The 57,671-nt window shown below is 61.5% G+C and carries 52 protein-coding genes and 1 pseudogene (1 of these 53 running past the window's edge); 17 read left to right on the top strand and 36 right to left on the bottom strand.

The features are described 5' to 3' along the window. The 8 genes and pseudogenes from IMW75_RS21010 to IMW75_RS27430 all read left to right on the top strand — a co-directional run. Positions 1 to 516 carry the 3' portion of a type 1 glutamine amidotransferase domain-containing protein gene (locus IMW75_RS21010; RefSeq protein WP_205893632.1) on the top strand. Its footprint begins 162 nt before the window's first position, so the window shows 516 of its 678 coding nt (coding positions 163-678); its start codon lies beyond the left edge, outside the window; the stop codon is at positions 514 to 516. A 104-nt stretch (positions 517 to 620) separates the two neighbouring features. Beyond that, positions 621 to 1,742, top strand: a complete 1,122-nt coding sequence (locus tag IMW75_RS21005) for an alkene reductase (protein WP_205893631.1) — start codon at positions 621 to 623, stop codon at positions 1,740 to 1,742. A gap of 398 nt (positions 1,743 to 2,140) precedes the next feature. After that, positions 2,141 to 2,683 (top strand): DUF3833 domain-containing protein, encoded by a 543-nt coding sequence (locus tag IMW75_RS21000; RefSeq protein ID WP_205893630.1) that lies wholly within the window; start codon positions 2,141 to 2,143, stop codon positions 2,681 to 2,683. Between the two features lie 11 nt (positions 2,684 to 2,694). Beyond that, entirely contained in the window at positions 2,695 to 3,387 is a 693-nt protein-coding gene (locus tag IMW75_RS20995; RefSeq protein WP_414704661.1) for an SDR family oxidoreductase, read from the top strand. Between the two features lie 43 nt (positions 3,388 to 3,430). Further along, positions 3,431 to 4,969: a cryptochrome/photolyase family protein gene (locus tag IMW75_RS20990; protein WP_045058501.1), complete on the top strand. Its 1,539-nt coding sequence runs from the start codon at positions 3,431 to 3,433 to the stop codon at positions 4,967 to 4,969. Continuing rightward, positions 4,966 to 5,148, top strand: coding sequence for a DUF2256 domain-containing protein (locus IMW75_RS20985; protein ID WP_082069139.1), 183 nt, complete (start codon positions 4,966 to 4,968; stop codon positions 5,146 to 5,148). Before IMW75_RS20990 ends, IMW75_RS20985 begins: the two co-directional genes overlap by 4 nt. Before the next feature lie 92 nt (positions 5,149 to 5,240). Beyond that, positions 5,241 to 6,014: pseudogene (locus IMW75_RS27435) on the top strand (PAS domain-containing protein); the annotation flags it as partial. Between the two features lie 33 nt (positions 6,015 to 6,047). Next, complete coding sequence (locus tag IMW75_RS27430) at positions 6,048 to 6,557, top strand: methyl-accepting chemotaxis protein (protein WP_237142310.1); 510 nt, start codon at positions 6,048 to 6,050, stop codon at positions 6,555 to 6,557. 454 nt (positions 6,558 to 7,011) lie between these two features. Here the strand turns inward: IMW75_RS27430 and IMW75_RS20975 are convergent, their stop codons facing one another. The 16 genes from IMW75_RS20975 to IMW75_RS20900 all read right to left on the bottom strand — a co-directional run bounded on the left by IMW75_RS20975 (position 7,012) and on the right by IMW75_RS20900 (position 23,292). Then, a complete protein-coding gene (locus IMW75_RS20975; RefSeq protein WP_045058503.1) occupies positions 7,012 to 8,052 on the bottom strand; it encodes a 3-ketosteroid-9-alpha-monooxygenase, oxygenase component in 1,041 nt (346 codons plus the stop codon). Positions 8,053 to 8,230: 178 nt separating this feature from the next. Continuing rightward, the gene (locus IMW75_RS20970; protein WP_205893627.1) at positions 8,231 to 9,607 is read right to left on the bottom strand and encodes a DUF1329 domain-containing protein; all 1,377 of its coding nucleotides are present in this window, start codon (positions 9,605 to 9,607) and stop codon (positions 8,231 to 8,233) included. Between the two features lie 101 nt (positions 9,608 to 9,708). Then, positions 9,709 to 10,911 carry a helix-turn-helix transcriptional regulator gene (locus tag IMW75_RS20965; protein ID WP_205893626.1) on the bottom strand — a complete coding sequence of 401 codons (1,203 nt, stop codon included), beginning with the start codon at positions 10,909 to 10,911 and terminating at the stop codon, positions 9,709 to 9,711. Positions 10,912 to 10,987: 76 nt separating this feature from the next. Continuing rightward, complete coding sequence (locus IMW75_RS20960; protein ID WP_205893625.1) at positions 10,988 to 12,196, bottom strand: acetyl-CoA C-acyltransferase; 1,209 nt, start codon at positions 12,194 to 12,196, stop codon at positions 10,988 to 10,990. Between the two features lie 6 nt (positions 12,197 to 12,202). Next, positions 12,203 to 12,673 (bottom strand): MaoC family dehydratase, encoded by a 471-nt coding sequence (locus IMW75_RS20955; RefSeq protein ID WP_205893624.1) that lies wholly within the window; start codon positions 12,671 to 12,673, stop codon positions 12,203 to 12,205. 10 nt (positions 12,674 to 12,683) lie between these two features. Next, a complete protein-coding gene (locus IMW75_RS20950; RefSeq protein WP_122839850.1) occupies positions 12,684 to 13,469 on the bottom strand; it encodes an SDR family oxidoreductase in 786 nt (261 codons plus the stop codon). A gap of 117 nt (positions 13,470 to 13,586) precedes the next feature. Next, positions 13,587 to 14,465 (bottom strand): SDR family oxidoreductase, encoded by an 879-nt coding sequence (locus tag IMW75_RS20945; RefSeq protein WP_205893623.1) that lies wholly within the window; start codon positions 14,463 to 14,465, stop codon positions 13,587 to 13,589. Positions 14,466 to 14,524: 59 nt separating this feature from the next. After that, on the bottom strand, positions 14,525 to 15,676 hold the full coding sequence (locus tag IMW75_RS20940) for an acetyl-CoA C-acetyltransferase (protein ID WP_045058508.1): 1,152 nt from the start codon (positions 15,674 to 15,676) through the stop codon (positions 14,525 to 14,527). A 3-nt stretch (positions 15,677 to 15,679) separates the two neighbouring features. Next, on the bottom strand, positions 15,680 to 16,738 hold the full coding sequence (locus IMW75_RS20935) for an acyl-CoA dehydrogenase family protein (protein ID WP_205893622.1): 1,059 nt from the start codon (positions 16,736 to 16,738) through the stop codon (positions 15,680 to 15,682). Between the two features lie 9 nt (positions 16,739 to 16,747). Beyond that, entirely contained in the window at positions 16,748 to 17,911 is a 1,164-nt protein-coding gene (locus IMW75_RS20930; protein ID WP_045058510.1) for an acyl-CoA dehydrogenase family protein, read from the bottom strand. 10 nt (positions 17,912 to 17,921) lie between these two features. Next, a complete protein-coding gene (locus IMW75_RS20925; protein ID WP_205893621.1) occupies positions 17,922 to 18,674 on the bottom strand; it encodes an enoyl-CoA hydratase family protein in 753 nt (250 codons plus the stop codon). Beyond that, positions 18,671 to 19,783, bottom strand: coding sequence for an NAD(P)H-dependent flavin oxidoreductase (locus IMW75_RS20920; RefSeq protein WP_045058512.1), 1,113 nt, complete (start codon positions 19,781 to 19,783; stop codon positions 18,671 to 18,673). The genes IMW75_RS20925 and IMW75_RS20920 overlap by 4 nt, the downstream gene beginning before the upstream one ends. Beyond that, positions 19,780 to 20,688 carry an enoyl-CoA hydratase gene (locus IMW75_RS20915; RefSeq protein ID WP_045058513.1) on the bottom strand — a complete coding sequence of 303 codons (909 nt, stop codon included), beginning with the start codon at positions 20,686 to 20,688 and terminating at the stop codon, positions 19,780 to 19,782. Before IMW75_RS20915 ends, IMW75_RS20920 begins: the two co-directional genes overlap by 4 nt. Before the next feature lie 15 nt (positions 20,689 to 20,703). Further along, entirely contained in the window at positions 20,704 to 21,501 is a 798-nt protein-coding gene (locus tag IMW75_RS20910; protein ID WP_045058514.1) for a CoA-transferase subunit beta, read from the bottom strand. 12 nt (positions 21,502 to 21,513) lie between these two features. Further along, on the bottom strand, positions 21,514 to 22,389 hold the full coding sequence (locus IMW75_RS20905; RefSeq protein ID WP_045058515.1) for a CoA transferase subunit A: 876 nt from the start codon (positions 22,387 to 22,389) through the stop codon (positions 21,514 to 21,516). 12 nt (positions 22,390 to 22,401) lie between these two features. Then, positions 22,402 to 23,292: a VOC family protein gene (locus IMW75_RS20900; RefSeq protein ID WP_045058516.1), complete on the bottom strand. Its 891-nt coding sequence runs from the start codon at positions 23,290 to 23,292 to the stop codon at positions 22,402 to 22,404. Positions 23,293 to 23,491: 199 nt separating this feature from the next. Here IMW75_RS20900 and IMW75_RS20895 point away from each other — a divergent pair, with 199 nt between their 5' ends. Continuing rightward, on the top strand, positions 23,492 to 24,664 hold the full coding sequence (locus IMW75_RS20895) for an acyl-CoA dehydrogenase family protein (RefSeq protein ID WP_045058517.1): 1,173 nt from the start codon (positions 23,492 to 23,494) through the stop codon (positions 24,662 to 24,664). Then, positions 24,661 to 25,854: an acyl-CoA dehydrogenase family protein gene (locus tag IMW75_RS20890; protein ID WP_045058518.1), complete on the top strand. Its 1,194-nt coding sequence runs from the start codon at positions 24,661 to 24,663 to the stop codon at positions 25,852 to 25,854. The genes IMW75_RS20895 and IMW75_RS20890 overlap by 4 nt, the downstream gene beginning before the upstream one ends. A 113-nt stretch (positions 25,855 to 25,967) precedes the next feature. Here IMW75_RS20890 and IMW75_RS20885 read toward each other — a convergent pair whose 3' ends face one another. Genes IMW75_RS20885 through IMW75_RS20875 form a run of 3 tightly spaced genes read right to left on the bottom strand, consistent with a single transcriptional unit; the run spans position 25,968 to position 28,125 of the window. Beyond that, positions 25,968 to 26,603, bottom strand: coding sequence for a nuclear transport factor 2 family protein (locus IMW75_RS20885; RefSeq protein ID WP_045058519.1), 636 nt, complete (start codon positions 26,601 to 26,603; stop codon positions 25,968 to 25,970). Continuing rightward, positions 26,603 to 27,376 carry an SDR family NAD(P)-dependent oxidoreductase gene (locus tag IMW75_RS20880; RefSeq protein WP_045058520.1) on the bottom strand — a complete coding sequence of 258 codons (774 nt, stop codon included), beginning with the start codon at positions 27,374 to 27,376 and terminating at the stop codon, positions 26,603 to 26,605. The genes IMW75_RS20885 and IMW75_RS20880 overlap by 1 nt, the downstream gene beginning before the upstream one ends. Before the next feature lie 14 nt (positions 27,377 to 27,390). Beyond that, positions 27,391 to 28,125, bottom strand: a complete 735-nt coding sequence (locus tag IMW75_RS20875) for an SDR family NAD(P)-dependent oxidoreductase (RefSeq protein WP_045058521.1) — start codon at positions 28,123 to 28,125, stop codon at positions 27,391 to 27,393. 275 nt (positions 28,126 to 28,400) lie between these two features. On the opposite strand from IMW75_RS20875, the gene IMW75_RS20870 reads away from it, so the two are divergent. Then, complete coding sequence (locus IMW75_RS20870) at positions 28,401 to 29,234, top strand: alpha/beta fold hydrolase (RefSeq protein WP_205893620.1); 834 nt, start codon at positions 28,401 to 28,403, stop codon at positions 29,232 to 29,234. A 90-nt stretch (positions 29,235 to 29,324) separates the two neighbouring features. On the opposite strand, the gene IMW75_RS20865 is transcribed toward IMW75_RS20870, so the two are convergent. The 5 genes from IMW75_RS20865 to IMW75_RS20845 form a co-directional block, all read right to left on the bottom strand. Beyond that, a complete protein-coding gene (locus IMW75_RS20865; RefSeq protein ID WP_205893619.1) occupies positions 29,325 to 30,554 on the bottom strand; it encodes an NADH:flavin oxidoreductase in 1,230 nt (409 codons plus the stop codon). A 72-nt stretch (positions 30,555 to 30,626) separates the two neighbouring features. Further along, positions 30,627 to 32,273, bottom strand: a complete 1,647-nt coding sequence (locus tag IMW75_RS20860; protein ID WP_205893618.1) for a DUF1302 domain-containing protein — start codon at positions 32,271 to 32,273, stop codon at positions 30,627 to 30,629. Positions 32,274 to 32,367: 94 nt separating this feature from the next. Next, a complete protein-coding gene (locus IMW75_RS20855) occupies positions 32,368 to 33,984 on the bottom strand; it encodes a FadD3 family acyl-CoA ligase (protein WP_205893617.1) in 1,617 nt (538 codons plus the stop codon). A 31-nt stretch (positions 33,985 to 34,015) separates the two neighbouring features. After that, the gene (locus IMW75_RS20850) at positions 34,016 to 35,038 is read right to left on the bottom strand and encodes a ferredoxin--NADP reductase (protein WP_205893616.1); all 1,023 of its coding nucleotides are present in this window, start codon (positions 35,036 to 35,038) and stop codon (positions 34,016 to 34,018) included. A gap of 78 nt (positions 35,039 to 35,116) precedes the next feature. Continuing rightward, entirely contained in the window at positions 35,117 to 36,304 is a 1,188-nt protein-coding gene (locus IMW75_RS20845) for an acyl-CoA dehydrogenase family protein (protein ID WP_205893615.1), read from the bottom strand. A 320-nt stretch (positions 36,305 to 36,624) separates the two neighbouring features. Here IMW75_RS20845 and IMW75_RS20840 point away from each other — a divergent pair, with 320 nt between their 5' ends. From IMW75_RS20840 to dmpG, 4 genes are all read left to right on the top strand, one after another. After that, positions 36,625 to 37,398, top strand: coding sequence for a glucose 1-dehydrogenase (locus IMW75_RS20840; RefSeq protein WP_205893614.1), 774 nt, complete (start codon positions 36,625 to 36,627; stop codon positions 37,396 to 37,398). A 69-nt stretch (positions 37,399 to 37,467) separates the two neighbouring features. Beyond that, positions 37,468 to 38,259: a fumarylacetoacetate hydrolase family protein gene (locus IMW75_RS20835; RefSeq protein WP_205893613.1), complete on the top strand. Its 792-nt coding sequence runs from the start codon at positions 37,468 to 37,470 to the stop codon at positions 38,257 to 38,259. 46 nt (positions 38,260 to 38,305) lie between these two features. Then, entirely contained in the window at positions 38,306 to 39,232 is a 927-nt protein-coding gene (locus IMW75_RS20830; RefSeq protein WP_122839829.1) for an acetaldehyde dehydrogenase (acetylating), read from the top strand. 10 nt (positions 39,233 to 39,242) lie between these two features. Then, positions 39,243 to 40,271 carry a 4-hydroxy-2-oxovalerate aldolase gene (gene dmpG, locus IMW75_RS20825; RefSeq protein ID WP_045058530.1) on the top strand — a complete coding sequence of 343 codons (1,029 nt, stop codon included), beginning with the start codon at positions 39,243 to 39,245 and terminating at the stop codon, positions 40,269 to 40,271. A gap of 173 nt (positions 40,272 to 40,444) precedes the next feature. On the opposite strand, the gene IMW75_RS20820 is transcribed toward dmpG, so the two are convergent. The 11 genes from IMW75_RS20820 to IMW75_RS20770 form a co-directional block, all read right to left on the bottom strand. Continuing rightward, positions 40,445 to 41,278, bottom strand: a complete 834-nt coding sequence (locus IMW75_RS20820; protein WP_205893612.1) for an SDR family NAD(P)-dependent oxidoreductase — start codon at positions 41,276 to 41,278, stop codon at positions 40,445 to 40,447. 12 nt (positions 41,279 to 41,290) lie between these two features. Next, positions 41,291 to 42,058, bottom strand: coding sequence for an SDR family oxidoreductase (locus IMW75_RS20815; RefSeq protein WP_045058532.1), 768 nt, complete (start codon positions 42,056 to 42,058; stop codon positions 41,291 to 41,293). Between the two features lie 135 nt (positions 42,059 to 42,193). Then, positions 42,194 to 43,429: a helix-turn-helix transcriptional regulator gene (locus tag IMW75_RS20810; protein WP_045058533.1), complete on the bottom strand. Its 1,236-nt coding sequence runs from the start codon at positions 43,427 to 43,429 to the stop codon at positions 42,194 to 42,196. A 147-nt stretch (positions 43,430 to 43,576) separates the two neighbouring features. Further along, complete coding sequence (locus IMW75_RS20805) at positions 43,577 to 46,009, bottom strand: efflux RND transporter permease subunit (protein WP_205893611.1); 2,433 nt, start codon at positions 46,007 to 46,009, stop codon at positions 43,577 to 43,579. Positions 46,010 to 46,023: 14 nt separating this feature from the next. Then, a complete protein-coding gene (locus IMW75_RS20800; protein ID WP_045058535.1) occupies positions 46,024 to 47,010 on the bottom strand; it encodes a WD40/YVTN/BNR-like repeat-containing protein in 987 nt (328 codons plus the stop codon). 288 nt (positions 47,011 to 47,298) lie between these two features. Continuing rightward, positions 47,299 to 48,249, bottom strand: coding sequence for a bifunctional OB-fold nucleic acid binding domain-containing protein/MaoC family dehydratase (locus IMW75_RS20795; RefSeq protein WP_205893610.1), 951 nt, complete (start codon positions 48,247 to 48,249; stop codon positions 47,299 to 47,301). 4 nt (positions 48,250 to 48,253) lie between these two features. Further along, positions 48,254 to 49,465: a thiolase family protein gene (locus tag IMW75_RS20790; protein WP_205893609.1), complete on the bottom strand. Its 1,212-nt coding sequence runs from the start codon at positions 49,463 to 49,465 to the stop codon at positions 48,254 to 48,256. Between the two features lie 91 nt (positions 49,466 to 49,556). Beyond that, on the bottom strand, positions 49,557 to 51,224 hold the full coding sequence (locus tag IMW75_RS20785; RefSeq protein ID WP_205893608.1) for a DUF1302 family protein: 1,668 nt from the start codon (positions 51,222 to 51,224) through the stop codon (positions 49,557 to 49,559). A 67-nt stretch (positions 51,225 to 51,291) separates the two neighbouring features. After that, complete coding sequence (locus IMW75_RS20780) at positions 51,292 to 52,377, bottom strand: MBL fold metallo-hydrolase (RefSeq protein ID WP_045058539.1); 1,086 nt, start codon at positions 52,375 to 52,377, stop codon at positions 51,292 to 51,294. Then, positions 52,370 to 54,223, bottom strand: coding sequence for a long-chain-acyl-CoA synthetase (locus IMW75_RS20775; protein WP_205893607.1), 1,854 nt, complete (start codon positions 54,221 to 54,223; stop codon positions 52,370 to 52,372). Before IMW75_RS20775 ends, IMW75_RS20780 begins: the two co-directional genes overlap by 8 nt. Further along, entirely contained in the window at positions 54,220 to 55,305 is a 1,086-nt protein-coding gene (locus IMW75_RS20770; protein WP_205893606.1) for an alkene reductase, read from the bottom strand. The genes IMW75_RS20775 and IMW75_RS20770 overlap by 4 nt, the downstream gene beginning before the upstream one ends. A 254-nt stretch (positions 55,306 to 55,559) precedes the next feature. Here IMW75_RS20770 and IMW75_RS20765 point away from each other — a divergent pair, with 254 nt between their 5' ends. Next, entirely contained in the window at positions 55,560 to 56,888 is a 1,329-nt protein-coding gene (locus IMW75_RS20765; RefSeq protein ID WP_205893605.1) for an MFS transporter, read from the top strand. Between the two features lie 69 nt (positions 56,889 to 56,957). Here IMW75_RS20765 and IMW75_RS27005 read toward each other — a convergent pair whose 3' ends face one another. Continuing rightward, positions 56,958 to 57,170: a hypothetical protein gene (locus IMW75_RS27005; RefSeq protein ID WP_237142307.1), complete on the bottom strand. Its 213-nt coding sequence runs from the start codon at positions 57,168 to 57,170 to the stop codon at positions 56,958 to 56,960. Between IMW75_RS27005 and IMW75_RS27000 the strand changes: the two genes are divergently transcribed. Further along, on the top strand, positions 57,084 to 57,422 hold the full coding sequence (locus IMW75_RS27000; RefSeq protein WP_336512437.1) for a hypothetical protein: 339 nt from the start codon (positions 57,084 to 57,086) through the stop codon (positions 57,420 to 57,422). The genes IMW75_RS27005 and IMW75_RS27000 overlap by 87 nt on opposite strands. Positions 57,423 to 57,671: the final 249 nt, after the last annotated feature.

Here is a 57,671-nt window from a genome sequence, read left to right as displayed (position 1 = left end):
CCAAAAAGCGATGAGCCCGGTGCGCAGACCGCCGAAACCGACCGGTTCCGTCAGGACCCTGCAGCGCAATTGGCACTGGCCCATACCGGGCGCCTGGCCGATGTCAGCGCTGACAATTTTGATGCCGTGTTTTACCCCGGTGGACATGGCCCGCTGTGGGATCTGGCTGAAGACAAACATTCCATCGCCTTGATCGAAGCCTTCGACCGCAGCCACAAGCCCCACGGCTTCGTCTGCCACGCGCCGGGCGTACTGCGTCACGTCCTCGCTGCTGATGGCAAGCCGTTGATTGAGGGTCGGGACGTGACCGGTTTCACCAATGCTGAAGAAGCGGCCGTGGGCCTGACGGACGTCGTGCCGTTCCTGATCGAAGACGAATTCCAGCGTCTGGGCGGGCGCTTTTCCAAGGTGGCCGACTGGCAGGTTCATGTCGTCGCTGACGGCCAGTTGGTAACGGGTCAGAACCCTGCCAGCTCGGCGGCCGTCGCCGAAAAACTGCTGAAAATGCTGGCCTGACGGATATCAACTCACTGCCCAGGCACCGTGCGCGTGTTTGCACACGGTGTTTTTTTCGCCCCATCGATAGTCGACTGGTCTAATACCCAGCGAACAGGTATCTCATGAAAAACAGCGCTTACTTCACACCCGTCACCCTCGGCCGGCATACCCTGAAGAACCGTATCGTTCTGCCCCCCCTCACCCGCCAGCGCAGCTCGCAACCGGGCAATATCGCCAACCCGTTGATGGCCGAGTATTACCAGCAACGCGCCAGCGCCGGCCTACTGGTCACTGAGGGCACGCAGATCGAGCCTAGGGGTCAGGGATATGCCTGGACGCCCGGCATCCACACGCCTGAACAAATCGCCGGATGGCGCACGGTCACCGAGGCTGTTCATGCCAAAAACGGCGTGATCTTCGCTCAGCTCTGGCACGTCGGGCGGGTGTCTCACACCGCGTTGCAACCTGAGGGTGCGGCACCGGTGTCAGCGTCCGCGATCGCCACCGAGCGTGTCAGCGTATTTATTGAAACAGCGCCGGGTGCCGGTGCGCTTGTTGCGCCATCCGCTCCGCGAGCGCTGAGCACGGATGAAGTCCAGGAACTGGTTCAGTTGTATATCCAGGCTGCGCGCAATGCGATGGACGCCGGCTTCGACGGCATCGAACTGCACTGTGCCAACGGTTATCTGGTAAACCAGTTCATCTCTGCTCACAGCAATGTGCGCACCGATCAGTACGGTGGCTCTCTGGGCAACCGCCTGCGTTTTCTGCGTGACGTGGTGGCGGGCGTCGCCGAGTGCATCGGCCGGGAAAAGGTCGGCGTGCGTTTCGCGCCGCTGTTCACCACCACCGATGAAGCGCGGACCTATCTGGGGATGGTGGAGGAAGACCCGCACACGACCTACATCGAAGCGATCAAGGTGCTTGAAGATGTGGGCATTGCCTACCTGTCCATCGCCGAAGCCGACTGGGACGACGCGCCGATGATGCCGCACGCCTTTCGTCGTGCGGTGCGCGATACGTTCAGTGGCGCGATCATTTATGCCGGACGTTACAACGCCGAATCCGGCGCGCAATTGCTTGAGTCAGGCTTGGCAGACCTGGTCGCTTTCGGCCGCCCGTTCATGGCCAATCCGGATCTGCCTGCGCGGATCGCCCACGACTGGCCGCTCAACCCACTGAACCCGGCTACGGTCTACGGCGGTAATGCCGAAGGCTATGTGGATTACCCGACCTACGAGTAATCCCCTGGTCTAGCACCGCGCTCCCATTTCCCCGGGGGCGCGCATTTCCCCCTATCTCCCTTCCGTTGCCCTCCCGCGCTCTTGATCTGACGTTCTCGTTTCTACACAAAAAAATGGCTGACGCATTGTCAGGGGTTTTTTTTCAGCCTATCTTGATTAAAACCTATACAGATCAGTTACTATCGTACAACTATTAAAGAATGGACTGGGCAAGCCCGCGTTGACGATCCCCACTCCATACGCCGCGTACGACGCTGCAGCCGGCAAGTTGCATTGCGCAAAAACCGCGGCTTCATCTTTCGGCAGGTGCCAGAAACCTGTACACCACGAGGCATCTGTACAAGCATGTAAGGCAACAAAATTCACCCTCAGCACCTGCTCACCCAGGGAGAACGGCAATGACCCGACGTTTGGTTTTACTGGCTTTGGTACTCAGCATTGCGAGCTGTGGCAGCGTGGATGTCACCCACTATGCGGATCAGCAACCGGCATTAAATCTGGAGCGCTTTTTCAGCAAACCGGTCAAAGCCTGGGGGATGTTTCAGAAGCGTTCCGGTGAGGTGGCCAAGCGTTTCGAGGTCGACATCGTCAGCCGTCGTGTGGGCAACAACCTGATTCTCGATGAGCGCTTCCTGTACAGCGACGGCACCCGCCAACGCCGCGTCTGGACCCTGACGCCCGAGGGCCAGGGACGTTGGAGCGGTCGCGCCGATGACGTAGTGGGTGTCGCCAAAGGCGAAATCGCCGGCAATGCCTTGCGCTGGCGTTATCGCCTGAACCTGCCGGTTGACGGCACAACCTATGAAATGAGCATGGACGACTGGATGTACCTGATGGACGAGGACACGTTGATCAACCGCACCAGCATGTCCAAGCTGGGCGTCGAGGTTGGCCAGGTGACGTTGTTCTTCCGGCGCCAGGGTGCAGGAGAAACCCATTGAACGCGTTCACCATGAACTCCCTCGGCGATGGATATCGCGCCCTGGTGATCGGCGCGAGTGGTGCCCTGGGTACGGCTTTTTGCGAGCTGCTCGGCAAGGACCCTCGATGTGCCGGGGTTCGCCAGCTGGGGCGCAATACAGTGCCCGCACTGGATCTGGAGCAACCCGAAACCATCGCCAGCGCCGCCACTGAATTGGCAGCGCAAGCGCCCTACCAGTTGATCGTGCACGCCGCCGGCCTGCTCCATCGTGACCAGATCAAGCCGGAAAAAAGCTACAGCGCGATTGAGCATGAGGCGCTGCAGGCCGTGTTTCAAGTGAACGCGCTGGGGCCGGCGCTGGTGTTGCGGCACTTTTTGCCGTTGCTTGATGCCCGGGGCGCGATGGCGGTGCTCTCGGCGAAAGTCGGCAGCATCGGCGACAACCGTTTGGGTGGCTGGTACGCCTATCGCGCCTCCAAGGCCGCGCTGAATATGCTGATCAAGACCGCCGCCATCGAATTGGCCCGTACTCGTCCGCAGAGCCGACTGCTGAGTCTGCACCCAGGCACGGTCGTGTCGGGGTTGTCGCAACCATTTCGAGGGGCCACCAGCGCACGTCCGGCGGACGTTGCCGCAGCTGAACTCTTGAGCCTGATTGATCAGTTGACGCCGGCCGATAGCGGACATTTTTTTGCCTCCAACGGCGAGCGCCTGCCCTGGTAGGCAGGGAACAAGCATGAATCTGCAGACGCTGGACTGAACAGATATGAACAAGCGCCATCGGTTGTGCCTGGTCCTGGGTGACCAGTTGTCATTTGACTTGGCTTCCTTGCAGAAACTTGATGCCCAGTGCGATACGGTGCTGCTGGTCGAGGTCATGGAAGAAGCCAGCCATGTCCCCCACCATCCGCAGAAAATCGCGCTGATTTTCAGTGCCATGCGCCATTTCGCCAAGGCCCTGCAAGAACAGGGTCTGCAAGTCGAGTACGTGACCCTGGATGACCCGCAAAACAGCGGTTCGGTGGCGAGTGAATTGCGACGCTGGCAACAGCTGTTGCAAGCAGAGGAAGTACACGTCACCGAGTGCGGGGACTGGCGGCTGGAACAGGCGCTCAAGGACTGTGGCCTGGCCATCCATTGGCACGCCGACACGCGCTTTGTGTGCAGTCGCGCTGAGTTCGGCACTTGGGCGCAAGGCAAAAAGCAGTTGCGCATGGAGTTCTTCTACCGCGAGATGCGGCGCAAGAGCGGGTTATTGCTCAATGGCGACGGCTCTCCAGTAGGCGGCGCGTGGAATTTCGATGCCGAGAACCGCAAGGCCCTGCCCAAAGGGGTGAAAGCGCCCTACCCGGTGCACTTCAGTAACGACGCCATCACCTGCGATGTGCTTGCGCTGGTCAGGGCGCGCTTCAACCATCACTACGGCGCACTCGACGACTTCGACTATCCGGTCACCCATGCCGACGCACAGGCGCTGTGGGCGTATTTTCTGGATTATGGCCTGGCAGGATTCGGCGACTATCAGGACGCCATGGCCAGTGATGAACCTTTTCTATTTCATGCGCGCATCAGTGCGGCGCTCAATATTGGACTGCTGGACCTGCGTCAGTTGTGCAGCGACGTGGAAGCTGCATATTGGGCGCACCGGATTCCACTCAATGCCGCCGAAGGCTTCATTCGCCAGCTCATCGGCTGGCGCGAATATGTACGGGGCGTCTATTGGCTGAAAATGCCCGATTACGCCGATGGCAATCTATTCGGCAACAGCCGGCTCCTTCCAGAGTTCTACTGGACGGGCGACACCCGAATGAACTGCATGGGACAGGCGATCGGCCAGAGCTTGAAACATGCCTATGCCCACCATATCCAGCGGCTGATGGTGACCGGCAACTTCGCACTGTTGGCCGGCATCGCGCCGAGCCAGATTTGCGAATGGTACCTGGCGATCTACATGGACGCCTTTGACTGGGTCGAACTGCCCAATACGCTGGGCATGGTCATGCACGCCGACGGCGGTTACCTGGGTTCCAAGCCTTATTGCGCCAGTGGTCAGTATATAAAGCGGATGTCTGACTACTGCCGTAACTGCGCCTACAAAGTCAGTGAGAGCACAACGGACGACGCCTGTCCTTTCAATTCACTCTACTGGCATTTCCTGATGCGTCATGGCGACCTGCTGCGCAGCAACCAGCGCATGAGCATGGTCTACAAAAACCTCGACCGCATGACCGAGCCCAAGCAGCAAGCGCTGTGGGAGCGGGGCCAGAAACTACTCGCCAAACTGGATGCCGGGGAGTCGCTGTGAAAAAGAGTGAGCTCCCGGTCAAAGTTTGCGCGGTCTGTGGATTGCCCTTCGCCTGGCGCAAGAAATGGGCGCGATGCTGGAACGAAGTGCGTTATTGCTCGGAGCGTTGCCGGCGATTTAGGAGCTCCTGCCTTACTAACGCCGTTACGGCTCGTTCGGCATCCGCGATTCGTATCTGATTTCACAGGTTTCCGTACATCTGACATCGACCTGCATAGCTTTCCGTTGGCTTGAAGGAAATGCCAAGCAGCCTATATCCACTGAGGTATGCATGTTCAACTCGACTATCAAAAAAGAACTGGCCGTCAGCCAGCGGCGCTTGGCTGACAGTGAAGCCACCCTTGCAGCCTTAGGTGGCTCCATGGCCCTGATTGAGTTCCAGCCTGATGGCACGATCCTCAGTGCCAATCGCAACTTCCTGAAGGTAATGGGCTATAGCGTTGAAGAAATCCAATCCCGGCATCACCGCTTATTCTGTACGCCGAAATACGCCAACAGCGCTGCTTATCAAAGCTTTTGGTCACGCCTGGGTAATGGCGAGTTCATCAACGACCGCTTCCTGCGCCTGGACAAACAGGGGCGTGAGCTCTGGCTGGAGGCCAGCTATAACCCTGTTCGCGATACCACCGGACGGGTGATCAAGGTCGTCAAGATTGCGACGGATGTAACTGCCCAGGTTCAGAAGGAACAAGAGCAGGAGAGCCAGATCAAGGCGATTAACCGGTCCATGGCAACCATCGAGTTCAACCGGCAGGGAGAAGTCGTCAACGCCAATGAAAACTTCCTTGCAGTGATGGGTTACCGCTTGGAAGAGATTGTTGGCAAGCACCACCGGCTGTTCTGTGAGCGTAGCGAAATCGAATCCCCCGATTACTGCCAGTTCTGGGAGCGCCTGAATCAAGGCGAATTTTTCTCAGGCAGCTTCAAGCGCCTCAACAACCAGGGACGCGTGGTCTGGTTACGTGCGACTTACAATCCGGTGTTCGACGCCAACGGCGATCTTTACAAAATAGTCAAGTATGCGAGCGATATTACGGATCAGGTTCTACAGCAGGAAACCGAGTCACGAGCGGCGCGCATGGCTTATGAGACTTCACTGAAAACTGACGATACAGCCCACGAAGGAGCCCGTGTAGTGCAGGACACCGTGAATGTCATGCAAAGCCTGGCCGACGAATTGAATCACGCAGCCGAAGGTGTCAACGCCGTCAGTCAGCAGTCGGAGATAATCAGCAGTATCGTGCAGACCATCCGTGGGATTGCCGAGCAGACGAATCTTCTGGCGCTCAATGCGGCCATCGAAGCGGCTCGTGCAGGAGATCAGGGGCGAGGTTTTGCCGTGGTTGCTGACGAAGTGCGCAACTTGGCTGCACGCACGAGTCAAGCCACTGTCAAGATTGTCGAGGTGGTGCAGCACAATCGTGAATTGGCCACGGGGGCAGTGGCCAGGATGGAGGCGAGTAAAGACAAGGCAGAACAAGGCGTCAAATTAGCCGGTGAGGCGGGTCAAGTGATTCTTGATATTCAGGACAGTGCTCGTCAGGTGGTACAGGCGATCAGCCATTTTGCCTCGACATTAGCACGCTGACTCAGCCATCAGCAGAGCACTTTAATAAAGCCTGAAACGCTGGGCAGCGTTGTGGCGCCCACCTCTACGACGGGGCCACCCCCATTGATAACAACTGTCGCGACAAACAGGGGCAGAGCGTTGCCCGCGGTTCCGAGGCAACACTCCCCTGAAACAGCCCTAACGGAAATCCAGCCAGTTTGAGATTCCCGAACTCAGCGAAAGGCAGCTCGCGTAGCGCTTGCACGCCTTGACGCTGGCCGACTCCGCCGGCACCGACATCTGTACAACCAACACCAGGAGAAACACTACTAACAAAGGAAACGTGTAGGCATTTTTTATTTTCATTTTGTATTCCCTCATTGCCTTCAAATCGGACCTGAGTCATCACCATGGACTCAAGGGTGGCTGTGTCCCTGGGAGCGGCGCCTTGGAGAGTATTCGCTTGCTTCTCGAAGGCGCCCTGCTCCCTCTATCAGCGCTCGTCGACCGTTATGAACTCGCGACGCAGCGCCATTGACGCGGGCACGTCGTCCTCATTGGTGAAGAATTGCTCATACCACTCGCGCAACTGATAGACCGGCCCGTCGGTTTCTGCGAGCACCGGCTTGTCGATACGGATTTTGTGCTTCCAGATCACCACGTCCTGGTAGAACGAGTCCCGGTTGCCCTGGACATACGCCCTGGCCACTTCCTGGTTTTGCTCTTCCGTCCAGCCCGGTACGCGCTTGACCATGCAACCAAAGCGCAAGTCAAAACTGTTTGGCGTCACTGGCACGTGGCTGTTGAGCAGAATGGCGTGGATCCGCGCATCGCCGAACATCGAACTGATATGGGTGAAGTGAGTGGCCGGACCGTAGTAGGCCGATGGTGCGATCAGGTCACCGCCCAGGCGCTCGGAGTCACCATGAAAAATCTGATGGCCGATATGCCCTTCGAAAATGTTGGCGAAATACTTGGTTGGCGTACCGTGCACCGGCCCGAAATGCTGGGCATCCACCAGGTTATCGACCAACTCCCGTGGGTTGGTTTCGATCAGCATGGTGTCGATGTTCCAGTTATGAATCCAGTCCGGGTCGTCCATCTCAGGGAGGTGCGGAATGATCACGCCCTCTTTGGGCGGACGGCCTTCGGGGTTGTTCCAGACGAACAACAGGTTGTTCTCCTCGCAGGTCAACCAACTGCGCGTCTTGGCCTTGGGAGGAATGCGCTTGCAGTAAGGGATCTCCACGCATTTGCCGCCGGTGTCGTACTTCCAGTGATGGAACGGGCATACCAGTCTGTCGTTCTCGATGGTGCCCTGTGACAGGTCGGCGCCCATGTGCGGACAGTAGGCATCGAGAATACTGATGACGCCCTGGCTATCGGCAAACGCCACCAGCCGAGTGCCGAAGATTTCCAGGGTATGAGGCTTGCCATCACGGTAATCGTTGGCATTGCCCAGGCAGTGCCAGCCGCGCGCGTAACGGTGGGTACGCTGGGCATTCTCGATGTTGATTTCAGCGAGTTTCGTCATTGTTATTATTCCTCAAATGCAGACTTCGGGGCAGGCGATGCCCCCAAGAAATACCGGGTAATCCCATGGCGGATATCATTGAGCAGTCGCGCAGCAAGATCATCGTGCAGTTGGACTAGATCAAATGAGAGCTACTCTCAAAGTGCGCCCCTGAAACAGCGGGCGCCCTGTTCCCTGCTTACTGGCCGAAGCGGCGAGCGGCTTCCGGGCCGAAGTCCCTGGGACTGAAACCGGGTTTGTTCAACAGGTAACCGTTGCGCTGCTCGTTGATCAGGTTGAACGCCAGGTAGCTGCCGGCATTGAGGTCGTAGTACAGGCCGACGCCCGCCTGCTGGGCCTGGCTCTCGTAGGCATAAAAGTAGTTGACCATCGAGGTGCGCCATAACTCGCCACGGTTGTCGTAGTTGTCGGCGAGCATCGGAAACCAGGTGTCTTCGTCGACATATAACTTGCGTTTGCCATACAGGTGGCGATAGCCAGGTTTGAGCGTGCCTTCCAGTTCCCAGACCCTGTGACGCTCATAACGCATGGCATCGGGATTGATGTGTCCGGGAGTCAACAGGCTGGCGTAGGTGAGCTTGGCGTCGTGCAGACGATAGGTGTTGTACGGAATGTACATTTCCCGTTTGCCAACGATCTTCCAGTCGTAGCGCTGGCCGGACCCGTTGAACAGGCGCACTTCATCCACAGTGATCGAGCCGCCACTGCCGGGGAATGACATGTCGAAACCATAGCCCGGCGATTGACGCACGCGCCGGGTGCCTGGATCGTAACGCCAGGCCTGGCGCGGTTCGGTTTTGTCGTTCCAGAATTCGGTGCCGGTGTTGATCTCACCCTTGTCCCGTTGCGGTAGCAGGGTTTCGTTGAGATAGAACGACGAGTTGCCGTTGGTATCGCCGATCTTGCCGGGTTCCAATGATGGAGCCAGGTTGCGCGAATGCACCCTGCCCCAGTTGATATTGCCGTCCTTGAGCACGTAGGCGTTATCGGAGGTGTACTCTTCGGTCCAGGCCCGCAAGGTGAAGGTCGAGGCATTCTTCAACAGCTCCAGCCCGCTGCGCGGCACCGGGAATGGTGTGCCGCCGGTCTTGCCGACGACCCCTTCGCCGTCATCCACCAGACGCGCCAGGCTGGCGTTTTCCCGAGTGGCCTGGCATACCGAGTCACTGACGCGAAAATCCCTGTGCGAGGGATACACCGGCATTTTGTAGGTGGCCGGGTACAATTTGAACAGGGCTTTTTGCCCGTCAGACAGGGAGTCACTGTATTGCGCGATGTTCTGCGCGGTGATCACAAACAACGGTTTTTCGTCCGGGTACGGATCCACGGGGTGGTGCCCCGTACCTTTGAAATCAACATGGGGCGGCGCGCCCAGCCACTTGCCACTGAACGCCGGGATACTGCCATCGGCATTGCCGGCCTGTTCCGCGCCCAGGCACGTCAAGTCTTTGCCAAGGCGCGGGATGTCCTCCGGTGCTGCGTTTGCGGTGCCGATGGCACAGCATCCAAATAACAACGTCAAGGCCCAGCCAGGGGACTTATTACTGCCGGTCATTTTTATTCTCCTTGGGTTCGACAACGGTTGCCCAGTATCGACAGGCAAGGAAACCGAGAGCATCGTCCGCACGGACTAACGCATTTTGGCCTGGCCCCAAGTCACAGCCGAGACCCGGCCGGCTGGGGCGCACCCAGCGCTACCACGCTATTGAGCATGATCCGCACCAGCTCGGTCTGGCGTCGGACACCCGTCTTGGAAAATATCGAACGCAGGTGCGCGCGTGCGGTATTGCGCCGGATATTCAGAATTTCCGAGGCGTCCTCAAGCGACAGGCCGTTGGCCAATTCCAGGGCGAGCGCGGTTTCTGCCGGGGTCAGGTTGTACAGCTGCGAAGTCAGTACCGTGCTCACCAGCGATTTGCTCACCGCGTCCCGCACATACACCACCACTGTGGGTTTACCGTGGCCTTCGAGCAGTTCCCGTGAAGGAATCAATTCCACCACTACGCCGAGGCTGACCTGTCCCGAAGGACGGGAAATCGACGTCGCCTCGGCCACCTGCACGCCCCTGGCGGCGCCTTGCCTGGCACGCTGGAAGGCATTGCGCACCAGGCGCGCCAAATCCCGATTGTCACTGGGATAGGTAGCCTCCAGTCGACCTCCCACCACTTTAAGGCCGTCCTGACTGTCAAGGATTTCCCTGGCCACGGGGTTGAGTTGCACTACGCAGCCGTTCTCGTCGAGCACGAAGGTCGCCACTGCGAGGCGGCTGATCGTTTGCGAATACAGGCTGCCCAGAGACTCACTGCGGTCCAGCAGCGAATACATGTGCAAGGCCCGACGCAAATGGGGCAGCAACATGGCGCACAAGGCCCGCTCGGTCTCACTGAATGGCGGGTGGCCCTGTGGTCGATTGATCCGAAAACGCACGATGCCGCCATCCGGCATGCGTATATCGGCACCCAGCATGTGGTAACAATCGTAAGGTTGGCAGTACAGCAGGTAAAACGCCGAACTGGCCCATTCGGCATCGCTCATCAGCTCATCGATGGTGAATACCGTGTCGGTGGGCAAACCCTCGAACAGGGTAGATTTGGCGTAGTAGGCGTAATGATTGATGCCGCCCTGGCCCAATTCGACATCACCGGCAACCACCATCGGTGACAGCAGCGGCTCATCCTGAACCCGCAGGATCAAGGTCACGAAATTAGCCTTGAACAGCGCGCGTATGTCGCGCAACGAGTCACTCAAGGAGACCGTGTTCATCGACGAATCGTAGATGTTGCCAATGATCCGTTCGTACTCGGCCAACTCCAGGCCCATTTGCGCGAGGACCTGTGCATTGGGCATACAACTTTGCATATCCATTCCCCAGCAGCGGGCCCGACCTGCGGGCCCCCATGGCTTTAATCGAATGTGCGGCCGCGTCCCGCTCGCTTCACGGCAGTTCGAACAGGCCGGCGGCGCCCATTCCGCCACCGATGCACATGGCAATCACCACATAACGCGCACCGCGCCGCCGCCCTTCGAGCAAGGCATGGCCCACCATCCGCGCGCCGGACATACCGAATGGGTGACCGATGGCAATCGCCCCGCCGTTGACGTTCAGGCGCTCTGCCGGGATCTGCAGCGCGTCGCGACAATGCAACACCTGGCAGGCAAAAGCCTCGTTGATCTCCCACAGGCCAATATCCCCCACCCCCAAGCCGAAACGCTTGAGCAGCTTGGGTATGGCGATCACCGGACCGATGCCCATTTCCTCGGGTGAGCATCCACCCACGGCAATGCCACGGTAGATGCCCAAAGGCGTCAATCCGCGACGCTTGGCCTCGGTACGACTCATCAACAGACTGGCCGCAGCACCGTCCGAGAACTGCGAGGCGTTGCCGGCGGTGACGAACGTCCCCTGCTCGATCCATTTACCGTCCTTCCACACCGGCTTCAGGTTTGCCAGGTCTTCAAGGCGCGTACTCGGTCGGTTGCATTCGTCACGCAGAACCTGCACGCGCTCATGACCATTGGGCTGGCCATCAGCGGCGAACAGCAGCTTGTCCACGCTCAGGCCGACGATTTCCTCATCAAAGAGCCCGTCCCGTTGAGCAGCAGCCGTGCGCAGCTGGCTTTGCAATGAATACTCATCCTGGGCGGCGCGACTGATGCCATAACGACGGGAGACGATCTCGGCGGTTTCAATCATCGGGATATAGGCGCTGGGCATCACCTGCAGCACCGCTTCGGATTGGGCGCGGAAGCTGTTTTTGTGTTTGGTCTGGGTCAGCGACAAGGACTCCACGCCGCCGCCAATGGCAATGTTCATCTCGCCACTCATGATGCTCTTGGCAGCTACGCCGATACTCATCAGCCCCGAGGCGCACATGCGGTCCAGCGCCATCCCCGGCACACTGTCCGGCAAGCCACCGGTGTAGGCACAGAGCCGACCGATGTTATAGGCCTGGGTGCCCTGTTGAACCGCCGCACCCATGATCACATCTTCTACGTCCCCAGGCTCAATGCCGGCACGTTCGACCACCGCGCGTACCACATGCCCACCCAGCACTGGCGCCTCGGTATCGTTGAACGATCCACGAAACGATTTGGCCAGCGCTGTACGGGCGGTGGCGACGATGACGACTTCATTCAGGTCCATGGAAACTCACTCGCAAATTGGGTTGAAGGTATAGCGGCTGATGGTGTCGATTACGCAGCCCGGGCGCGCCTGGCCTTCGACTTCCACGGTGATGCGCACCACCAGTTGCACGGCGTCGCCCACTGGCTCGGCGCGGGTAATCTGGCCGCTGCCGCGCACCCGCGAATCGACCTTGACCGGGGCCGGGAAGCGCACCCGATCGCTCCCGTAGTTGACGCCCATGGTCATGTTTGAAAGGGTCAACAACTGCGGCATGAACAGGTTGGCCAGGGACTGGGTCAGGTAGCCGTGGGCAATGCAGGTGCCGAACGGCCCGTTGGCGGCGCGTATCGGATCGACATGAATCCACTGGTGGTCACCCGTGGCCTCGGCGAACAGATCGATGCGTTCCTGGTTGATGGTCAGCCAGGCGGTGTGGCCCAGGTCCAGGCCTTCGGCCGCAAGCAGAGCCTGGGCGCTGCTGAAAAGGTGACTCATGAGCGTGCCCTCAAGCTTGTTGTGAACTGACTGACAGCACTTCACCGACCATGTAGGAGGCGTAGTCGCTGGCCAGGAACATCATCACGTTGGCCACCTCCCATACTTCGGCGGCGCGACCGAACGCTTCGCGCCCTGCCAGGCTGGCGAGCAATTCTTCGCTGGAGGCTTTCTTGAGAAAATCGTGCAGGGCAATCGACGGCGATACCGCATTGATGCGCACGCCAAACTCAGCGGCTTCCAGGGCGCTGCAGCGGGTCAGGGCCATTACGCCGGCCTTGGCCGCAGCGTAATGGGCCTGTTCCTTTTGGGCCCGCCAACCGAGCACCGAGGCGTTATTGACGATGGCTCCTGCGCCGCGGCGCTGCATGTGCGGCAACATCGCCCGAGTCATGCGAAAGGTGCCCGTCAATGTCACGTCCAGCACCCGCAACCACTCTTCATCGCTCATCTCTACCACACGCTTCTGGCCACCCAGCCCCGCATTGTTGATCAGCACATCGACCCCGCCCAGAGCCTCTTCAGCCGCCGCCACCAAGGCCTGGACTTCGTCTTCTATCGTGACATTGCACAGCTGGCCGTAGATCGCCTGCAGGCCGGTCTCGCCCTTGAGGCGCGCTACCGCTTCTTCCAGGCGCCGCGGGTGAACGTCGGAAATCATCAGCGCCCGACAACCTTCCTCGGCACTCCGTCGGGCCGCTGAGTAACCGATACCGGCACCGGCCGCGGCGGTGATCAATACCGACTTGCCGGCCAGTAATTGGTGACCGGGAACATAAGGGGGGGCTTGTTTCACAGCGTCTACCTCCGAAGAAATCAATACGCTGCAGTTTTACGGAGAGGGCCAAGCGGGCACATCGTCAAAATGGGGTATGAAGGTCGAGAACGTTGACGTGAACAAAGGGTCGGGGCTTCAGCAGCCCCAGACGTTCTGTGCCTTGGGCGCTTCAGCGAGAATCGAGTCCACGGCCGCACCAATCTCTTCGACCTGCCACAACGCGCCTTTATCGCGGGTGACGCCCGTGCGCCAGCCGTCTCCCAGGGAGATCCGCCCGCCCTGGCTTTCGAAGACCTGGCCGCTGACATGGGCCGACGCCGGGCTGCCAAGCCACACCACCAGCGGCGCGACATTTTCCGGCGCCCAGGCATCGAAGCTGTCGTCCTCAGGCTTTTTCACCACGTCGGGCATGGCACTCTCGGTCATCGAGGTACGTGCCGCCGGGGCTAACGCGTTGGCGGTGACACCGTAGCGCGCGAGCTCCGCCGCTTGCACCAGGGTCAGCGAAGCAATGCCGCCCTTGGCCGCCGAATAATTGGACTGTCCCACCGAGCCTTGCAGGCCGGCGCCGGAGCTGGTGTTGATGATCCGGGCGTCGACCGGTTTGCCGGCCTTGGCAAGGTCGCGCCAGCGCCGACCGAGAATGTTGGCCAGGCAGTAATGGCCCTTGAGGTGGACGCGCATGACCATGTCCCAGTCTTCTTCACTGAGGCTGATGAACATGCGGTCGCGCAAGACGCCAGCGTTATTGATCAGCACATGTACTTCACCAAACGCGGCCAACGCCGCATCGACGATGCGCTGCGCAGTGGCCAGCGTGGTGATGTCGTCGCTGCTGGCAATGGCCTGGCCGCCGCTCGCGCGAATTTCACCTGCCACATCTTCTGCGGCATCGGCGCGAATATCGTTGACCACGACATTGGCCCCTTGCGCGGCGAACGCCAGGGCATAGGCGCGACCGAGCCCGCCTCCGGCCCCGGTGATGATCACGGTGCGGTCTGCACAAATAGCCATGTTTAACTCCTCTGGATTTGGGTGGACACGCAGCCGAAGCGGCGGCCCACGTAAAAGAATTACAGCCGTTCGATGATGGTCACGTTGGCCTGGCCGCCGCCTTCACACATGGTTTGCAAGCCATAGCGCCCACCGCTGCATTCCAGTTCGTTGAGCAGCGTGGTCATCAGCCTTGCTCCGGTTGCGCCCAGCGGGTGCCCCAAGGCAATTGCCCCGCCATTGACATTGGTGCGTGCCGGGTCGTAATCCAGCTCTTTGGCCCAGGCCATGACCACAGAGGCAAAGGCCTCGTTGATCTCTACCCGGTCGATGTCAGCCATGCTCAGCCCGCTTTTGGCCAAAGCCCGGCGTGTCGCCGCAATCGGTGCGGTGAGATGCCAGATTGGATCGTCACCCAGCACCGTCAGGTGATGAATCCGCGCCCGTGGCGTCAAGTCGTAGCGTTTGAGCGCCGCCTCCGACACCACCAAAAGCGCAGCTGACGCGTCGCAGGTCTGGCTGGACACGGCGGCGGTGATCGATGGGTACTGAGGGTCCACCGGCTGCAGTTCAGCCATCTTTACCAGGCTGCTGTGCCGCGGGGTTTCATCCACCGCGAGGCCCTGGCAGGCGACGATTTCCCGAGCAAATCGCCCGTTGGCAATGGCCGCCAATGCGCGTTCGTGACTTTGCAGGGCAAAGGCTTCCATTTGCTCGCGACTGATCTGCCAATGATCGGCAATCCGTTGCGCGGCGTAGAACTGGTTCACCGGTTGCTGACCAAAGCGCGCACGCCAGCCAACGCTGCCCGAGAATGGATCGGCAAAGCCCAGGGGCTGGCCGGCCAGCATCGCGGAGGAAATCGGGATTTGGGTCATGGTTTGCACGCCGCCCACCGCGACCACATCCTGGGTGCCGCTCATCACCGCCTGCGCGGCAAAATGCAGCGCCTGTTGCGATGAACCGCATTGGCGATCCACGGTGGTGCCGGGGACCGTCATTGGCAGGCCTGCGGCCAGCCAGCTGGTGCGCGCTATATCGCCGGCCTGGGAGCCGATGGTGTCGACGCACCCGAATATCACGTCGTCGTAGTCTTGCGCGGGGATCACGTTACGCTCCACCAGTGCCTTGAGCACATGGGCGCCCAGGTCAATCGCGTGGATCTCGCTCAACGAGCCCTTGCGCTTGCCGGTGGGGCTGCGCAGTGCATCAACAATGTAAGCCTGTGCCATGACTCATTCCTCGAAAGTGTGTCCAGGCCCCAGGCCAATAGTGTCGGCGAACAAGTAGTCGCTGACGCGGTTTTTGTGAAATCCGCGGTCGCCCCAGGATGCATCCAGAGCCCAGGCGCGCTTCATGAACATCTGCAAATCGACTTCCCAGGTGTATCCCATTGCGCCGTGAACCTGGATGCCTTTGCGGGCAGCGATCCAGCTCGCCTCATTCGCCGCGAGGCGGGCCTGGGAGACCCATACGCCCGCGTTGACGTCGCACCGGGCCAGGGCATGTGCGGCGCGGTACAGCACGGGTTTGGCCTGTTCGATGTAGCGGGCGACATCGGCCAGGTGATGCTTGACAGCCTGGAAGCTGCCGATCGGCTTTCCGAACTGTTTACGCTGGGCCACGTAGTCCACGGACAGGTCCAGCATGCGTTGCGCCAATCCCAGCAGTTGCCCGGCCACCGACAGCGCGCCACGGTCCAGCAGACGGTCCTGTAAAGCACGCCCCTGCTCGCCACTGGCCACACAGGTCGCCGGCGTTGGGATCCACTTCACCTCACCCAGGCGGCGCGAAGCGTCGATGCTCGGATGGTTTTCTACCTCAACCTGAGAGCGAGGCACCACGTGGATCTCATCGCCATGGGTGAGCAGCAGTACTTCTGCCAATTGCGCATCGCTGACCAGCAAATTGACCGGATGACTGATCGCCATGCGCAAGCTCCCATCGGCGATCCGGGGCAGCAGTTCGGCGCGGGCCGGGTGGCCTGCGGGCAGGCCGGCAAGTAAGCCACTGGCAACATAAGCGGTGTCGGCCAATGAATCGGGAATGGCGTAGTAACCCAGTTCCTGGGTCATCAGTGCCCAGGTCACATCATCCATGCCCAGGCCGCCTTCGGCCTCGGGCACTGACAAGGCAGTCAGGCCCTGGCCGGCGATCTTGTTGCGCAGGTCCCGCGAGCGGCCGGCATCGGTTTCCCAGATTTCCCGAAGCATTTCCGGGGCGGCTTCGGTCATCAGGAAACGACTGATGGCCTCGTGAAACGCCAACTGGTCATCGTTAAAAGTGAAGTCCATGGCGGTTCCTTATTTCGGCAAGCCGAGCATGCGCTCGGCAATGATGTTGCGCTGGATTTCGTTGGTGCCGGCGTAGATCGGCCCCGACTGGGCGAACAGGAAACCCTCCAGCCAGCCGGCCGCATCGCCGGCCTGGGAGGCCTTGCCCACCAGCTCGCCGCGCCCACCGAGAATGCGCATGGCAGTCTCGTGCATCTTCAGATCCAGCTCTGACCAGATGATTTTGTTGATGCTCGACTCAGCGCCGATCTGCTCGCCTCGGCTCAGGCGGCCCACGGTGTGATAGGCCGACAGCGCGTAGGCTTCAGCGCCCATCCAGGTCTCCAGCACGGCATCGCGCAGGCTTGGGTCGCGGTCGGCGCTGGCGCGGTGTGCCTTGTACAGGGCCACGAGCTTGCGTGCCGTGGCCTGGAAGCGCGCCGGTGAGCGCAGCAACAGGCCGCGCTCGAAACCGGCGGTGGCCATTGCCACGTGCCAGCCCTGCCCCTCGGTACCGATACGGTTAGCCACCGGCACCCGCACGTCATCGAAAAACACCTCGGCGAAGGCGTCCTTGCCGTTGAGCGCCTTGATCGGGCGAATGCTCACTCCCGGTGCGTCCAGCGGCACCATGATGAACGAAAGCCCGTGGTGCCGGCTCGATCCTGGCTCGCTGCGGAACAGCCCGAACAGCCAGTCGGCGTAGGTCGCCCGGGTTGACCAGGTTTTCTGCCCATTGATCACGTAGTGGTCACCGTCGATCAGGGCCTTGCTGGTGATTGCCGCCATGTCGGACCCCGCGTTGGGCTCCGACCAGCCTTGCGCCCACATGTCCAGGCTGGCGGCCATACGCGGCAGGAAACGCTGCTTCTGCTCCGGCGTGCCGAATTCCATCAGGGTCGGCCCCAGCAACAGCTGGCCGTTCTGATTGACACGCATGGGGGCTCCGGCGCCGTAATACTCTTCCTCGAAGATCAGCCACTCGATCAGGTCGCTACCGCGTCCGCCCAGATCGGCTGGCCACATCACCATCGACCAGCGGCTCTCGAACAGCTTGGCCTCCCACGAGCGGTGCTGTTCAAAACCTTCGCGAGTGTCGTAGCTGGCCAGCGGCTCGCGTGGCAGGTTGGCTGCCAGCCAGGCCCGCACTTCGGCGCGGAAAGCGATTTGCTTGGGGGTGTAAGTCAGGTCCATGGCGTTTATCTCAGAACTTGGCGTCGCGTTTTTCAACGAAGGCCCGGCGCGTTTCCGCGGAGTCCGGGCTGCTATAGGCCTGCATGGTGAAGCCCTGTTCCCAGCGGTATTTGTCTTCCAGGTTGCCGTCTTCAATACCGTTCAAGGCTTCCTTGGCGATGCGGATCATGCCCGGGCTTTTTTCGGCAATTTTCGCCGCAATGCCCAGGGCGGTTTCGCGTAATTGATCCTTGCTGACAATCCGCTCGATGAAGCCGTATTGCAGCGCTTCGGGGGCGCTGATGCTGTCGCCGGTGAAAAACAGGTAACGGACTTTTTGCACCGGGAACAGGCGCTGCAGATGTGCACCGCCGCCCATGGCACCGCGGTCGACTTCCGGCAGGGCAAAGGTCGCGCAGTCGGAGGCGACAACAATGTCCGCCGCACCGGTGATACCAATGCCGCCGCCCAGGACAAAACCATGGACCGCGACAATCACCGGCACCGGGTTGCGATGCACGGCCTTGAAGGTGGCGTAGTTACCGGCATTGACCTCGACGATCCGCTCCGGGTACTTGTCCAGCTCCTTGATGTCGACTCCGGCGCAAAAGCCCCGGCCCTCGGCGCGAATCACGATCACCCGCACTTCGGGATTAGCCCCAAGGGCTTCGATGTGCTGCGCCAGGGCCTGCCACTCCTGGCTGTCGAGGGCGTTGACCGGGGGCTTGGCGATCACCAGTTCAGCGATGCCCTGATTGAGTTGTGTGCTAAATGCCTGGGTCACAGGTGTTCTCCGATACTGGCGGGACGATTCGATGGGAGGTGCTGGCTGCGTGCCAGGAGCGTATCCAGGCAGTGCTGTGCCTCACCGGCGATGCCTTCGATCACCTCGCGGCAACTGAGCAATTCACCAATCGCAGCGGCGACCTGTCCACTGGGCAGGATGCCCTCGTCCGGTGCGCCATCGACCATGGAGCGCTGCAACAGCACCGGCTGGTTGGCAGCCATCACCACCTGCGACAGCTGCGATGGGTCTTCGCGTAGTGCACGGACGAACACCGAGGCCATGTGCGCCAGGCTCATGCCGGTTTGCTGCTTCCACTGCCACGCACTGCCCAGGGCGATGCGCAGGCGACCGAAGGGGCCCGCTTGTTCGAGGTGATTGATGAAGCGGTTTTCGATCATTCGGTGGCGCATGCCATCGACCGCAGTGGTCACACGCACCTGCTGCGGATCCTTGACCTTCAGGTAGCGCTCTAGTGTCGCGGCCGGAGTCGGCGATTCGCGGGTCATGAGAAACCGTGTGCCCATGGCGATTCCCGCGCCACCGGCAGCCAGGACCGAAGCCAGCCCACGGCCAGTGGCGAACCCACCCGCCGCGATCACCGGCACCCTGACCGCCGCCAGTACCTGGGGCAGCAGGATCGAACTGGGTACGCCGCCGGTATGGCCGCCGCCCTCGCCGCCCTGGACAGTGATCAGGTCGGCGCCCAGCTCCACGGCCTTGAGCGCATGCTTCAAGGCGCCCACGGTGGGAATACACAGCACCTTGGCCGCCTTGAAGCGAGCGATGGTCTGTTTGTCCGGACCACGCCCGTAGCTCACGGCGCGCAAGCGGTACTGAATCGCCAGGTCGACACACTGCGCAGCGTTGTCCTGGAACATATGGAAATTGAGCCCAAAATTGCTGCCGCCGGTGGCATCGATTACCTTGCGGATTTCGCCTTCCAGCTCATCAGCCGGGATGGTCGCCCCGGCCAGGAAACCGAAGCCCCCGGCCTGAGTCGTGGCGATCACCAGGTTGGCATCAGCGACCCAGCCCATGGCGGTCTGCACGATCGGGTAACGGCACCCGAGGGCTTCGGTCAGCGGTGTTTCCAACCAGCGGTTCATTGGTTTTCGTCCTCGGCCTGCTTGTTGGCGCGGGCCATCCCCTTGGCATCGAAACCGCCCAGTTTGTCGCCGGACAGCAACTCGTTATGGGCATGGGCAAAGTGGTGCCAGGCAAATACCGCATCCATCGCCGTGCGTTTACCTTGCAGGTCTTCGACGTGGTTGACCGCCTGTTTGGTCAGGGCCAGGCCCATGCGTGGCTGGCGGGCGATGCCTGCGGCCAGGGCGTAGGTCGCCTGTTCAAGCTCTTCACGCGGCACCAGGCGATTGACCATGCCCACTTGCCAGGCCCTTGTGGCGCTCATGCGGTCACCAGTGAAGAGAAATTCCTTGGCGATACGCGGATTCATTTCGTAGGGGTGAGCAAAATACTCCACCCCTGGAATGCCCATACGCACCACCGGGTCCTGGAAAAATGCGTCGTCGCTGGCAACGATCAAATCGCAGACCCAGGCCAGCATCAGCCCACCTGCTACGCACGCGCCCTGGACCATGGCGATGGTTGGCTTGGGCAGTTCGCGCCAGCGCCGGCACATGCCCAGGTACACTTCCTGCTCGCGGGCATACAGTTGCTCGCCACCGGGTTTGTTGGTGTGGTCCCACCACAGGTGCGCGCGCTCGAACGGTTTGTCGATATCCCGGCCGGGCGAGCCGATATCGTGGCCTGCGGAAAAGTGTTTGCCGTTGCCGCGCAGGACGATGACCTTGACGCTGTCGTCGTTCACCGCCTGGCGAAAGCAGGCATCCAGGGCATAAGTCATCTGCGAGTTTTGCGCGTTGTTGAAGGTCGGCCGATTCAGCGTCAGCGTGGCGATACCCTCGGCCACGCTGTACAGCACCGGGGTGTCCGTCTCGTAAACGGCGTTGTCCTGGCGGACGATGAATTCACTGTCGCTGCTGTGCATGGTCGTGTCCTTGCCTCAGGCCGTACGGATGCCGGGCGGATTGCCCTTGATCGCCGTGGCGCGGTAATCGTGGGGGTCGAGTCGACGGATCACGGCCAACTGCTCAGGGGTGGGATGCACGGTTTCGTGCAACTGCGCCGACTTGAGCAACGGGAAGCCGGTGTTCTCCTGGACCTGATCGAAACTCACGCCGGGGTGCAGCGAGCGGACCTGCACTGCACGCTGCGGTCCATTGAAATCCAACACGCACAAGTCGCTGACTACGCAGTCAATGTCCATCAAGTCGCGACGCGCACCTTCGGGCCAGCGCTCGGCCTTGAAGCCCACGCCGGAGACCATGTCGACTTCGCCGCTGACGAACACCCGGGTGTTATGACTGGGTACGAAGAACGAATTCAGGTGGTTGATGCTGTTACCTGGCAAGCCGCGCACGCCGAGGATCGCGGTCTTGGGCTTTTGATAGTCGCCGACGCAGGACAGGTTGGTCTGGCCCCAGCGGTCGATCTGGGTCGGCCCGATCATCGCGTGGCGGCGGCCACCCCACACGCATTCGAAAACCCGCTCGAACGACATGTAACCCGAGTACCGTGGCACGTAGTCACCTCTTGGGCCCAGCGGGATCGGTTCTTCTACCAGAAACGCCTCGCTGTCGGTCATCAGCAGCTCGGGGCTGTGAGTCAGTTTGGCCAGGCTCGCGCCCAGGCGCGGAATCACGCCAAGGCCAGAGGCAATCACCTCGCCATTACCGCGCCAGGCCTCGGAGGCCGCGACGATCATCAGTTCAGCGAGGGTAAAATCACAGGTTGCAGACATGGTCGCTAATCCTCAGAACACGGGAAGGGGCAAGACGCCCATGGAATCGGCACCGCCGTTCTGTGCCTGATAAGCCAGCTCGCCACCGGCAATGTAGGTCTGCACATAGTCCTGCCAGCCGTTCTCCGCCTGGCTGCTGGCGACATAACCCTTGAGGTGTTTGATGTCCCATCCGTAATCAGGTGCGCACAGCGTCGGGTGCGCACCCAGAGGTGCATGCACCACACCGCTCACCAGGTAACGTTCAAAGGTGTTAAAACGGGCTTGATCGGCGCTCAGCTCCAGGCGCTCTTCCAAGCGTTCGCACGACACGAAACACTGCTTGGCAGCGCGGGCGAACAGGTGATCGAAATACGGGTCCGGACCTGTCACCAGGCAGTTACCCAAGCGGTCGGCGACGTTGACGTGCAGGAACGCCACGTCGAGGTTGAGCGCCGGCATCGCCAGCAACACCTCGCCATCGGCATAGGGCGACTGGATCGTTTTAAGCTGCGAATTCAAGCGCGTGACATCGGTGGCCAGGCCGCAGCGGGTCGGCAGGAATGGCAAGCGCATGCCAGCGGCGCGCAGCCCCCACTGGAACATACCTTCGTCCAGCTCCATCAGTTCCAGCTCGCCAGCCTCGCGAGCTTTGCGGTAGTAGGGTTCCAGCGGAATGGCATCGAGGGTAGCGAAGCCGAACACCAGCTTCTTGACCTTGCCGGCAGCGCACAGCATGCCCACTTCCGGGCCGCCATAGGCAACCACCGTGAGATCCTTGACCGGTGAGCGCAGGATCTCGCGCACGATAGCCATCGGCTTGCGCCGCGGGCCCCAGCCACCGAAACCGATGGTCATGCCATCGCGTAATTGAGCGACCGCATCGGCCGCTGTCAGTTGTTTGTTCATCAGGATCATTCCTTACTGATGGCCGACCGAAAAGTCGTGCCCCCAAATGCTCACACGGGTGAACTCGAACGCCGAATGCTCGGCCCAGTCGACTTGCAAACCGCCAAAGCCGTACTCCAGATCAAAACCGGACGGCGTCTTCATGTAGAAACTGGTCATGCGATCGTTGAGGTGCTGGCCTAGGGTCGCGGACAGGGACACGTCATGGGCGTGCAGACGATCGTGCGCCCGGCCGACCTCGGTCATCGAATCGACCTCGACCATCACATGCACGCAACCTGACGGCACCGGGTACTCGGCGAGTGCCAGGCTGTGGTGGCGGGCGTTTTGACAATGCAGAAAGTGAATGCGAACCGCCGGCACCGATGGGTCGGGACGAAAGTTGAAAATATCCGAGAGCTCAAAACCCAGCACATCCTTGGCGAACGCCAGGGTGGCGTCGAAGTTTGGTGCTGGCAGCACGGTATGACCCAGGCCCATGTCGCCGGTGATGAACCGCGGCACCCCTTGGGGCGACACAAACGGCAGGCAATCGGAGCGATGACCCCAGCCCAGCTCATGACAGTTGCCCGACGGGTCGGTGACCTTGATCAGCGCCTGTACACCGCGCTGCTCGACCTCGATCGCAGAGCCCGGCTGCCATTCGATGCCGGCGGCGCTCAGGTGCTCGAGTGCAGACTTGAAGGCCGACTCGTTGGCCAACTCCCATCCGGAAGCCAGATAACGCGCCTCGCTCCCTTCGACGATCAGCATACGAAACGGACGCTCGTCCATCTTCACGTACAGGCCACCACCTGGGGCCGCCTGCACTTGCATGCCCAGCACGTCTTCGGCGTAACGCTGCCAATGACTGAGGTTTTCGATCTGCGAGACGAAATAGCTCAAACCGCGAATGTCGATCATGCCTTGGTCCTCGTTGGCTGAATGGGCTTTCGTGGTTGGCATTGTGCAAAGCGCCGCCCAAGGCTTCATCGTCCGTTGAGACTAAGCAGAGCTCGGCACAACGACGCGCAGCGGGTCAGTACTAGTCCGTTTTAGTGATTCGAACACCTCCCTCAACGCCACAGACTCGCGCATCCATTCGCATTGCAGAGACCGCCCCATGGAGTTCGCTTTTACCGAAGAACACCTGATGATTCGCGATAGCGCCGAGCGTTTCCTCGCCCAGGCCAGCGACTCGCATGCCGTGCGCGCCGCCATGAACCGGCCTGACGCTCATGATCCCGAGGTCTGGCAACGGATCGGCCAGGAACTGTACTGGCCGGCGCTGATGGTGCCGGAACGCTTTGGCGGTATGGGCCTGGGCTTTGTAGAGCTGGCCATTCTGCTGGAACAAAGCGGTCGCTATCTGCTGGGTTCGCCGCTGTTCGCCACTGCCTGCCTGGCCACCCCGGCACTGCTGCTGGGGCACAACGAACCCGTAAAGGAGCACTGGCTGGGGGCGATTGCCGCCGGTGAAACACGTGCCACCCTGGCCTTCGCCAGCCTTCCGGGACTGGAGCCTGGCAGTGTGCAAGCCGTGGCCGCAACGCGCCCTGGAGGTTGGACCCTTGACGGCCACTACGCACAGGTCATCGACGGCGCCTGCGCCGACCTGCTGATCGTCGCCGCTCGCGCCCCAGGCACTCAGGGCGAACGAGGCATCAGCCTGTTCGTCTTGCCTGGCAATACGCCTGGCGTCGTACGTACCCCCCTGGCAACCCTGGACCAGACCCGTCGCCTTGCCCGCATTGAACTGCATGAAGTGCAGGTCAGCGAGTCACAACAACTGTGCGGTCCAGACCAAGGCTGGGCGGTGCTGCGTAGCACCCTGCTGATTGCCACTGCCGGCCTTGCCGCCGAACAAACCGGGGGCGCGCAGCAGGCCCTGGACCTGACCCTGGCCTACATTGCTGAACGCCGGCAATTCAAGCGCACTATCGCCAGCTTTCAGGCAATCAAGCACCGCTGTGCCGACATGATGCTGCAAGTCGAGTGCGCCCGGTCGGCAGCCTACTATGCCGCCTGCGTGGCCCAGGAATGCCTGGCCCCCCAAGGCGATGCCGCCGTGGCCCAGGAGCTTGAGCAGGCCGCCGCCACGGCAAAAATCCATGCCAGCGAGGCGTTTTTCAACTGCGCCGCCGAGTCGATCCAGCTGCATGGCGGCGTCGGGTTCACCTGGGAATACGACCCACACCTGTATTTCAAACGAGCCCGCGCCAGCGAGCACCTGCTAGGCAGCCCGGCGTTGCACCGCGAGCGCCTGGCCAAGCACCTGTTGGGAGAACAACCATGAGAATCGGATTCAGTCGTGCAGACGAAATGTTCCGTGAAGAAGTTTCCCGGTGGCTGGCCGAGCACCTGAGCGGGGAATTTGCCCCACTGCGCTTTCGCGGCGGTCCGGGGGATGAACACAGCTTTCCTGAGGAGCGCAAGGCCTGGGAGCGCCGGCTTGCCGCAGGTGCCTGGATCGGCGTCGGCTGGGCCAGGGAGCACGGCGGACGAGGACTTTCCATCAGCCAGCAGGTGATCTTCCATGAGGAGTATGCCCGCGCCGGTGGCCCCGGGCGCATGGGGCATATCGGCGAAGGCCTGGTCGGCCCGACACTCGCCGCCTTCGGTACCCCGGCGCAGCAAAAGCGCTTGCTGCCCGGGATCCTCGAGGGCCGCCAATTCTGGTGCCAGGGCTATTCGGAACCCGGAGCCGGTTCGGACCTTGCCAACGTACAGACCCGGGCGAAACTGGATGCCACGGGTGAACACTGGCTGATCAGCGGGCAGAAGGTCTGGACCTCCCTGGCCCACGAAGCCGATTGGTGTTTCGTGCTGGCGCGCACCGAGGCTAGCAGCCAAGGGCATCACGGCTTGTCATTCCTGTTGGTGCCGATGGCCCAGGACAGCATCCGCGTACAACCGATCCAGCAACTGACCGGCACCAGTGAATTCAACGAGGTGTTCTTCGACCAGGCCATCACGAATGCCGATAACCTGATCGGACAACCAGGCGATGGCTGGAAGATCGCCATGGCGCTCCTGGGTTTTGAGCGCGGCGTATCCACCCTGGGTCAGCAGATGCAGTTTCACAACGAACTCGATGAGATCATCCGCATCGCCCGCGCCAACGGCGCCGCACGCGACCCGCTGCTGCGCCAGCGCATCGCCCAGGCCTGGAGCGGGCTCAAGGTATTGCGCTACAACTCTTTGCGCATGCTCTCAGGCCCTCAAGACGGTAGCCTCAGTCGCGAAGCGATGATCTACAAACTGGCCTGGTCCACCTGGCACAGCGACCTGGGCAAACTGGCGATGGACGTACTGGGCGATGACGGGGAAATCCTCGACGGCGCGCCTTACCAGCTCAGTCGCCTGCAGTCGCTGTTCCTGTTTACCCGCTCCGACACCATCTATGGCGGCAGCAATGAGATTCAGCGCAACGTGATTGCCGAACGGGCATTGGGCATGCCACGTGAACCACGAGGCCCTCATTAACAACAGCGCCTGAAAAGATTGATGCTTACGTGAGATGCAGACACAGCAAGGGGGAGCAAGCTCCCCCTTCTGATTTCACTGGTAACGCTCCCTGCGTGGGAACGATCGGCCCTTCAGCGCACACGAATCCTGGGGTCATCGGCCCCGCGACGCAGCGCTTTGAGAAAGCCTTCCAGCGGTGCCGGCTCGGCGATCTGCGGCAAGGCGTCCTTGTCCGGGCGCTGTGTCCAGAAATCCTCCCAGGAAGGGAAAAGTTCGTGGAAGGAGCCGGCGTACGGTTCGCGCCCGGGCCAGCGCATTTTCAAACCGCCGATGGGTGGTTTGTTCAGGTCGGTCGCATACCAGTAGCATGGCAAGCGGCGACGGAAACACCAGCGCCCGTCGATTCGCTCATAGTCGTCCCAGTACAGCATCTGCATGATGACCCACTCGGGACCGGTCTCATGTTCGTTCTTCGAATACACCACGCCGGTGGCGTGATCGGCATCGCTGAACTCAATGATGTGTTGGCCCAAGTGATGTGAAGTGCCGTGAAATTGCTTGCGCATGGTTTCGTCCAGCCACACCTTCAGGTGCGCCCGGCCGCTCTTGTCGCGCCCCACGCGCACGTCCGGGGCGAAGCAGTTGGCCATGGCATCCATATCACGCATGTCCAGCGCCAGGGCATATTTGCCGGCCAGTTGGCGAATCGCGTCCAGCGACTCCAGTCGATCGATGCGCGCAAGCAATGCGCTCGAGTCCTGGCTCATCAGTCGAGCACCGTGTACAGGTCCGAACCGCGCCCGCCGTCGACCGCCAGGCTGGCGCCGGTGACGTACGAAGCCTCGTCGCTGGCCAGAAACAGAATCGCGTTGGCCAGCTCCACCGGCAGGCCGACCCGTTTCATCGGGATCACTTTTTCAGTGTTGGTACGGGTCTTTGCGTCACCCAGCATGCCGGCTGTGGCCGGGGTATCGACCACGCCCGGGATGATCACGTTGCAGCGAATGTTGTGCGGTGCGCCTTCGCTGGCCGCCGCACGGCTGAAGTTGATGACCGCCGCCTTGGCCGCGGAGTAGCCGGCCATCCAGGCGGTGCCGAACAGGCCGCAGATAGACGCGATATTGACGATCGAACCACCGCCCTGCTCTTTCATCAACTGCATCGCGGTACGGGTGCCCCAGAAGGTGCCGTCCACGGTGGTCGCAAAGTTGGCGTGCCAGTCTGCGGTGGTCATTGTGTCGATACCACCCCACGTGTAAGCCATAGCGTTGTTGACCAGAATGTCCAGACGCCCGTGCCGTTGTGCAGTCGCTTGAAGCGCGTCGACGTAGGCCTGCTCATTGCTGACATCGGCCACGGCGATGTCGGCCTGCCCACCCTGGGCCAGGATTTTCTCCTGCACACCTTGCAACGGTTCGATGCGACGACCGCACAACACCACAGTGGCGCCTTCTTCGGCGAATCGCAGCGCGGTGGCTTCGCCAATGCCGGAACCGGCGCCGGTAACAAAGGCGATTTTTCCTTGTAAACGCTTGCTCATGAGTGTCTCCCTGATTAGATAAAGGCCATGCCACCGTTGACGGCGATGTTCTGCCCGGTCATGAAGCTGGCGTCTTCGCTGGCCAGGAACACCGCGACCCTGGCGATCTCGTCGGTTTCGCACATGCGGCCCAAGGGCACGTTTTTCAGCAGCGCCTGCATGTAGTCATCGGGGATGCCCGCCATCATTGGGGTGTTGGTGGGGCCCGGCACCAGGGTGTTGACGCGTATGCCACTGGCTGCCAGTTCACGGGCAATTGAGCGGGTCAGGCCCATCACGCCGGCTTTCGAGGCACAGTAGTGGCTTGGGCCGTCACCGGTCAGCGCGGCAGTGCTGGAGAGGTTGATGATTGCGCCCTTGCGGCCACCCTTGACCATCAGCCTGGCGCCTTCACGGCAGCACAGGAAGGTTCCACCCAGGTTGACCCCGATCACCCGCGCCCAGCTCTCGTCCGGGGTATCGAGGAAGCTGTCCAGCGCGCCCACGCCGGCGTTATTGACCAGGATGTCGAGGCCGCCAAAGTGCTGCTCCGCCTGGCCCATGGCGTCCGCCACGGACGCACCGTCACCGACGTTACAGGCCAGGGCCAGTACCTGGTCACCCAGATCCGCCAGGCTCTCGGCCAGGGCCGCCTGATTGAGGTCCACAGCCACCACTTTGGCGCCTTCGGCGACAAAACCACGCACGATGGCCTGGCCCATGCCCTGGGCGGCACCGGTCACGAACGCCACTTTGTTGAGTAACTTCATAGCAATCTCCGAATGTGCAAATACGCTGCGGCCCGCTGCCCTTGCAATGGAGCCGTCCCCTGCATGATTAGCGGTAAGCGCCTGGGCACACATCGTCCGATGGGACTAGCGCCTGAGTGGTCTGAACGGACGATGTGTGCAGCGCTGTCAGCCCCCAGCATTAGCATTGCGCGCACCACGTCAGTCTTCGCGTCCCCCTTCAACTCGCTGCATTTAATCGGCTGCAGTGCCTGGCATGGCTGCGCGTCATGAATCCGCAGACAATGGAGAACCCCATGAACCAATCCGTAGACTTGCCCCTGCCCGTCGGCCATTACGCAAACCTGCCAAACGGCCTGTGTCTGCACTATCTGGATGAGGGAGCAGGCCCCGTGGTGCTGTGGCTGCACGGCAGCGGACCGGGCGCCAGTGGCTTCAGCAACTTCAAAGGCAACTACCCGCAATTGGCAGCCGCGGGCTATCGCAACATCGTGCTTGACCTCCCGGGTTTCGGCCGATCGGACAAGCCCGAGGACGTCCAGTACAACCTCGATTTTTTCGTCGACTGCGTGGCCGCGTTCCTGGAGTGCATCGGCGTGCGGCGTTGCACGCTGCTGGGTAATTCGTTGGGGGGCGCGATCGCCCTGGGCCTGGCCCTGCGCCTGCCGCAACTGCCACAGAGCCTGATCCTGCTGGCTCCGGGCGGTGTCGAAGAACGCGAGACCTACTTCAAGATGGAAGGCATCGTACGCATGGTCAGCCTGTTCAGCGCTGGCCCCATCGGAATGGAAGAGATGCGCAGCATGATGCGCCTGCAGCTGTTCGACGATTCGATTCTGCCGGAAAGCCTGCTACAGGAACGCGTAGCGGTGGCAGCGACCCAGCCGAAAAACCTGTTCAGCACCATGATGGTTCAGAACATGCAGGCGCGCCTGGGTGAGATCCAATGCCCGATCCTGGGCTTCTGGGGTACCAACGATCACTTCAACCCTGTCAGTGGTGCCCAGCGCATCATTGACGGTGCGGCCAATGCCCGGTTTATCGTGCTCAACCGTTGCGGGCATTGGGTCCAGGTGGAACACCGGGAATTGTTCAACCGCAGCTGCATCGACTTCCTGCAACACGGCTGATCCGGGCGGCGCGGTGTACGTGCTGCACCGCGTTATCTCTCTTCGCCGGCAAGCCTCGTTCCCCCGGAGCCGGGCCTTGACGTATATCCGTTACCCCGCTGCTGGCTGACGGTTCAACTCGGCGTCGCCGGGCTTGCCCAGTACGCAGGACGTGCCGCCGGGGGTGTACATCATTGCCACGCAGCGGTTGCAGGCCGTGCAGATCGAATCGCGACTGACGCCGCTGGCGAGTTTATTGACGTAGTCTTGCTCGGCCAGCAACACCCGCCCCATGGCGACCAGGTCAAAGCCCTCGGCCATGACCTGTTCAATGCTCGACAGGCTCTTGGCTCCGCCCAGGTAAGCCAGGGGCATCTTGACCGCCGCGCGTACTTTGCGCGCGTGTTCCAACAGATACAGCTCGCGGAACTCTACCGTCGGCTCTTTACGGCGCTGAATGGCCATGGCCAGGGCGATGATCTTGTTTTTCTGCTGCACGCGGTTTTCCTTGGGAAAGGAAGAACCGAACATGGTGGTGATCGATTCCGCGTTCATCCCGGCGCTGAGCACCAGCAAGTGCGCGCCTTCATCCTCCAGCATGCGGGCGATCTGGGCTCCGTCTTCGGCACTGTTACCGGCGCGCACGCCTTCGGTGATGCTGTATTTGCAGATCACCGCCATCTCCTGGCCGACCGCATCGAGCACCGCGCGCAGCACCCGTCGCGGAAAGCGCAGGCGGTTTTCCAGACTGCCGCCGTACTGGTCGCGGCGCTTGTTGTACATCGGCGAAATGAACTGGCTCAACAAGTAGCCATGACCCATGTGGATTTCCACTGCGTCAAAACCTGCCTGGCGCGCCAGCCGCGCGCCTTGGACGAAATCGTGCACCACTTGCTGCATATCGGCTTCGTTCATCGCCTGCTTGAGAAACATGCCACTCATCAGGCCTATCTTGTTGAAGCCTCCGCTGGCTGAAAGCGGACGTTTGGTTGAGCGCTCGCGAATAAAGGTGAAGCAGCCACCATGGGTGATCTGCGCGCTGGCCAGGCCACCGGACTCGTGCACGGCGTCGGTCAAGGCCTTGAAGTGCGGCACGCTGGATTGAGCGAGGATCAACTGGTTGGGCAAGGTGCGGCCATCAGTGCTCACTGCGCAGTAAGCCACGGTGGTCAGGGCGATTCCGCCAGCGGCGAGGGACGAGTGCAGCTTGACCAGTTGTTTGGAAGGCACACCCTGGGCGCTCATGCCCTCATTGGTGGCGGCCTTGATAAAGCGGTTCTTCAGGATCAGCGGTCCGATCTTGACGGGGCTGAACGCAGATGGGATTGAACGAGGGTTCATGGCAGGCCTCTTTATTTTTATCAGGCTAAAAACGAAGCGCTGCATCGCCACGTCGCGACGCAGCGATAATCTTCAGAAGGTGTATTTGGCGTTCAACGACAGGTAATCCCGGTCAGCCAGGAACCGCCCCTGGGCGACATCCGGAGAACTCAAGTAGGCGATATAGGTCATGCCGACCTGAAAGTTACCCAGATACTTGAAGTCTCCCCCCACAGTCAGGCGCTTCTCTTCGCGCCCCAGGCCCTGGTAGGCGCTACCGTCGAGGTTCTGTGTCCATACCACCTTGGTGCTCAGGTCCAGGCCGTTGGCGATGGACGGGTAGTCCATGTAGACGCCCACGCCCAGCAGGGTCGAGCCACGGGTCTGGGTCTGCGACTCGAACTGGTCAAAGGTGCCGTCAACGCCAGCTCCGCCGCCGGTGATGGTCAGGCTGTCCACCCCGTCGATGTGTTGATGCACCACTTCGCCCACCACGGTGGTCTGTTGGGCCAGCATGCTTGGGCCGAGGATGTATGAGGCGTTGAGGTTGCCTTGCCAGATCTGCCCGGTAGTCGGCGCACCGTTGTTGAGGTAGACCGAGGCGCCATCACGGTAGCTCAGGTCACCGGCGTACTGCACCGAGTCGCCGACCTTGGAGCTGAAGCTGATCCCGGTCAGTTCTACGTCTTCGAAGTAACCCAGGCGATAGGTCGGTGCGCTGGAATCATGACCGATGCCCTTGAGCGATGAGTATTGGGTGTTACCCGTAAAGTCGAAGAATAATGAGCCCACCCGCTCGTGATAGCGGTAGTGGAACAGCCCCACTTCGGTGTTTTCGGTGATTCGGTAGCGTACCCCCACCCCCCATTGGCCGCTGTCTCTGGCGTCTTTTTCACCGGCATAACCGACCGCCAGGCCGTTTGGCAGGCTGTCGACTACCCCAGCGCCCAGACGATAGAACTCGGCACCGGGTCCGAAGGTGTCGCTGCCGAAATAATCGCCCACAGGGTTGAGCTGGGTTTTTTCCCATTCGTACTGGTAATAGCCGACCAGCGCCAGGTCTTCGTTCAGCGACCACGACCCGGACACCTGCCCAACCGGCAGGTACGAGTCCTTGGCCTCGGTACCCGGCACATTGAATTTGGTGGCATCCACCGGGGCCTGCCCCTGGCTGATGTTGGCCCAGAACAGGCTCTCGCCCCATGCCACCAGGTGCCGCCCGGCCTTGAGCGACAGATACTGGGTCTCGCCGACGTCGAAGTTGCCATACACATAGGCATCGAGCAGCCGCGCGGTGCTGCCGCTCAGCCGGCGGGTTTCGTCACTGAAGCCGTCGTTGTGTCCGGTCTTGTTCACCGTCTGCGCCGAGTCGTTGGCGTTTTTCTGGTTGTAGACATCGTCATAGAACTGACTCCCGCGCACTACCGCACCGAGGTTGTCATGTTTGAGTTGCAGTTCGCCGAACAGACTCAGGCGGTTATTGATAAATGAGCCGCGCTTGAAATTTCGCGTGCCGTCGTCGTTGTTCGGGTCAGTGAGGTATTGACTGGCCTGCTTGGCGGTACGCATGGAGGCGGTGTAGTTGACCGTCAGCGACGAATCCAGGGTGGTGTTTTCCCCCAATTCGACGGTCGGCGCGGCGCTGGCCGTGGCACTGGCCACCGTGATGGCTGTCGCCAACAGGCAGCGTCCATCGATCGTTCTCCCCGGACGGCGCGCAACAAGGTTTCGGGTAAACATGCTCATCTCCTTTTTTGTTGTTCTGGCTTGTGTCCTCACAGCATGAAAAAAACCACTTTCGCGCACATCGTCCGTTTGGTGAGATGAGCGTTTGTTACGCCAGCACGCCATTGGCCACCATCGCGCGCAGTTCGCTCTTCACAACCTTGCTCGACGGATTGAGCGGCAAGGCGCGGAAAAAACGCACCTGGCGCGGCACCTTGTAATTGGCCATTTGCTCACGACTCCAGGCAATCAGTTGTGCCTCGTCGAGCTCTGCGCCCTCGCGCAGCACAACGCAGGCACAGCCAACTTCGCCCATGCGCTCATCGGCAATGCCAATCACCGCCACCTGGGCAATCGCCGGATGCCGGATCAATGCCGCTTCGATTTCCGCTGGGTAGCAGTTGAAGCCACCGACGATGAACATGTCCTTGAGTCGGTCGGTGATGATCAGGTTGCCCGCTTTATCCAGGCGCCCGACATCGCCGGTGTGGAGCCAGCCATCGGCGTCGATGACTTCGCGGGTCGCTTCGGGGTCCTGGAAATAGCCCTGCATGATGTGAAAGCCACGCAGGCAGATCTCACCGGTTTGCCCTGGATCCAGCGCCTGGTTATGCGGATCGCGGATACTTGCTTCAGTGCCGGCAATAGGCCGTCCGCTGGTGCCGGCGATCACCTGCGCCGAGTCTTGTGGGTCGCAGATAGTCGCAAGCCCCCCGCATTCGGTCAGGCCGTAGGCAGTGGTCACCACGGCAAACCCCAACTCGTTGCGCATGCGTTCTATCAGGCTCGGCGGAATACTCGCTGAACCGGTCACCGCGATGCGCAAGCTCGACAGGTCGGTCTGCTTGAGCTGCGGATGCGCAAGCAGCGAGAGGTACAGGGTCGGCGCGCCGGGCAAGACGCTGATGCGCTCGCGGGCGATGCGCTGGAACACTTGTTCGGCGTCGAACACCGCGTGGGGCAGGATGGTCGCTCCGCCAATCAGGCAAGTCAGCCAGCCGGCTTTATAGCCGAAGGCATGAAAGAACGGGTTTACGATCAGGTAACGGTCACCCGGCACCAGGCCGATGACCTTGACGTATTCGGTAAAAGCCCGCAGGTTCTGGCCATGCCCGCTCATCACACCTTTGGGTTTGCCGGTGGTGCCGGACGTGAACAACAGGTCGCACATGGCTTGGGGGTCGACCGCTAATGCGCGTTGCCTGGCGCTGTCGGCATCGACGGTTACCGCACCACACAGAAACTGTTGAAGCGTCAGGTCCGCAGGCGATTCGGGCGTATCGCCATCGAGTATCACCAGATGCTGGAGGCTGGCCGGTCGATGGGGTGCGAGGAGCGCCGGGTAATCCACATCGAGAAATCGCTGCTGGACAAACAACAGCCGGCAGCCGCTGCGTTCCAGCACATCGGCGGCCTCAAGCCCCTTCATGCGCGTGTTAATCGGCACCAGCACCGCACCTGCACACTGAATGCCCAGCGCGGCGAGGATCCAGTCACCGCTGTTCGGGGCCCAGATACCGACCCTGTCACCGGGCTGGATACCCACAGCCATCAGGCCCCGGGCAAAGCTCATGACGCGCTCGGGCAGTTGGGCGTAGTCGATGCAGTGGCCGTTGTCCTCAATGGCAGTGCGACCGGCGTGACGTTCGGCGCTGCTGAAGACTAACTGGGCAAAGTTGACGGGGACGGCGCTCAGGGGCGCGGCAAGATTCAGGCTCTGATTCATCGTGGGCTCGGGCTTGGCATCATTGGGGGCTTCACTCTGGAAAGCGGATACGCAATTGCGCGCTGGTGGGCACTGCCTGACAGGCAAGAATCCAGCCTTCGGCCAGGTCACCCGCATCCAGGGCATCGTTGTGCAGCAGCTCGACATCGCCGCTTACCAGCGTGCACATGCACGAAGCGCAGCCACCCACGCGGCAGGCGCTGGGAGGCTTGAGACCGGCACGTTCCATCGCAGCCAGCAAGGTCTCGCCGGTGTCGCAGGCCAAGTGGTGGTCCTCGCCATCCAGGCGCACGGCGAGTTGGGCGGCCACCGCAGCCTCGATGCTTGCCACCTGTGGCAGCTCGCCTTCGCCGGGCAGCGACACGAACCGTTCGACATGCACTCGGCGCTCCGGCATGCCCAGGTCCTTTAACGCATTGACGGCGGCGTCCATGAACGGGCCCGGTCCACAAATGAACGCCTGCGCATCGATAAACGGCCGCGCCAGTTCGGCCAGCTGTCCGACGCTTGGGATGCCCTGTACCGAATCGAGCCAGTGGACGATTTGCAAGCGTTGCGGGTGGGCGCTGGCCAGGTGCCGGAGTTCATCGCGGAAAATCACTGAGGATTCATCGCGGTTGGCGTAGATCAGCAGGACCCGGCCGGTTCCGGCGAGCAACGCCGAACGCAGGATCGACAGCACCGGGGTCACGCCACTGCCGCCGCCGAACAGCAGTAAATCGCCGTCGAGGCTACGCGGCACAAATACCCCGGCAGGTGGCAGTACCTCCAGGGTCTGGCCGGCCTGCAACTCGCTGCACAGCCAGTTCGAAGCGCGGCCCTCGTGCACACGTTTGACCGTTACCCGCAAGGGCTCATCCAGCAATGGCGTGCTCGACAATGAGTAGCAACGGGGCAACCAACCGTCCTCGAAGGGCAGTCGCAAGGTCAGGAACTGGCCGGGTTGATAGTGGAAGCGTTCACCCAGATGCTCCGGCACGTCGAAAACCAGGGAGCGCGCATCGGCGGTTTCCTCGATCACTCGTGCCACACGCAGGGCAAGATAATTGTTCATAGATCAGCTACTCATGACCACCTGCCCGTGTATTACGGGCGGGTGTAGACCCAAGGAGTCAAAACGGGCGCCATGGCTTCAGACGTAAGGGTCCGGATTGGGCAAACCCAGCATCACCGCGCCGTAACTGCGCCCGTAAGCCATGTAATTGTTGGCAATGTGTCCACGTGCCTGGTGCAGGTCGCGGAACAGTCGCGCCACTGGGTTGGTGTTGTACAAGCCTGAAGCGGCCATGCTGCGCAGCAGGTCGTTGGCCCGTTCAGCGCAAATATTGGTCACGTAGGCCGACTGGTAGCGATACAACAGCCGGGTTTCGGTATCCGGGTATTCGCCGGCGCGGGCCAGGCTCATGAGGTGCTCGTAGTTGCGTTCCAGCACCAGGCGCAGGCTGTCAACGGTGATCATCGCTTCGGCAATGGCGGTTTGCGCCACAGGATCGTCTGCGGTACGGGCACCGTGCTTGCCGATATGTTTGGAGGCATTGTCACGGAACTCGTTGATCGCACCCTGCAGGGCGCCAATGGCCGATGTGGAGACGGCGCGGGAGAACACTTGGGCAAACGGGATCGCGTAGATCGGGTTGGTGTTGACCTGGCGCCCGGGCGTTGCATCGAGCGTCCAGTTATTGGTGCGCTGCACGCGATGGGCGGGGACGAATACATCCTCGACCGTGATGTCATGGCTTCCGGTGCCGCGCAGGCCCATGACGTCCCAATTGCGTTCAATCTGGTAGTCCTTGCGTGGCAACAGGAAGGTGCCGTGCTCGGCCGCCTGTTCGCCATCGGGCGGCAGTATTCCTCCCAGAAGCACCCATTGGCAGTGCTCACTGCCGCTGGAGAACCCCCAGCGCCCGCTGATGCGGTAACCGCCCTCCACCACCGTGACCCTGGCCGCCGGCATGTAGGTCGAGCAGATCAATGCGTTGTGGTCATGCGCCCAGACTTCGCGCTGGGTTTCGATCGGGTAGCGGGCCAGTTGCCAGGGGTGAACCCCCATCACGCCGTATATCCAGGCAGTGGACATGCAACCTTCGGCAAGGATGGTCTGGATTTCGAAGAAGGTACGCGGGTCCACTTCATATCCACCAAACGCCCGTGGCTGCATGGCCCGTAGCAGTCCGGTGGACTGCAACTCGAGCACGGTCTCCACCGGTACTTTCAAGTCCTTGTCGGCCTGCGCCGTGCGCGCCTTGAGGGCGGGCACAAGGCTGCGCGCACGCTCAATCAGATCTCGTTCGTCCTGGGTCTTTTCTCGCATGCTGTGCATCACTCAACTCTCCCGATCTCACTGCGCCACTGCGCCAGTTGTGATCAATCATCGGATCGAGCGCACGATCATTCATCGTCAAAGCGGACTAGGGGGCCGTACGGTTTGCATCGGTTGCGAGAGCCGGGTTCTTCCTGGGTAGGAGCTGCCGCAGGCTGCGATCTTTTGATCCTGCTTCTAAATAACAGGATCAAAAGATCGCAGCCTGCGGCAGCTCCTACGGGGTATGTACCTGATTGATAGTCCATTGAGACGATGCTGGCTGCGGTCGTTGCGACGATAGTCAACCCATCAGCCATCGACCCCACGGAGCAAGGGCCATGAGTATTTTGCAGCGTTTCGAGATGCACGGCAGCGTCGCCATCGTCACCGGCAGCGGCCGGGGAATCGGTCGGGCGATTGCCTTGGCGTACGCCGAAGCCGGCGCAGATGTGGTGTGCTCGGCGCGGTCACTGGACGAAGTCCAGGCCGTGGCCGAAGAAGTTCGCGGCCTTGGACGACGCGCCCTGGCGGTCGCGTGTGACGTCAACGACGCCGAGCAACGCCATGCGCTGGTGCGTCAGAGCATGGAGCAAATGGGTCGTATCACTCACCTGGTGAACAATGTCGGCGGTGGCGGTCCGAATGATCCGCTGGCGATGTCGCCCGAGCAGTTCGCTCAGGTGCTGAACTTCAATGTCGCCACCAGCTACGCCTTCTGCCAATTGTGTGTGCCGCTGATGCGCGAGGCAGGCGGCGGCAACATCATCAATATCAGCTCGGTAGCGGCACGCTATGCACAGCGCCATTTCAGTGCCTACGGTACCGCCAAGGCTGCCCTCAGCCATCTGACCCGCCTGCTGGCCCAGGACTTCGCACCGCAGGTCCGGGTCAACGCTGTCGCACCCGGCCCTACCCTCACTGAAGCGCTCAATGGCGTGATGCCGAGTGCCATGCGCCAAGTCATGGAAAGCAACACTCCACTCAAGTGCCTGGGTACCCCGCAAGATATTGCTGCCGCCGCGCTGTACTTGGCCAGCCCGGCCTCGGCCTGGGTGACTGGCAAGGTTCTCGACGTCGATGGCGGCGCAGACTCGTCGGTCTGGCCCGGCTAAGCAGCTGTTTTTGGCCCGCCCCTGATGACGCCGGGGCGGGTTTTTTTTCCACATGACTGGAGCCCTGCCATGGACGCTCATTTGATCAACACGCTGGGCGACGAATTGTTCAACGCCTTGCGCAGCCGTCAGACCCTGGCGCCCCTGACCCGGCGCTACCCTCAGATCACCCTGGAACAGGCCTACCGGATTTCCTTGCACTTCCTGCAACGTCGCGAGGCACTTGGCGAGCAGGTGATTGGCAAGAAAATCGGGGTGACCAGCCGCGCCGTACAGGAAATGCTCGACGTGCACCAGCCAGACTTCGGTTTCCTCACCAATGCCATGCAGGTCGAGGATGGCTGCGAAGTCAGCCTCGCCCGTTACAACCTGATCCAGCCGAGGGCCGAGGGCGAGATCGCCTTTATTCTCGGCGAAGATTTACAAGGCCCCGGCATCAGCGCCGAGGACGTACTCGCTGCCAGTCAATGGGTCGTCCCCTGTTTCGAGATTGTCGACTCAAGAATCGATGACTGGCAGATCCGTATCCAGGACACCGTGGCCGACAACGCTTCCTGCGGCGTGTTTGCCCTTGGCGCCCAGCGCACCGACCCGCGCTCGCTGGACCTTGCCGCGGTGCACATGCAAATGCTTAAAAACGGCCAGCCGGCAGGCTCGGGACTGGGCTCGGCGGTACAAGGCCACCCCTGCGCAGCCGTGGCCTGGCTGGCCAATACCCTGGGCGAGCTGGGCATTCCGTTCCGCCGCGGCGAGATCATTCTCTCCGGTGCCCTGGCGCCGCTGGTGCCCGTAGTCGCCGGTGACCAGATCAGTCTTTCCATGAGTGGCCTGGGCGAAGCCAGCCTGCGCTTTGTCCCTTGATCACCCTGCACGCCCTTCCCTTTCTCCCTTCCTGGAGCCAAAGACCATGAACAAAAAGATCAAATGCGCGCTGATCGGGCCGGGCAACATCGGAACCGACCTGTTGTACAAATTGATGCGCAGTGACGTGCTGGAACCGGTGTGGATGGTGGGCATCGACGCCACCTCCGAAGGCCTCGCCCGGGCTCGCGAGCTGGGCCTGAAGACCACGGCCGAGGGTGTCGACGGATTGCTGCCTCATGTGCTGGAAGACCAGATCCAGATTGCCTTCGATGCCACTTCGGCCTACGTGCACGCGCAAAATTCGCGCAAACTCAATGCCTTGGGCGTGTTGATGATCGACCTCACGCCAGCAGCCATCGGCCCGTATTGCGTACCGCCGGTCAACCTCAAGGCTCAACTGGGCCTGGGCGTCATGAACGTCAACATGGTCACCTGCGGCGGCCAGGCCACCATTCCGCTGGTGGCGGCGGTGTCCAGCGTGCAGCCGGTGGAATATGCCGAAATCATCGCCACCGCCGCTTCCAAATCAGTCGGCCCCGGCACCCGAAAAAACATCGACGAATTCACCCGTACCACCTCCAGGGCAGTGGAAAAAGTCGGCGGCGCGAAGAAAGGCAAGGCAATCATCATCATCAACCCTGCCGAGCCGCCGCTGATCATGCGCGATACCGTGCATTGCCTGACAGTCACTGAGCCCGACCAGCCGGCGATCACGGCCGCTATCGAGGCCATGATCGAGCAAGTGCAGCGCTATGTGCCCGGCTACAAGCTGGTTAATGGCCCGGTGTTCGACGGCAATCGGGTGTCGATTTTCATGGAGGTCGAAGGCCTGGGCGACTACCTGCCCAAGTACGCCGGCAACCTCGACATCATGACGGCTGCGGCGGCACGCACGGCCGAGATGTTCGCCGAGGAAATCCTCAAGGGCGAACTCGTTCTGCAAGCCACCGGCTTAACCGCCAACGCATAAGGAAAAGACCATGGATCTTCGCGGCAAAAGCATTACCGTCCACGACATGTGCCTGCGCGATGGCATGCACCCCAAGCGTCACCAGATCAGCCTGCAACAGATGAAGGACATCGCCTGCGGCCTTGACGCGGCCGGGGTGCCGCTGATCGAAGTCACCCACGGAGACGGGCTCGGCGGCAGTTCGGTGAACTACGGCTTCCCGGCCCACACCGACGAAGAATACCTGTCGGCGGTAATCCCGCTGATGAAAAAGGCCAAGGTTTCTGCGCTGCTGCTGCCGGGCATCGGCACAGTCGATCATCTGAAAATGGCCCATGAACTGGGCGTCAACACCATTCGGGTGGCCACCCACTGCACCGAGGCCGATGTCAGCGAGCAGCACATCTCCCACGCCCGCGGCCTGGGCATGGACACCGTCGGTTTCCTGATGATGGCTCACATGAACAGCCCCGAGGGCCTGGTCAAGCAAGGTTTGCTCATGGAAAGCTACGGCGCCAACTGCATCTACCTGACCGACTCGGCGGGCTACCTGCTGCCCCATGAAGTCAGTGCACGTGTGGCGGCGATGCGGGCAGCCCTCAAGCCAGGGACCGAGATCGGTTTTCATGGCCATCACAATCTGTCGATGGGTGTGTCCAACTCCATCGCCGCGATTGCCGCCGGGGCCAACCGCATCGACGCCGCCTGCGCGGGCCTCGGTGCTGGCGCAGGTAACACGCCGATGGAGGTGCTGGTGGCAGTGTGTGATCGCATGGGGATCGACACGGGTGTCAGCGTATTCGGGATCCAGGACGTGGCCGAAGACCTGGTGGTGCCGATCATGGACTTCCCGATCCGCAGCGACCGTGATGCCCTGACCATGGGCTACGCCGGGGTCTATGGTTCCTTCCTGTTGTTCGCCAAGCGCGCCGAGAAAAAATATGGCGTGTCGGCCCGGGAAATCCTGGTCGAAATGGGTCGCCGCGGCATGGTCGGCGGCCAGGAAGACATGATCGAAGACACCGCCATGACCCTCGCCCGCCAGCGGCGGCAGGCGTAAAGATCCCACAGCCCGCTCCGACGCTTTCGCGGGCAAGCCCTCTCCCACAGGTTAAGTGATGTACGCAGGTTTTGTGTACGACACCGAAACTGTGGGAGCGGGCTTGCCCGCGATGAGGCCATGCCCGTCGCCCTCTATGCCAACTAGCCCACCGCTTTCACAAGCAGTTTCTGTCAACGCCAATCGGCGACGATGCCGTGCTCCAGCGCAAACGGCTGCGCAGCAATGGTCCGCCGTTGAAACCCGGATGCCTGTTCCGCCGTGGCCAGCCACAGCATCACCGCCGCCGGCACGTGGGGTGGAGCGCTGCCCGCACGCAGGGCGATCAGGCCTTTCTCGCCGATGGTCGCCTTGAGTGCCTCTGTGGTGACTACGCCAGGATTGAGCGTATAGGCGCGCACGCCAGCCTCCCCCAGTTCAGTGGTCAACACCCCGGACAATCGCGACACTGCCGCCTTGCCGGCCCCGTACGCATAACCCCAGCCGCCCTTGCCCGCAGCTACCGGTGGGTCGCTTTCGCCGGCACCGGAAGTGACGTTGATCACCACCCCGCCCCCGCGCGCCACCATGTGCTCGGCAACCGCCTTGGTCAGCAGGAACGGGGTGAGAATGTAGCCCTGGAACATCCGTTCCAGGGTCTGGGCCTGCAGGTCCATGAATCCGGCATTAAGGTCACTGCCCTGGTAGATCGCGTTATTGATCAGCACGTCGATGCGCCCGTACTCGGCCAGCACCGCCTGGCAGGCGGCCAGGGCCGAGGCGCTGTCGAGCAAGTCCATCGGCACGACGAGCACCCGGCACCCCAGATCACGCAAGGCCTGCGCAGTACCATTGAGGCTGCCGGCCAGGGGCGCCCCGGCGGCGTCGCGCAGGGCATGCTCATGTTGTTCCCCCTCGTTGAGGGTACGGGCGCTGATCGCCAGGTCGAAGCCGGCGCGGGCGAATGCCAGCGCCGCCTCACGGCCGATGCCCCGGCTGGCGCCGGTGATGAATGCCACTTTGTTCATGCAAGTTCCTTTTTAGAAGCGCGTGGCGCGGACCATGGCGTCCATGCCGCCATCGACGAACACGACACTGCCATGAATAAACGAAGCCTGGGGCGATTGCAGGAAGGCAACTACTGCGGCAATTTCCGCAGGTTGTCCGGCACGACCCAGAGGTGCGACAAATTCGCGGGTAGCCTGGCCAAAACGCGAATCGTCCAGCGAGGCCTGGTGCAATGGCGTTTCAACCGCACCCGGCGCGACTACGTTCAAACGCATGCCCTGCTTGCCCCAGCTCACCGCCAGGCTACGGGCATGCTGGCTGATGGCACATTTGGAAGCAGCATAGGCGACGTGCGGTTGACCGAGGTCGTTGGCCAACTCAAGCGCCCGGGCCTCTTCACCGGCGATCATCGCGTCGGTCATCGGCTGGCCATCGGGCCCGGAATGAGTCGCCGCCACCGAGCCGATCACCAGCGCAGCCGGCTGTTGGCCCTTGGCCAACGCTCCCTGCAGGCCGTCGAGCAACTGGCTGACGCCGAAGTAATTCACCGCAAGGATCAAACCGCAGTTGGATGCCGTGACACCGACCCCGGCGCAACAGATCAGCCCATCGAGGACCCCACCGCTGAGTTCAAGCACTTGCCCGATGGCGGCCTCACGCCCTTGCGCAGTGGACAGGTCGGCGATCACTTCGGCGTTACTGCGATCGATCCCGATGACCTGATGCCCGGCGGCGCGCATGGCCGCAGATACGGCCGCCCCGATTCCCGAGGCGCTGCCGGTGATGGCTGTAATTGGCATGGTGATTCTCCGTGATTGGTCCGCCCAGTATCGACAGGGCGATCACGGGACGGCATCGTCTGTGCGGACTAAAAATGTGCTGCGTGAATGTTAGCTACGCCGGGCGGCGAATGGCCCGGCGAAGGGTGGGCAGGATCAGGCCTGACGGTAGATCGGCACGGCCAGCCGCAGCGGCGGCACCTTGATTTTTTCGGCCACCTTCAACGCGAGTTGCGGCTTGCCCAAGGCAACCACGCTGTTGAGCATGATGCGCACCAGTTCCGTCTGGCGTCGCACTCCGGTCTTGGAGAAGATGGAGCGCAAGTGTGCCCGCGCGGTGTTGCGCCGGATATTGAGCACTTCGGCAGCTTCCTCCAGGGACAAGCCGTTGGCGAGTTCCATGGCCAGGGCGGTTTCGGCCTTGGTCAGGTTGAACAGCTGCTTGGTCACCACTTCACTGGCCAGGGATTTGCTCGACGCATCGCGGATATACACCAACGCCGCCGGTTGCCCCTTCTCCTCTGCCCAGTCCAGTGATGGAATCGATTCGACGACCACGCCGAGGTTGACCAAGCCGGATGGACGCGTCACCGACATGGCCTCGGCGCTTTTTGGGGCATCGGGACAGAACGCGCCACGAATCAGGCGTTGCAACTCACGGTTATCGCTGGGATACGTCGCCTCAAGGCGTCCGCCCACCAGTTTCAAGCCATCGGAACGGGAAAGGATTTCCTGGGCCACGGGATTGATCTGCAACACACTGCCGCTCTCGTCGAGCACCAGGGTCGCCACCGATAACCGGCTGATGGCCTGGGAGTACAACTCGCTCAGCGATTCACTGCGGTCTCGCAAGTTATGCAGTTGGGAGGCACGTCGCAGGTGAGGCAGGAAGCTGGCGCACACTGCGCGGTCGTGGGCAGAGAAGTTGGGAGCCCGTTTGGGGCGAGTCATGCGCAAGCGCAGTTTGCCGCCGTCCGGTGTGGAAATATCGGCACACATTAAGTGGTACACGTCATAGGGTTCGCAGAACATTTTGTAGTAGCCGTTCTGCTCCCATTGCGTTGCGCTCATGAGGTCGTCCACGGTGAACACATGGTCCAGCGGCTGGTTGGAGAACGGCGAATCGATTTGCGGGTAGGTCATGTAGCAGATATCACCGGCGCCTTCGATGTCACCGACGATGATCATCACGCCGGTTTCGGGTTGCTCCGGCACCCGCAGGATCAAGGTGACGTAGTTGGCACCGTAGAGTTTGAGAAAGCTTCGAAGGGCGTGGGCCATCAGCTTTGGATCCAGGGCGCCTTCGTAGATTTCGCCCACCAACTGGTTGTAGTGCGTGAGATCGAGGCCAAGACTGGCCAGGGCCTGGTGCGTCAAGTCAGCGTTTTGCATAGTCTTATCTCGCTCGGGTAAGGACTGCGCCCTTCCCTTGTTATTTTTATAATTTCGGCTGGGGGAACCCGGGTTCCCCCTCATTCGACTGCAACTTCTCAGCCAGTTTCCCTAGTGTGTGCGGACTCCACAATAGGTCGGACAGGTTTATTTTTCGCCTCCTCGATCACGCTCGGCCGGGCTGTTTTTCAGACGAAACTGCCCTTGTAACGGCACCGGCTGGCGCATTCTGTCGGCGACCAACGGCCGCCCACGATTGAACCAGGCGGCCAGCGCCGGAAGGAGGAAAATTGCCCCCAGCACGTTGACCAGAAACATGAACGACAGCAACACACCCATGTCAGCCTGAAACTTCAGCGGTGCGAACGCCCAGGTGCACACGCCAATGGACATGGTCACGGCCGTGAATACCGCCGCCGTGCCGCGTTGGCACATGGCCTGGTAGAACGCCTCGCGCAGATTGGCTCCGCGCAGCATTTCGTGCTGAATACGTTCGTACAGGTAAATGCCGTAGTCCACGCCCACTCCGACACCCAGAGCCATGACAGGCAAGGTGGAGACCTTCAGGCCGATACCGAGCATGGTCATCAGTGCGTTACACAGAATCGCGACAATCGCCAGCGGCACCAGAATGCACAACACCGCGCGGATGGATAAGAAAGTCAGCCAGCAAAACAGTGCCACTGATCCAAACAACGCCCCGAGCATGATCACTTCCGCACGCTTGACCGCCTCGTTGGAGGCCGCCATAACCCCCACGTTGCCACCCGCCAGGAGGAACTCGACTTGCGGCGAGCTGACTTCGGCAATGATCCGCCTCGCTTCAGTGATCGCATGGCTGACCGTGCTGCCTTCGTGGTCGGTGAGGAACACCAGGATCTGCATCTGCTGGCAACCGTCGGTGACCAGGCCATCATCCGGCATATAGGCCCGAGCGCCCTGACTCAGGCCGCGGGGTGATCCCGGTATCGCCGCCCAGCGCGGATTGCCTTCGTTGTTGCCAGCAATCACCCGTTTGCCCATGTCCGCCACGCTTTGAATCGACTGCACACCCGAGACGGTACGCATGCGGAAATCGAAGGCTTCCACCGCGCGCATCACGGTAGGCGACAAGCAGCCCTCTTCGACACCCTTGACCTGGACGAACACTGACATCACATCCAGCCCGATGGAGTAGCTGCTGATGATCCTGGCGTTGTCCTGGTTGTAGCGCGAATCAGCGCGCAGTTCCGGCGCGCCCGCGCCGATATCACCCACTGCCAGGTCGCGAGCCTTGTAGGCCCCGGCCGCCAGCAGCAACAGACTGACAACAAATACCCCAAGGGCAGGCCCAGGCTCGGCCAGTGCCGACAAGCGCCACCACAGGGGGTGCCTGCCCGCCGGCCGCGATTGCGCCCGACGCAACAGCGCAGGTTCCAGCCGCAGGTAGGAAATGATCACCGGCAGCATCAGTTTGTTGGTGATGATCATCAACATGACACCGATGCAGGCCGTCACGCCCAATTCGTGAACGATCGGAATGTCGATCATCATGATCACTGCGAAGCCCAGGGCATTCATCAGCAAGGCCAGCGAGCCCGGGATAAAGATCTTGCAGAACGCGGAGCGCGCCGCTTCCTTCGACGTACTGCCGGCCAGCACGTCTTGTTTCCAGGCGTTGGTCATCTGCACCGCATGGGACACGCCGATGGAGAAAATCAGGAATGGCACCAGGATCGACATCGGATCGATCCCCAGGCCCAGCAGCGGCAGCACACCCAGCAACCAGACCACCGGCAGCAACGCGACCAGCAACGCCACTACTGTCAGGCGCAGGGACCGCGAATACAGCCACAGCAGCAACCCGGTGATGACGAAGGCCACCACAAAGAAACCGATCACCGTGTTCAACCCTTCAACCACATCCCCCACCAGTTTGGCGAAGCCGACAATGTTGATCTCGATATTGGGGCTGTTGTACTTGCTGCGGACCTCTTCCAGACGCTTGGCGATCTCGACATAGGACACCGGCTGGCCAGTCTTGGGATCGACGTCCTGCAAGTCGGCGCGGACCATGGCCGACTTGAGGTCGTTGGCCACCAGACGACCGACCTGCCCGGAGGCCGCCGTGTTGCTGCGCACCTGCGCCAGGTCTTCTGAAGTACCGCTGAAACGCGGAGGCACTACCACATCACCGAAGAACCCTTCTTCGGTGATTTCGATATAGCGCACATTCGCGGTAAACAGCGACGTCACGCTGGGGCGACTGACCCCGGAAATGAAAAACACGTCGTCGGTGACCTTGCGCAGGGTCTCCAGGTACTCGTTGTTGTAGATGTCGCCTTCGCCTTTCCAGCGCACGCTGACCAGGAAACGGTTGGCACCCGTGAAGTAGCGGCTGAACTGGAGAAAATTGATCATGTACTCGTGACGCACCGGGATCTGTTTGTTGAAACCCGGATCCAGTTGCGTATGGGTGGCGCTGTAGCCAAGGCCCAGCGTCACCAGGACGAACAACACCAGCAGCCCCTTGCGCCAGGCCATCAGGTGGTCGGCGCACGTTTCGACGCAGCGCGTCACCCAGTGTTTAGCTTGATTCATTGACCGCCTCTCATTTACTGGGTGGCCTGTGTGGCCACTAGGGCAGCGACGCTGCCACCTGAGCCCTGCAACACGCCGCGCTCGCCACCTACCAGCAGTCGCGAGCCCACCATCGTCGCCGAGGTCAACGTGCCAAGACCGGCCAGGCGTCCGACGCCGACGAGCGCGCCCTGTGCATCCAGGCGTACCACCGAACTGCCGGCCCCGACGATCACCAGGCCGGAGTGATCGGGCAGTAACACATGGCCGTACAACGGCAGTTGGTTACCGAGCTTGATCTGGGTCCAGCTGTCGCCGAAGTCGTGGCTGACGAACACATGCCCGCGCATGCCGTAGGTCACCCAGTTGTTCGCACTCAAACGCACAATGCCGAACAGCGAACCGCTGTAGAACGCCGGCAGGGGCTGCCAGTGCTGGCCGCTGTCGGTAGTACGCAGCACCAGGCCCTGCTCGCCCACCAGCATGCGTCGACCATCGTTGCCACCTGCCATGCTGTTCAGGTGCGCGCTGTCGATGTCCAGCTGCCGCGGTGCCCAGGTTTGTCCGCCATCCAGAGATTGATAAAACTTGCCGAAGCTACCGAACGCCATGACGCTGTCGCCACCGCCGGTCCAGATGCCAAGCAGCGGCTCGCCCAGATCGCTGTCGTAACGTATTTCCTGCCAGCTGCTGCCGGCATCCTCGGAACGCAGGATCCAGCCATCATGTCCCACGGTCAGCAAACGCTTGGCGTCAAGCGCCACCACTGCAGTCAGTGTGGCATTGCGCTGCGTTGCGACGCTGGCTGGCTGCCAACTGACGCCCTGATCATCGCTGAGCAAAATGCTGCCACGTTCGCCCACGGCCACCACTCGGGCGCCAAGATTGAGCAGGCCGTTGATCTGCACCCGGTCCGGGCGCGTGGCCAACAGTTCTGCTTGCGGAGGGGATTTGGGGGAAAAGGTGTAGCCAATGGTCAAGGCGACCACCAGGCAGACCGCGTAGCCGATCACCGAGCGCATGAGCAACGCTCCTGTTCGGGGACGGCGTGGATAAGGCAAGTCATAGGGCCAATCCTCTTGTTTTTGTCACGCACCAAGGCATGCGAGGCAATCGAGATGGGCGTTGCCTCTGGATCAATAGTCGGTGCAAGGAATGGGTGGCACATCGTCCAAATGGCTTATGCAACTGTGGGAGCGAGCCTGCTCGCGATGGTGGTAGACCAGTGGGCATTGATGCCGACAGGTATGGCCTCTTCGCGAGCAGGCTCGCTCCCACAGGAGATCACCGCTCATTGGATTGGGTGGCGATCAAGCCATGTACAGGATCACCAGGTCGTTGATCACCGACGGCCGGTCCTGGCCCACCACATGAATGTTGAGTTCCAGGGTGAGCTGGGTGCCACGGGCCAGGATTTCGACTTTTTTCACCCGGGCCCGCGAATGGATGCGCGAGCCGGCTGGAACAGGCGCAGGGAAGCGCAGGCGATCGGAGCCATAATTGATCTGAGTGGTGAAGCCGCTGATTTCGAAGCCCAACGCCAATTTCATCCGCGACTGCAGCACTTGCACCAGCGCACCATGGGCAATGGTGCCGCCGAATGGACTTTGCAGCCGCGCCCGCTGCGGATCGGTATGAATCCAGTAATCGTCCCCCGACAACCGCGCAAAGTCGTCGATCAGCGCCTGGTCGACCATCACCACATTGCTCCAGTCGCTGTATTGCTCACTGACCAGCGCCTGCAAGGCCGGCCCGTCGTTGAGGTCGACCTGTCGCGCGGGAAGTTGTGCCGCCGTTGAAGGCGCCGGCTCGCTGCCCATTGCGGGCAGCGGCTCAAGGCTCGCCGCATCCTTGTCAGTGCCGGTGAAGCGCAGCAGACGATTGCCCTTGGCGTCGACTTCGGCGAACACCGGCTGCAAGGCCATACCGATCTCGATTTCGTTTTCCTCAAGGCCGACCAGGTTGGTGTTGATGCGCACCCCTTCGGCCAGCTCGACAACCGCCAGTTTCTGCGGCATTTCATCCATGAAATCGGGCAAGGTCGCGATGCGTGTCACGGTATAGCTGTACAGCGTTGCTGCGCCGTCGACTTCGCGCCAGGCCAGGTCGTGTTCCAGGCACACAGGGCAATGTCGGCGCGGGTAGAAGTTCCAGTGTGCACAGGCATTGCACTGCTGGATCAAGAGTCGGCGAGCCTTCAGGCCCTCCCAGAAGGGCGCGGAGATCTGTGTCGCCACGGGCATCGGTTTGTTGTTGGACATGTGCTTATGCTCCCTGAAGTATCAATGCGCCCTGCTCACTCATTACGCCACCGGTGCCCGAGACGTAGACGCTGTCGCAGCGACCCAGTTGCCGTTCACCGGCAGTGCCAGCGATTTGCGTCACCGCCTCGATCACCTGGCTCATGCCACCGGCCGAGGCCGACTGGCCGAAACTCAGTTGTCCGCCATGGGTATTCATCGGAAAATCACCACGCCAGGTCAGGTCGTGTTCACGCACAAACGCCATGCCCTCACCCTTGGCGCAGAAACCGGCATCCTCAAGGGTCAGCAAGGTGGTAATGGTGTAGCAGTCGTAGATCTGCGCGGCATCGACGTCTTGTGGCTTGAGCCCAGCCATGGCAAAGGCTCGCTGGGAAGCCGGACCAATTGGCGTGTGCAGCATGTCCTGGGCATAGGACGGCGACTTGAATGCCAGGTGTTCGCCGAACCCGGTGATAAAGGCCGGCCGCTTGCGGGCCCGCGCGGCCACTTCCTTGTTGGTGATAATCATCGCGGCGCCGCCGGCCACCGGCATGACGATTTCCAGGACGTGCAAGGGGTCGGCCACCATCTTGCTGGCCAGCACCTGCTCGATGGTCAACGGCTGGCCATAGAACATCGCTTGCGGATTGGCCAGGGCGTTAGTGCGCTGGTCCACGGCAATTTTGGCCATGGCCCGCTGGTCGTAGTCGTAGTGCGCGGCATAACGCTGGGCGATCATCGCGTAGCCGGTGTTCTGACCCATGTGCCCGTATGGCAGATCGAATTCAGCCTCGGGCGCGCCGAATGCCGTGCTATGCCCGCCAAAGCGCATGGACCGGGCCATCCAGCCAGGATCCTCATCGGGCCCCAATGGCGCCATGCGTGCAGGGATCACGCACAGCACGGCCTGGCATAGCCCCAATTCGATCGCGGCGGCGGCGCGCCAGACCATACCGACCGAGGTGCAGCCCCCCAGGTCCACCACTTCGGCAAAGTTCAGTCGCAAGCCCAGGTACTCGGCAGCCATCGCCGGTACAAACACCGAGGCCTCATGAAAATGTGGACCGTTGATCACCAACCCGTCGAGGTCCGAGGCCTTGAGGCCGGCATCGCGCAGGGCCTGCGCTGCCAGGTCGGCCACCTGCTCGAGGTGAAACATCTTGGGTGCGGTCGAATACTTCTCCGGTTTGTACTGTGCGGTGCCAACAATGGCCGCATGCCCTTTGAGCCCCATTAGTGCCTCCATGCCGAAGCGTTACGCTGCGGCTTTTTCCAGTGTGTTGAGGTCCGGGCGCAGCAAGGCGGCCGCGGACCTTTGCGGTCGATCAGAAGGTGTATTTCATCGAGAATGTGGCGTAGTCGCGGTCAGCGAACGGACGGTCGATCGGGTCCGCCTCGCCCAGATAGGCGATGTATTTCAAGCCGACTTCCAGGTTGCTCAAGTATTTGAACGTGGTGCCCATGCTCAGGCGTCGGTCGCCCTGCACCCCGGAGATGCTTCCGGACATGGGCGTGGAGCCGCTGAAGACATTGGAGAAACTGAAGGGGACTTCCAGATCCCAGCCTTGGAAAACCCCCGGATAACTGAACGATGCGCCCACGGTGTAGGCGCTGGAAGATTTGGTGCGGTAGCCTGCACCGGTGCTGTAGGTGTAGTCATCGGAAGCCGCCACGAGAGATGCCACGGAAGGAAGGAGGTTTACACCCTGGAGGTTCGGCGCGGCCGAAGCGGCTTCGACGCTGTCGACCTGCACCCGGATGACTTCGGCGGTCAGCGTCGTCTGGCTGGCCCAGGGACGGTCCCCCAGGATTCGCAACGCTGACAATTGCATTTGCTGGCCCTTGCCCCTGGCCGGGACAGCCCCAAGACCTGTGTTGACCATCACCGGCGCACCGTCGCGATACGACCATTCGGCGCCGATCTGGGTATCGCCGAGCTTGGTCGAGGCACTGATGCCGGTCAGCTTGATGTCTTCGAAGTACTTGATCCGATAACCATTGATGGCGAAGGCGTTGAGGCCTCCGCCCACTGGCCGCGGGTCGTAGCCGACCAGGGCGGTGGCCGGATTCTTGTCGTGGTAATTGACGTGGAACAGCGACAGTTCGATGGCCTGTACCGGGCGGTAGCGAACCTGAACGCCCCACTGGCCACTATCGCGGGGTTCGTCGGTGCCGCGGTAGGCAACCTTCTGGCCGTTGGCATAGATGAATTCGCGCCCGGGCCCGACCACATCGCTGCTCGACAAGTAGCTGCCCACCGGCGGCAATTCAGTACCCTTCCATTCGTACTGCACGTAAGCGCCGAGGGTGATGTTGGGGTTGAGGCGGAAAGAGCCGGAGAACTGGCCCACCGGCAACAGAATCTCCTTCACTTCAACACCCGGCTGGGATGCTTTGACCGCGTCGGAAGGGTTCTGAACGCCGTTCACACCGGGGTAGAACAAACTCTCGCCCCAGGATTCGATGTGCCGACCGGCCTTGACGTCAAGCATGGTGTTGTTGTCAAAGCGCCAGCCGCTGAACACGTAGGCATCCAGCAGTTTGCTGCGACCACCACTGTAGTAACGGGTGTCACTGGTGAACTCGTCGTTGCTGCCGTTCTTGTTCACAGTGGCGGGCGAGTCGTTATCATTTTTGCGATGGTAGACATCGTCATAGAAGGTACTGCCCCGCACCACCGCGCCGTAGTTGTCCTTGCGCAGGATCATTTCACCCAGCGCCCCTACGCGGTTGGTGGTCAGGCTGCCACTGTCGAAGTTGCGGTTGGCATCGTCGGCGTTGACCGTCAGCAAGCGATCGCTCTGGCTGCCAGTACGCACACCGAGGCCGTAGCTGGTGGTCACCGACCAGTCGATGGTCGCGCCGTTGTCGAACTCGATGGTTTCACCGGCCCATACCGGTGTCGACACCAGCGCAATGGCCGCCGCCAGGCTGGTGACCTGAAACGCGCTTGAACCGATGACCGTAGAGTTATTGTTGTTTTTGTTGATCACACTGACTCCCCTGAAGGGCAACCGGTTGGCTGCCTGGAATGTTCAACACTGCTGCCGTGCCGTCCGCTCAAAACACTTTGAGCGATGTCACCGCGCACGCTCCCCTTACAGCACGCCGGTAGCGATATAGCCCCCGGTCCTCTTCCCGCTCCAGCGACCCTTCGGCCACCAGGTAGTTGGCATGGGCCAACGTTTCGCCAAGCGCCATCAGTTCGTCGAAACGACCCGACAGTTTGGGAAACAGCAAAGCCATCAGTTCGAGCACGGTGCGCGGCTCGTCACAGTTGGCCAGCATCAGTGCCAGATGCCCGCGGTGATGGTCCTCCAGCTGATCCAGGCGCTGATGCAAATTGAAGAACGGCCGCTCGTGTGCAGGTAGCACCAGCACACTGTCGGGCAGGCTGCGCAGGTGTTCGATGGAGTCGAGCCATTCGCGCAGTGGGTTGGCCAACGGCTCTGTGGCATGCACACCGACGGTGGAGGTGATGCGCGGCAACACCTGGTCGCCAGAGATCAGCAAGTCGTCATCGGCGGCGTACAGGCACGCATGCTCCGGCGAGTGACCGCGACCGATGACCACCTGCCAGGTACGACCGCCGATGTGCAGGCAGCTGCCCTCGCGCAAACGGCGGAAATGGTTCAGCGCAGCTGGCAGGAAATGCGCGTTGCTCATCACCGCGAACATCTCGGCACTCTGCTCATCGCTGACGCCGGCCTTGCGGTAGAAATCGAGAAGGTCCCAGCCCGGCGGTTGCTCGGCCGGAAACCTGACGTGCAGTGACTGGAATTCGCTGGCGGTCATATACACCGGGCAGTGGAAACGCTCCGACAGCCATGCGGCCACACCGGCATGGTCAGAGTGGAAGTGGGTACAGACCACCGCCAGCAGAGGCAGCCCGCCACACACGTCGCCGAGCACCCGGTCCCAGACTTCTCGGGTTTGCGCGGTGTTCATGCCGGTGTCCACCACTACCCAGCCGTCGGTGTGACGCAGCAGATAGAGGTTGATGTGATCCAGGCGAAACGGCAGCGGCATGCGCAACCACCACACACCCGGCGCCACTTCAAGCACCTGTCCGGAATCCGGCGGCTGTGGCCAGGGATAGCGCAAGCCGCTGCGCAGTTCGTGACCGTTGGCGTCGAGATCAGCCATGGTCGGCCACCGCGAAGGGCGCCAGGCCAGCCCGCTCCAGAGCTGCTTGCGAGTAAGGCACATAAGTGCGGGCCTGTTCGTCGCGGATGAACAATGGGTCGCCGCAACGCTTCGGGCAGTAGCCCTGGCGCTGCAGATCAACCTTGCGCAGCTTGAAGCTGGCCGTCAGGTCGGCCGTTTGGGTAACCCGCACGAACACCGGAGCCGCGTAGCGCGGCAGGCGCGCTTCAGTCACGGCATACAGTGCGGCCGGATCAAACACCTGGCCCGCCTGCATCTGGACCGCGGCCATGCCAGCGCGGCCTTCATGGCCCGGCACCTGCACCCCATAGATATTCACCAGCTCCAGGCCCTTGAGATCTCCCAGGGCGTCCGCCACTTCCTGGGTCGAAACGTTCTCGCTCTTCCAGCGATAGGTATCGCCGATGCGGTCGACGAAGTAGCAGTAACCCTCAGCGTCCTCGCGCAACAAGTCGCCGGAACTCCACCAGGCATCGCCTTCGCGCAACACATTGCGGCGGATCTTGCTCTCGGTTGCCTCGCTTGAGGTGTAGCCCTCGAAACGCCCGCCACCAATGTCCGGGTGGTCGACGATAAAGCCCATGGCCTCACCGATCTCCCCCACTTTGCAGACTTGATAGAAACCGTTTTCGTCCCGCGGATGGCAGTCGTTTTCGATGTCGTAACGCACCAGCCGCAAATTGGTCTTGTTCCAGTCCGGCACGCGTCCGCAAGAACCGAAATAGTTGTCGACGTTGATCACCGCCGCATTGGCTTCGGTGGCGCCCCAGCCCTCGAACACCTGGATCGGACCGAAGCGCTCCAGCCAGCGCTGCCAGGAATCCGGCGACAGCCCGGCGCCGAGCATGCAGCGCAAGCTGTGCTCGCGCTCACCGGCGCGCACCGGCTGATTGAGCAGATAGCGGCAGATTTCACCGATGTACTGGAAGATGCTGATCCGATGACGGGCCACGTCGTTCCAGAACTCACGCACGCTGAACTTGCGGCGCACCACGATGGCTGCACCGGCGCGCAGCGCGGTAGAGGTGACCGAAGTGGCTGCGGCGCCGTGGTACAGCGGCAGGCAGCAATAGAACACATCCTCACAGGTGGCTTGCAGGGTGACTTCCATCACATCGCCCGAGGACATCCAGCGCATGTGGCTGTAGCGCGCCGCCTTGGGCAAGCCGGTAGTGCCCGAGGTAAAAATAAGCAGGGTCGGCGCCTGCGCTTCGATGTGCGCGCGAATATCGCGTGGAAACGGCGTGCGCGGCGCTTTTTCCAGGCGCGCATCGAAATGCCCGTCGATCACCTTGGGCAGCGGTCCGCACCAGGGGTTTTCCGCGTCGCGTATCAGCCAGCATGGCAAGTCCGGAAAGCTTTCGGTGGCCTGTATATTGGCCAGGCATTCTTCACCGATCACCAACGCCTTGGCGTCGGTGGTGTGCAATGCATGCAGCAACGCACGGCCGTTTACCTGGGTATTGATGAAGGCCACCACCACCCCCAGCTTCACCAGGCCGAACCAGGTGCAGAAGAACGCCGGGCGGTTTTCCATGGCCAGGGCACAGACATCACCGGCGCGCAGGCCGTTGGCGTAAAAAGTGTGGGCCATCTGATTGGCCCGGGCATCTACTTCCTGGTAGCTCAGCGCCTGGTCGCCGTAGATCAGAAATGTGCGTTCACCCTGCTCGCGCGCCTGTTGCTCCAGGCGGTCCGCCAGGGTATGCCGATCACCCGGCTTGATCAGCCCGGCCGCCGCCGAGCGCTGGTCAAGCAGTGCCTGGGTCTGCTCCCGTGGTACCGCGCGGGTCGGCAGGAGGTGGCTGACGTCATTCAGGTTCATCGCGCCACCTCCTGCGCATTCGCTTGATAAGTGGGGTAATCGGAGTACCCGGCGCGACCCGGTGTATACAGGGTCTTGCGGTTGAAGCCACTCAAAGGCAGGCCATGCTTCAAGCGCTCCACCAGATCGGGGTTGGCAATAAAGTGACGGCCAAACGACACGGCAGCCCCCTCGCCCGACGCGAGAGCGGCACTGGCCGAGTGGCCGTCGAAACCATCATTGAGAATCAAGGCATGGGGACTGTGGCGACGCGCAAGGGCGAAGGCATCGAGGTCGGCCAGAGGCGAGCGCATGATGTGCAGGTATGCCAGCCCTAACGGCGCCACGGCTTCACACAAGGCGGCCGCCGTACCTGCGGGATCGCGGTCGTCAATGTCGTTGTAGGGATTACCGGGGCACAGGCGAAAACCGACACGGCCAGCGCCGATCGCACTGGCCATGGCCTCGATGACTTCCTTGGCGAAACGCACCCGCCCGGTCAGGTCGCTGCCGTAGGCATCGCTGCGCTGGTTGCTGCCTGAGGCCATGAACTGCATCGGCAGGTAACCGCTGGTGCAGTGCAGTTCGACACCGTCGAAGCCCGCCAGGCGCGCATTCAGTGCGGCCTGACGGTAGTCTTCGATGACCTCGCCAATGCCTTGCAGGCTCAGCGCCAGCGGCTCGTCAGTGTCCACCAGGCCGGCGGCGTCGCTGAACACCTGTGTGCGCGCACGCAATGCCGACGGCGCCACCGTGGCCGCCCCGACTGGCTTGTTGTGCCGGCTGGCGGCACGACCGACATGCATCAGCTGCAGGACGATGCGCCCGCCCTCGGCATGCACCGCCTCGGTGACACGCCGCCAGCCGACGATCTGCTCATCGTTATAGATGGCCGGGGTGCGACAATAGCCCAGACCGCTCGCGGAAGGCGCGGTGCCCTCGGCCACGATCAACCCGGCGCCGGCCCGCTGGCGGTAGTACTCGACCATATCGCTGCCGGGTACTGCATCGGCAAGGGCGCGGCTGCGCGTCATGGGGGCCATGACGATGCGATTGGCCAGTTGCAGTTCGCCCAGGGCGACCGGCTCGAACAAGACGCTCATTGCAATTCCTCAGCTTCTTATTGTTTTCAGGCTTTTCCAGGGCCTGCCACAGCGTGGGCAAACCCTGACAGGCCAGCGAATATGGGCTGAATGATTGACCGTGAGCACATGCGAAACATCGTCCGACAAGACTAGGTCGGCGATCCTGCAGAACAGGAAGGTGCGCAGAGCAAAAATGGTCTGAATGGACGATGAGAAAAACCCGTTACACGCCGAGCATCGCGTCAACTAGAACAAAACCGGGAGCACCCGCAGTGAATCAATCCCCCCCCGTGACATGGCGAACGCACTACGCGCTGTTCGTGCTCGCCAGCATCTATGTGTTCAACTACATCGACCGTCAGCTCATGGCGATACTGATCGAACCGGTGAAGCTCGAATTCGGCATTTCCGATACCGGCATCGGCCTGCTTTCGGGGGTGACCTTCGCGGTGTTCTATACCGTGTTCGGCTTTCCGCTGGGACGCCTGTCGGACCGCATCGGGCGCAAGCCGGTGATCGCCTTCAGCTGCATTGCCTGGAGCCTGATGACCATGCTCTGCGGCATGGCCGGCAACTTCCTGACCCTGGTGCTGGCGCGGATCGGTGTGGCAGTCGGCGAGGCCGGAGGCACGGCGCCGTCGGTGGCCATGGTCTCGGATTTGTACCCGGCCAACCGCCGATCCACTGCACTGTCGGTGTTAATGCTCGGTTCCAGCCTGGGCGCGATTGTCGGCCTGGGCCTCGGCGGCTGGATAGCCCAACACCACGGCTGGCGTTACGCTTTCCTGCTGATCGGCGCCCCCGGGATCTTCCTGGGCCTGCTTCTGCTGCTGACCGTACGTGCGCCCAAGCGCGTTGTGCCGCTGGGTCAGGTCGTGGCGCAACAGGAAGGCTGGCTCAAGACGCTAGTGGAACTGTTTCGCATGCCCTCGTTCCTGTGCCTGGTACTCACCGGCGGCGCGGCGGCGATTGCTGGCTACGCCATCGGCACCTGGAGCCCGAGCTTCCTCATCCGTTCCCACGGGCTCAACCTGCAAGAAGCCGGATTCCTGGTAGGCGTGGTGGGTGGCACCGGTGCGACTGTCGGCACCCTGGCCTGCGGCATCCTTACCGACCGCATGGCGCGGCGCGATGTCGGCTGGCAAATCGGTGTGCCATTGGCAGGTACGCTGATCAGCATTCCCTTTGCTCTTTCGTACTTTCTCTGGCCCCAAGGCACGGCCTTCTACATCGGCAGCATCGCCGTTCCACAGGCGTTTGTGTTCTACAGCGCGTTCTCTTTTTTTGGTGTCTGGTGGGCAACACCGTGCCTGAGCGCCATCACCCACCTGTTCCCGGCCACACGGCTGGCACAGGCCACGGCCATTTTTGTGATGGCCATGACCCTGCTGGGCGTCGGTATCGGGCCGCTGTTTGTAGGCATGCTCAGCGATTTCTTCGTGCCGACCTTGGGCAGTGAATCCCTGCGCTATGCCCTGGCTTCGTCGGTGTCGATGCTGGTGCTGGCCTGCGTGTTCCTGACCCTGGCACTGCCGCGCTATCGACAACAGATGAAGGACCCTGCGGCGCATCTCACCGCGGTACGGCCCGTGGCGGCCTGACCACCTCCGCGCACCACCACGCCGCTGCAACCTTGCCAGGTTCCAGCGGCATTTTTTTCGGTTTACCTGTCAGTAAGTTCCCCCTTCAAACCAAAAAGGGCCTGCCTCCCGTGCCCGGAAGCAGGCCCTTGCGCCAGCGTGTAGAGCCTGCAGGCCGTCAGCGTAGAAATGCGGGTTGTCCAGGCCGGGTTTGCCATAACGCAGCGGATCGCCGTCCGGGGGGCGCACCTGCCCACCGCCAGCGACCCGCACCGCATGCCCCGCTGCGATATTCCACTCCATGGTGCGTCCCAGGCGCGGATAAAGGTCCGCCTCCCCGGCAGCCACCAGCCAAACAACTTCAATAACCGCCGTTTCGGCATGCACCACGGCCACACCCTGGAAGTCGACGTCAACGGCAGCGCCACCTACGAGGGTCACTGCGTCAAGCTCCATAGCGAGTGGCGCATTCGCCGTACCGGTTACAAACGCCTACTGGAGATGATCGGGGCGCTTGATCCGCAATGGTCAATCACCTCTGCGCCGATCAACTGACTTTCCCTTTGCAGGGGCTAGCCTGCTCGCGATGGTCCTGGACGATATCGCGTTAAACCAGATGGCCCGCGGCGCCCTCGGGTTTTTCGCGAGCAAGCTCGCTCCTACAGGGAACGAACAAGAATGTCTAGTCCTGAAATAGGTTTACACCTGTTTCACCCCAACGCCCGATGCACCGCATCGGGCGTTTTGTATTTCAAGGACAGGTGCGGGCGCTCCTGGTTGTAGATTAGGATCGCCTCTCTCACC

The organism is Pseudomonas gregormendelii (assembly GCF_017114825.1).
Classification (GTDB): Bacteria; Pseudomonadota; Gammaproteobacteria; order Pseudomonadales; family Pseudomonadaceae; genus Aquipseudomonas; species Aquipseudomonas gregormendelii.
The sequence above is the reverse complement of the archived record's forward strand: the minus strand, read 5'-3'. Positions and strand labels throughout refer to the sequence as shown.

Bases quoted from the DNA above. Each gene is read 5' to 3' on its own strand.
- IMW75_RS20895 (WP_045058517.1), top strand. From the start codon at position 23,492: ATGGAGTTCGCTTTTACCGAAGAACACCTGATGATTCGCGATAGCGCC.
- IMW75_RS20920 (WP_045058512.1), bottom strand. From the start codon at position 19,783: ATGAACCGCTGGTTGGAAACACCGCTGACCGAAGCCCTCGGGTGCCGT.
- IMW75_RS20900 (WP_045058516.1), bottom strand. From the start codon at position 23,292: ATGATCGACATTCGCGGTTTGAGCTATTTCGTCTCGCAGATCGAAAAC.
- IMW75_RS20975 (WP_045058503.1), bottom strand. From the start codon at position 8,052: ATGACGAAACTCGCTGAAATCAACATCGAGAATGCCCAGCGTACCCAC.
- IMW75_RS21005 (WP_205893631.1), top strand. From the start codon at position 621: ATGAAAAACAGCGCTTACTTCACACCCGTCACCCTCGGCCGGCATACC.
- IMW75_RS20830 (WP_122839829.1), top strand. From the start codon at position 38,306: ATGAACAAAAAGATCAAATGCGCGCTGATCGGGCCGGGCAACATCGGA.
- IMW75_RS20875 (WP_045058521.1), bottom strand. From the start codon at position 28,125: ATGAAGTTACTCAACAAAGTGGCGTTCGTGACCGGTGCCGCCCAGGGC.
- IMW75_RS20965 (WP_205893626.1), bottom strand. From the start codon at position 10,911: ATGCAAAGTTGTATGCCCAATGCACAGGTCCTCGCGCAAATGGGCCTG.
- IMW75_RS20990 (WP_045058501.1), top strand. From the start codon at position 3,431: ATGAACAAGCGCCATCGGTTGTGCCTGGTCCTGGGTGACCAGTTGTCA.
- IMW75_RS20850 (WP_205893616.1), bottom strand. From the start codon at position 35,038: ATGAACAATTATCTTGCCCTGCGTGTGGCACGAGTGATCGAGGAAACC.
- IMW75_RS20910 (WP_045058514.1), bottom strand. From the start codon at position 21,501: ATGTCTGCAACCTGTGATTTTACCCTCGCTGAACTGATGATCGTCGCG.
- IMW75_RS20890 (WP_045058518.1), top strand. From the start codon at position 24,661: ATGAGAATCGGATTCAGTCGTGCAGACGAAATGTTCCGTGAAGAAGTT.
- IMW75_RS20810 (WP_045058533.1), bottom strand. From the start codon at position 43,429: ATGCAAAACGCTGACTTGACGCACCAGGCCCTGGCCAGTCTTGGCCTC.
- IMW75_RS20935 (WP_205893622.1), bottom strand. From the start codon at position 16,738: ATGGACTTCACTTTTAACGATGACCAGTTGGCGTTTCACGAGGCCATC.
- IMW75_RS20955 (WP_205893624.1), bottom strand. From the start codon at position 12,673: ATGAGTCACCTTTTCAGCAGCGCCCAGGCTCTGCTTGCGGCCGAAGGC.
- IMW75_RS20960 (WP_205893625.1), bottom strand. From the start codon at position 12,196: ATGGACCTGAATGAAGTCGTCATCGTCGCCACCGCCCGTACAGCGCTG.
- IMW75_RS27430 (WP_237142310.1), top strand. From the start codon at position 6,048: ATGGCTTATGAGACTTCACTGAAAACTGACGATACAGCCCACGAAGGA.
- IMW75_RS20870 (WP_205893620.1), top strand. From the start codon at position 28,401: ATGAACCAATCCGTAGACTTGCCCCTGCCCGTCGGCCATTACGCAAAC.
- IMW75_RS20790 (WP_205893609.1), bottom strand. From the start codon at position 49,465: ATGGGGCTCAAAGGGCATGCGGCCATTGTTGGCACCGCACAGTACAAA.
- IMW75_RS20800 (WP_045058535.1), bottom strand. From the start codon at position 47,010: ATGCGCTCGGTGATCGGCTACGCGGTCTGCCTGGTGGTCGCCTTGACC.
- IMW75_RS20780 (WP_045058539.1), bottom strand. From the start codon at position 52,377: ATGGCTGATCTCGACGCCAACGGTCACGAACTGCGCAGCGGCTTGCGC.
- IMW75_RS20865 (WP_205893619.1), bottom strand. From the start codon at position 30,554: ATGAACCCTCGTTCAATCCCATCTGCGTTCAGCCCCGTCAAGATCGGA.
- IMW75_RS20940 (WP_045058508.1), bottom strand. From the start codon at position 15,676: ATGGCACAGGCTTACATTGTTGATGCACTGCGCAGCCCCACCGGCAAG.
- IMW75_RS20905 (WP_045058515.1), bottom strand. From the start codon at position 22,389: ATGAACAAACAACTGACAGCGGCCGATGCGGTCGCTCAATTACGCGAT.
- IMW75_RS20775 (WP_205893607.1), bottom strand. From the start codon at position 54,223: ATGAACCTGAATGACGTCAGCCACCTCCTGCCGACCCGCGCGGTACCA.
- dmpG (WP_045058530.1), top strand. From the start codon at position 39,243: ATGGATCTTCGCGGCAAAAGCATTACCGTCCACGACATGTGCCTGCGC.
- IMW75_RS20945 (WP_205893623.1), bottom strand. From the start codon at position 14,465: ATGGCTATTTGTGCAGACCGCACCGTGATCATCACCGGGGCCGGAGGC.
- IMW75_RS20915 (WP_045058513.1), bottom strand. From the start codon at position 20,688: ATGCACAGCAGCGACAGTGAATTCATCGTCCGCCAGGACAACGCCGTT.
- IMW75_RS20860 (WP_205893618.1), bottom strand. From the start codon at position 32,273: ATGTTTACCCGAAACCTTGTTGCGCGCCGTCCGGGGAGAACGATCGAT.
- IMW75_RS20930 (WP_045058510.1), bottom strand. From the start codon at position 17,911: ATGGACCTGACTTACACCCCCAAGCAAATCGCTTTCCGCGCCGAAGTG.
- IMW75_RS20885 (WP_045058519.1), bottom strand. From the start codon at position 26,603: ATGAGCCAGGACTCGAGCGCATTGCTTGCGCGCATCGATCGACTGGAG.
- IMW75_RS20840 (WP_205893614.1), top strand. From the start codon at position 36,625: ATGAGTATTTTGCAGCGTTTCGAGATGCACGGCAGCGTCGCCATCGTC.
- IMW75_RS27005 (WP_237142307.1), bottom strand. From the start codon at position 57,170: ATGGAGTGGAATATCGCAGCGGGGCATGCGGTGCGGGTCGCTGGCGGT.
- IMW75_RS20795 (WP_205893610.1), bottom strand. From the start codon at position 48,249: ATGTCCAACAACAAACCGATGCCCGTGGCGACACAGATCTCCGCGCCC.
- IMW75_RS20880 (WP_045058520.1), bottom strand. From the start codon at position 27,376: ATGAGCAAGCGTTTACAAGGAAAAATCGCCTTTGTTACCGGCGCCGGT.
- IMW75_RS20855 (WP_205893617.1), bottom strand. From the start codon at position 33,984: ATGAATCAGAGCCTGAATCTTGCCGCGCCCCTGAGCGCCGTCCCCGTC.
- IMW75_RS20820 (WP_205893612.1), bottom strand. From the start codon at position 41,278: ATGAACAAAGTGGCATTCATCACCGGCGCCAGCCGGGGCATCGGCCGT.
- IMW75_RS20995 (WP_414704661.1), top strand. From the start codon at position 2,695: ATGAACTCCCTCGGCGATGGATATCGCGCCCTGGTGATCGGCGCGAGT.
- IMW75_RS20845 (WP_205893615.1), bottom strand. From the start codon at position 36,304: ATGCACAGCATGCGAGAAAAGACCCAGGACGAACGAGATCTGATTGAG.
- IMW75_RS20970 (WP_205893627.1), bottom strand. From the start codon at position 9,607: ATGACCGGCAGTAATAAGTCCCCTGGCTGGGCCTTGACGTTGTTATTT.
- IMW75_RS20805 (WP_205893611.1), bottom strand. From the start codon at position 46,009: ATGAATCAAGCTAAACACTGGGTGACGCGCTGCGTCGAAACGTGCGCC.
- IMW75_RS20815 (WP_045058532.1), bottom strand. From the start codon at position 42,058: ATGCCAATTACAGCCATCACCGGCAGCGCCTCGGGAATCGGGGCGGCC.
- IMW75_RS20770 (WP_205893606.1), bottom strand. From the start codon at position 55,305: ATGAGCGTCTTGTTCGAGCCGGTCGCCCTGGGCGAACTGCAACTGGCC.
- IMW75_RS20835 (WP_205893613.1), top strand. From the start codon at position 37,468: ATGGACGCTCATTTGATCAACACGCTGGGCGACGAATTGTTCAACGCC.
- IMW75_RS21000 (WP_205893630.1), top strand. From the start codon at position 2,141: ATGACCCGACGTTTGGTTTTACTGGCTTTGGTACTCAGCATTGCGAGC.